Source organism: Desulfitobacterium sp. (assembly GCF_034927245.1).
GTDB lineage: Bacteria > Bacillota > Desulfitobacteriia > Desulfitobacteriales > Desulfitobacteriaceae > Desulfitobacterium_A.
The window spans coordinates 1-49,123 of the sequence record NZ_JAYFQK010000066.1 but is presented as its reverse complement, the minus strand read 5'-3'; the positions used below and the strand labels follow the sequence as shown (position 1 = coordinate 49,123).

General features: G+C 41.6%; 45 protein-coding genes and 1 riboswitch. Of the genes, 25 read left to right on the top strand and 20 right to left on the bottom strand.

The genetic code is table 11. From position 1 onward, the window contains the following. Nucleotides 1-649, top strand: a 649-nt coding sequence (locus tag VB077_RS15300; RefSeq protein ID WP_416337077.1) for a transposase, incomplete at its 5' end; no start/stop codon positions are given. Between the two features lie 368 nt (nucleotides 650-1,017). On the opposite strand, the gene VB077_RS15295 is transcribed toward VB077_RS15300, so the two are convergent. The 6 genes from VB077_RS15295 to VB077_RS15270 form a co-directional block, all read right to left on the bottom strand. Further along, nucleotides 1,018-1,827 (bottom strand): CoA-transferase subunit beta, encoded by an 810-nt coding sequence (locus VB077_RS15295; protein WP_323416121.1) that lies wholly within the window; start codon nucleotides 1,825-1,827, stop codon nucleotides 1,018-1,020. 4 nt (nucleotides 1,828-1,831) lie between these two features. Continuing rightward, complete coding sequence (locus VB077_RS15290; protein ID WP_323416120.1) at nucleotides 1,832-2,800, bottom strand: CoA transferase; 969 nt, start codon at nucleotides 2,798-2,800, stop codon at nucleotides 1,832-1,834. 40 nt (nucleotides 2,801-2,840) lie between these two features. Beyond that, the gene (locus VB077_RS15285; protein ID WP_323416119.1) at nucleotides 2,841-3,989 is read right to left on the bottom strand and encodes an acyl-CoA dehydrogenase family protein; all 1,149 of its coding nucleotides are present in this window, start codon (nucleotides 3,987-3,989) and stop codon (nucleotides 2,841-2,843) included. A gap of 41 nt (nucleotides 3,990-4,030) precedes the next feature. Continuing rightward, nucleotides 4,031-5,392 carry a thiolase family protein gene (locus VB077_RS15280; RefSeq protein ID WP_323416118.1) on the bottom strand — a complete coding sequence of 454 codons (1,362 nt, stop codon included), beginning with the start codon at nucleotides 5,390-5,392 and terminating at the stop codon, nucleotides 4,031-4,033. Between the two features lie 32 nt (nucleotides 5,393-5,424). Further along, nucleotides 5,425-6,267: a 3-hydroxybutyryl-CoA dehydrogenase gene (locus VB077_RS15275; protein ID WP_323416117.1), complete on the bottom strand. Its 843-nt coding sequence runs from the start codon at nucleotides 6,265-6,267 to the stop codon at nucleotides 5,425-5,427. 347 nt (nucleotides 6,268-6,614) lie between these two features. Further along, entirely contained in the window at nucleotides 6,615-7,130 is a 516-nt protein-coding gene (locus tag VB077_RS15270) for a DUF6125 family protein (protein WP_323416116.1), read from the bottom strand. A gap of 195 nt (nucleotides 7,131-7,325) precedes the next feature. On the opposite strand from VB077_RS15270, the gene VB077_RS15265 reads away from it, so the two are divergent. From VB077_RS15265 to VB077_RS15240, 6 genes are read left to right on the top strand one after another with little or no spacing between them, the layout of a single operon-like run. Continuing rightward, nucleotides 7,326-8,975, top strand: a complete 1,650-nt coding sequence (locus VB077_RS15265) for a spore germination protein (RefSeq protein ID WP_323416115.1) — start codon at nucleotides 7,326-7,328, stop codon at nucleotides 8,973-8,975. A 1-nt stretch (nucleotide 8,976) separates the two neighbouring features. Beyond that, nucleotides 8,977-10,074, top strand: coding sequence for an endospore germination permease (locus VB077_RS15260; RefSeq protein ID WP_323416114.1), 1,098 nt, complete (start codon nucleotides 8,977-8,979; stop codon nucleotides 10,072-10,074). Continuing rightward, nucleotides 10,071-11,240 (top strand): Ger(x)C family spore germination protein, encoded by a 1,170-nt coding sequence (locus VB077_RS15255; protein WP_323416113.1) that lies wholly within the window; start codon nucleotides 10,071-10,073, stop codon nucleotides 11,238-11,240. Before VB077_RS15260 ends, VB077_RS15255 begins: the two co-directional genes overlap by 4 nt. 18 nt (nucleotides 11,241-11,258) lie before the next feature. Further along, nucleotides 11,259-11,468: a hypothetical protein gene (locus VB077_RS15250; protein ID WP_323416112.1), complete on the top strand. Its 210-nt coding sequence runs from the start codon at nucleotides 11,259-11,261 to the stop codon at nucleotides 11,466-11,468. Between the two features lie 49 nt (nucleotides 11,469-11,517). Beyond that, nucleotides 11,518-12,615 carry an endospore germination permease gene (locus tag VB077_RS15245; protein ID WP_323416111.1) on the top strand — a complete coding sequence of 366 codons (1,098 nt, stop codon included), beginning with the start codon at nucleotides 11,518-11,520 and terminating at the stop codon, nucleotides 12,613-12,615. After that, the gene (locus tag VB077_RS15240; protein ID WP_323416110.1) at nucleotides 12,612-13,802 is read left to right on the top strand and encodes a Ger(x)C family spore germination protein; all 1,191 of its coding nucleotides are present in this window, start codon (nucleotides 12,612-12,614) and stop codon (nucleotides 13,800-13,802) included. Before VB077_RS15245 ends, VB077_RS15240 begins: the two co-directional genes overlap by 4 nt. 97 nt (nucleotides 13,803-13,899) lie before the next feature. Here the strand turns inward: VB077_RS15240 and VB077_RS15235 are convergent, their stop codons facing one another. Continuing rightward, entirely contained in the window at nucleotides 13,900-14,352 is a 453-nt protein-coding gene (locus tag VB077_RS15235) for an Hsp20/alpha crystallin family protein (protein ID WP_323416109.1), read from the bottom strand. A 456-nt stretch (nucleotides 14,353-14,808) separates the two neighbouring features. Next, a riboswitch (molybdenum cofactor riboswitch) is annotated at nucleotides 14,809-14,938 on the top strand. A gap of 86 nt (nucleotides 14,939-15,024) precedes the next feature. On the opposite strand from VB077_RS15235, the gene VB077_RS15230 reads away from it, so the two are divergent. The 8 genes from VB077_RS15230 to VB077_RS15195 all read left to right on the top strand — a co-directional run bounded on the left by VB077_RS15230 (nucleotide 15,025) and on the right by VB077_RS15195 (nucleotide 21,436). Beyond that, on the top strand, nucleotides 15,025-15,822 hold the full coding sequence (locus VB077_RS15230; RefSeq protein ID WP_323416108.1) for an XdhC/CoxI family protein: 798 nt from the start codon (nucleotides 15,025-15,027) through the stop codon (nucleotides 15,820-15,822). Then, nucleotides 15,819-16,367, top strand: coding sequence for an FmdE family protein (locus VB077_RS15225; RefSeq protein WP_323416107.1), 549 nt, complete (start codon nucleotides 15,819-15,821; stop codon nucleotides 16,365-16,367). The genes VB077_RS15230 and VB077_RS15225 overlap by 4 nt, the downstream gene beginning before the upstream one ends. 16 nt (nucleotides 16,368-16,383) lie before the next feature. Further along, nucleotides 16,384-17,130 (top strand): DUF364 domain-containing protein, encoded by a 747-nt coding sequence (locus VB077_RS15220; RefSeq protein ID WP_323416106.1) that lies wholly within the window; start codon nucleotides 16,384-16,386, stop codon nucleotides 17,128-17,130. Beyond that, complete coding sequence (locus VB077_RS15215; RefSeq protein WP_323416105.1) at nucleotides 17,115-18,113, top strand: iron ABC transporter permease; 999 nt, start codon at nucleotides 17,115-17,117, stop codon at nucleotides 18,111-18,113. Before VB077_RS15220 ends, VB077_RS15215 begins: the two co-directional genes overlap by 16 nt. Further along, entirely contained in the window at nucleotides 18,113-18,916 is an 804-nt protein-coding gene (locus VB077_RS15210; protein WP_323416104.1) for an ABC transporter ATP-binding protein, read from the top strand. The genes VB077_RS15215 and VB077_RS15210 overlap by 1 nt, the downstream gene beginning before the upstream one ends. A gap of 74 nt (nucleotides 18,917-18,990) precedes the next feature. Beyond that, entirely contained in the window at nucleotides 18,991-20,097 is a 1,107-nt protein-coding gene (locus VB077_RS15205) for an ABC transporter substrate-binding protein (protein WP_323416124.1), read from the top strand. 88 nt (nucleotides 20,098-20,185) lie between these two features. Continuing rightward, nucleotides 20,186-20,884, top strand: coding sequence for a class I SAM-dependent methyltransferase (locus VB077_RS15200; RefSeq protein ID WP_323416103.1), 699 nt, complete (start codon nucleotides 20,186-20,188; stop codon nucleotides 20,882-20,884). Between the two features lie 3 nt (nucleotides 20,885-20,887). Beyond that, on the top strand, nucleotides 20,888-21,436 hold the full coding sequence (locus VB077_RS15195; protein ID WP_323416102.1) for a nucleoside-triphosphatase: 549 nt from the start codon (nucleotides 20,888-20,890) through the stop codon (nucleotides 21,434-21,436). 222 nt (nucleotides 21,437-21,658) lie between these two features. Here the strand turns inward: VB077_RS15195 and VB077_RS15190 are convergent, their stop codons facing one another. Beyond that, entirely contained in the window at nucleotides 21,659-22,957 is a 1,299-nt protein-coding gene (locus VB077_RS15190; protein ID WP_323416101.1) for a hypothetical protein, read from the bottom strand. Nucleotides 22,958-23,048: 91 nt separating this feature from the next. Beyond that, nucleotides 23,049-24,404: a transposase gene (locus VB077_RS15185; RefSeq protein WP_323416100.1), complete on the bottom strand. Its 1,356-nt coding sequence runs from the start codon at nucleotides 24,402-24,404 to the stop codon at nucleotides 23,049-23,051. Nucleotides 24,405-24,719: 315 nt separating this feature from the next. On the opposite strand from VB077_RS15185, the gene VB077_RS15180 reads away from it, so the two are divergent. The 7 genes from VB077_RS15180 to queF all read left to right on the top strand — a co-directional run bounded on the left by VB077_RS15180 (nucleotide 24,720) and on the right by queF (nucleotide 31,634). Continuing rightward, nucleotides 24,720-25,331 (top strand): TetR/AcrR family transcriptional regulator, encoded by a 612-nt coding sequence (locus tag VB077_RS15180; RefSeq protein WP_323416099.1) that lies wholly within the window; start codon nucleotides 24,720-24,722, stop codon nucleotides 25,329-25,331. 17 nt (nucleotides 25,332-25,348) lie between these two features. Beyond that, on the top strand, nucleotides 25,349-26,125 hold the full coding sequence (locus VB077_RS15175; protein WP_323416098.1) for an ABC transporter ATP-binding protein: 777 nt from the start codon (nucleotides 25,349-25,351) through the stop codon (nucleotides 26,123-26,125). Continuing rightward, nucleotides 26,100-26,855, top strand: a complete 756-nt coding sequence (locus VB077_RS15170; RefSeq protein WP_323416097.1) for an ABC transporter permease — start codon at nucleotides 26,100-26,102, stop codon at nucleotides 26,853-26,855. The genes VB077_RS15175 and VB077_RS15170 overlap by 26 nt, the downstream gene beginning before the upstream one ends. Nucleotides 26,856-26,974: 119 nt before the next feature. Further along, nucleotides 26,975-27,958, top strand: a complete 984-nt coding sequence (locus tag VB077_RS15165) for an ABC transporter substrate-binding protein (protein WP_323416123.1) — start codon at nucleotides 26,975-26,977, stop codon at nucleotides 27,956-27,958. Between the two features lie 239 nt (nucleotides 27,959-28,197). Continuing rightward, nucleotides 28,198-29,550 carry a Trk system potassium transporter TrkA gene (trkA, locus tag VB077_RS15160; RefSeq protein WP_323416096.1) on the top strand — a complete coding sequence of 451 codons (1,353 nt, stop codon included), beginning with the start codon at nucleotides 28,198-28,200 and terminating at the stop codon, nucleotides 29,548-29,550. 1 nt (nucleotide 29,551) lies between these two features. Continuing rightward, nucleotides 29,552-31,009, top strand: a complete 1,458-nt coding sequence (locus VB077_RS15155) for a TrkH family potassium uptake protein (RefSeq protein ID WP_323416095.1) — start codon at nucleotides 29,552-29,554, stop codon at nucleotides 31,007-31,009. A 136-nt stretch (nucleotides 31,010-31,145) separates the two neighbouring features. Continuing rightward, on the top strand, nucleotides 31,146-31,634 hold the full coding sequence (queF, locus tag VB077_RS15150; protein WP_323416094.1) for a preQ(1) synthase: 489 nt from the start codon (nucleotides 31,146-31,148) through the stop codon (nucleotides 31,632-31,634). Nucleotides 31,635-31,659: 25 nt separating this feature from the next. On the opposite strand, the gene VB077_RS15145 is transcribed toward queF, so the two are convergent. Next, nucleotides 31,660-32,262 (bottom strand): ribonuclease H family protein, encoded by a 603-nt coding sequence (locus VB077_RS15145; protein WP_323416093.1) that lies wholly within the window; start codon nucleotides 32,260-32,262, stop codon nucleotides 31,660-31,662. A gap of 306 nt (nucleotides 32,263-32,568) precedes the next feature. Here VB077_RS15145 and VB077_RS15140 point away from each other — a divergent pair, with 306 nt between their 5' ends. Continuing rightward, nucleotides 32,569-34,221, top strand: a complete 1,653-nt coding sequence (locus tag VB077_RS15140; protein ID WP_323416092.1) for an FAD-dependent oxidoreductase — start codon at nucleotides 32,569-32,571, stop codon at nucleotides 34,219-34,221. Nucleotides 34,222-34,448: 227 nt separating this feature from the next. Further along, the gene (locus tag VB077_RS15135) at nucleotides 34,449-36,302 is read left to right on the top strand and encodes an LTA synthase family protein (protein WP_323416091.1); all 1,854 of its coding nucleotides are present in this window, start codon (nucleotides 34,449-34,451) and stop codon (nucleotides 36,300-36,302) included. A 46-nt stretch (nucleotides 36,303-36,348) separates the two neighbouring features. On the opposite strand, the gene VB077_RS15130 is transcribed toward VB077_RS15135, so the two are convergent. From VB077_RS15130 to VB077_RS15115, 4 genes are all read right to left on the bottom strand, one after another. Further along, complete coding sequence (locus VB077_RS15130; protein ID WP_323416090.1) at nucleotides 36,349-37,332, bottom strand: tyrosine-type recombinase/integrase; 984 nt, start codon at nucleotides 37,330-37,332, stop codon at nucleotides 36,349-36,351. A gap of 817 nt (nucleotides 37,333-38,149) precedes the next feature. Continuing rightward, a complete protein-coding gene (locus VB077_RS15125) occupies nucleotides 38,150-38,386 on the bottom strand; it encodes a hypothetical protein (protein WP_323416089.1) in 237 nt (78 codons plus the stop codon). Nucleotides 38,387-38,418: 32 nt separating this feature from the next. After that, nucleotides 38,419-39,357 (bottom strand): D-alanyl-D-alanine carboxypeptidase family protein, encoded by a 939-nt coding sequence (locus VB077_RS15120; RefSeq protein WP_323416088.1) that lies wholly within the window; start codon nucleotides 39,355-39,357, stop codon nucleotides 38,419-38,421. A 57-nt stretch (nucleotides 39,358-39,414) separates the two neighbouring features. After that, nucleotides 39,415-40,254 (bottom strand): M23 family metallopeptidase, encoded by an 840-nt coding sequence (locus VB077_RS15115; protein WP_323416087.1) that lies wholly within the window; start codon nucleotides 40,252-40,254, stop codon nucleotides 39,415-39,417. A gap of 130 nt (nucleotides 40,255-40,384) precedes the next feature. Here VB077_RS15115 and lexA point away from each other — a divergent pair, with 130 nt between their 5' ends. Next, on the top strand, nucleotides 40,385-40,999 hold the full coding sequence (gene lexA / locus VB077_RS15110) for a transcriptional repressor LexA (RefSeq protein ID WP_323416086.1): 615 nt from the start codon (nucleotides 40,385-40,387) through the stop codon (nucleotides 40,997-40,999). 109 nt (nucleotides 41,000-41,108) lie between these two features. Here lexA and VB077_RS15105 read toward each other — a convergent pair whose 3' ends face one another. The 6 genes from VB077_RS15105 to typA all read right to left on the bottom strand — a co-directional run bounded on the left by VB077_RS15105 (nucleotide 41,109) and on the right by typA (nucleotide 48,712). After that, complete coding sequence (locus tag VB077_RS15105) at nucleotides 41,109-42,203, bottom strand: D-alanine--D-alanine ligase (protein ID WP_323416085.1); 1,095 nt, start codon at nucleotides 42,201-42,203, stop codon at nucleotides 41,109-41,111. 79 nt (nucleotides 42,204-42,282) lie between these two features. Beyond that, nucleotides 42,283-42,837, bottom strand: coding sequence for a signal peptidase I (gene lepB / locus VB077_RS15100; RefSeq protein WP_323416084.1), 555 nt, complete (start codon nucleotides 42,835-42,837; stop codon nucleotides 42,283-42,285). Nucleotides 42,838-42,843: 6 nt separating this feature from the next. Beyond that, the gene (locus tag VB077_RS15095; RefSeq protein ID WP_323416083.1) at nucleotides 42,844-44,136 is read right to left on the bottom strand and encodes an aminotransferase class I/II-fold pyridoxal phosphate-dependent enzyme; all 1,293 of its coding nucleotides are present in this window, start codon (nucleotides 44,134-44,136) and stop codon (nucleotides 42,844-42,846) included. Next, nucleotides 44,137-45,753: a GTPase HflX gene (gene hflX / locus VB077_RS15090; protein ID WP_323416082.1), complete on the bottom strand. Its 1,617-nt coding sequence runs from the start codon at nucleotides 45,751-45,753 to the stop codon at nucleotides 44,137-44,139. 67 nt (nucleotides 45,754-45,820) lie between these two features. After that, nucleotides 45,821-46,798, bottom strand: a complete 978-nt coding sequence (locus tag VB077_RS15085) for an AAA family ATPase (RefSeq protein ID WP_323416081.1) — start codon at nucleotides 46,796-46,798, stop codon at nucleotides 45,821-45,823. An 84-nt stretch (nucleotides 46,799-46,882) separates the two neighbouring features. Then, entirely contained in the window at nucleotides 46,883-48,712 is a 1,830-nt protein-coding gene (gene typA / locus VB077_RS15080; protein ID WP_323416122.1) for a translational GTPase TypA, read from the bottom strand. Nucleotides 48,713-49,123: the final 411 nt, after the last annotated feature.

The window sequence follows — 49,123 nt, the reverse complement described above, 5'->3', positions numbered from 1 at the left end:
AGGCCGTAAAGGGGGCAAGGTTCTTCTTACCCTTCATTTTGTGAAGGCGGAATTCATGCTTGCCTTTTTGCGGCAGACCAACGATTCTCAATCCGTCATCTCTATTCTTGAAGGCCTTCACCTCAAACTTGGCCAGGACATTTTTATGAAGGTTATGCCGGTTTTGCTGACGGACAATGGTTCTGAGTTCTCTAACCCAAAGGCCTTGGAGTTTGACCAACACCAAAACCGCAGAACTCATCTGTTCTACTGCGATGCCTCTTCACCAGGGCAGAAAGGCTCTGCCGAGAGGAATCACGAGCTGATCCGCTATTTTATTCCTAAAGGCACTAGTATGGATGGGTTTACCCAAGCCGACATCTGCCGCATGATGGACAACATCAATTCCTACTGCCGACAAAGCTTAGGGAATAAATGCCCTTATGACATGATGGCTTTTCTCTATGGGGAAGAACTCCTTAAGGCATTGGGGTGTCACAAAATTCCGCCCAATGAGGTCATCATGAATTCCTCTCTTTTTAAGGAGACTGACGTCCATTGTCTAGGCAATCCATGGGGTTATACCGATGAGTCAGGACGAGAAATGAATTATCTCGACGCATACCAGGTTATTGAAGAACAAAAAAAAGAAATGACAGGAAGAAATTAACCTACCCGTTAATTTCCTCCTGTCATTACATCTACCGGGAAACAGCTCCATACTCCATTACATCGGGTGGAATTTACTATGCGAAAAAAATACTAAATTCCCACTCGCAGATAGCTGCGCCCTTTTTCAGCTGTTTTTACACCGGATTTGGCCTTATTTTAATCCAAAACCGAAAAAAAGTCACCCTTTTCTATTCTCCAAACAAAAAAGGATGACTTACAGTGGAATTTACTTCGATAAAGTGGAACTTACTTTGGAATTTAACCCGGAGAATAATAATAAGGTTTAATTGATTCTCAGAAGAAGATTAACCTTAACTTGCGAAATCAGAAGAAGGCCGATCATATATCATGACCGACCTCCCTGGCTTATTTTATGATAATCCCTTCCGGATCTATAGTATTCCTGAGCAGGTCCAACTCTTCATAAGTCGGGGTAATCGTTTCTCCCTTAACCCTCGAGATATTAAGCTCAAAACAGCAGTTGTCACGACAGTCCTCAGGTGTAAAGCCCGGATGAAACGTATCAAGATACATCTTACCATTTTCATCAAAGCGATAAACCCCCATATCAGAGATAACAGCAGCCGGGCCGCCATGGAAAGCGGGACCATAAACCTCTTGTTTCGGTACCCATTCTTGATCCGGCCAATGCGGGATTCTCCATCCGGGCGAAGTAATATAGCTTACTCTTTCGACAAAACGACGTTTTTGATTAATTTGGGGCATAATTAAAACACTTCGTTTGGCTAAGGAATGAATATCCGTGTTGCCCCCGCTCCCGGTAAGCCGTTTGCCTGTAGGGCCGCCCATAAAGGTAGTATTAATATTTCCGTAGAGGTCTACCTCGGCTCCCCCCAGATAGGCCAGATCAACCTTGCCTGATTGAAGCTGTTCAAATACATCGGTTAGACCGTGAGCCACTGCAGCCTGGTAGCTGCAACGGGCATCCGCAACAGAAGTCGGCAGATCGATGGGACGACCATCAATTGAACCGGATTCATAGATACAAACGGAAGTAGGAGCTTGAGTATGCTGGGCTAACATGATCGCCAACATCGGCAAACCCGTTCCCGCGAATACGATTTCGCCATCCCGCACCTCACGAGCTGCGGCACAAGCTAGGAGATCTATAGGCTTAAATTCGCCGATTTTAGAATTTCCCTTTTTTACTTCCATGGTCTTACCCCCTTTTCAGTGTTGATGAATAACCCAAGGAAGGATTCGCTCTTAGGGCTTCGAGACGTGTAATTCCGAGTTTGCTCAGATATTCTTGGAAGTCTTTGACCCCGAAAATCCACTCCTCTGCCCACTGATCAAACCCCTCTTGGGTTCGGGTAGCATTAAAGAAATTATTAATGAATGGGCCATCAGGTTCATACGCACCGAATAATCCTGTAGGGTGAGCACCCCAAGGTAATTCCACAATATAATCCACCAAATAACCGGGGAGCATATTTTGGGTCGGTTCACGGCGCAAATATTCTTCGGGAACAACCTGCTCTGCGATGATAATGTTGTGCTTGGATGCTTTGATTACTTCCTGATCGCTAAATTTTAGTCCCTCAACGCGTACAGTTCCTTCTTTACCTGCCATTTGGACATGAGTAATACACCAATCCGGTTTTGCCGCAGGGACCAGAACGATTTCGGAATGGGTAAAAGGTTCTTTATATATAACATATTTATACTTTCCAATGTGGGGATTGGACCCATCTCGGAGTCCCGCTTTTCCGAGGTTATCATTCTCGGGATTCAGTATATCGCTTCCCATCGCTGAATAAGTGGGTAAGAAGGGAAGACCTTTTGCCCCGGCTGTTAATCGATTTAGAACGTGGATATGCGCCCAATCTTCATATAGTATTTCGTTTTTTTCAATCTTGCGAGCTAAGTTACCTCCAAATTTACCGTAAAGTTCATGTCCGCTCCAAGATGATTCCCATATTTCAACGCATCCTGCTCCGACTAACATATCATCATGCGTTCCGCCGTTAACCTCAACTAAATGCAGATTTCGCTTTTTCTGACGAATCAACTCATATATTGCTGCCATGGGGCGTCGCCAAACCGTAAAACCCCCGAAGGTTAACATATCTCCATTTTGAATCTGTCCGATCGCTTCCGAAAGACTAACAATTTTAGGTCTCGCCATAAAAGAACCCCCCCTTATTCAATCGTTATCCCGGCCATAATTAAAAGCGACCAATGACTTCGCGCCCAATGATCATCCTCTGTATCTGATTTGATCCTTCATAGATTTGAGTAATCTTCGCATCTCTCATCATTCGCTCAACGGGGTATTCCGAACAATAACCATATCCGCCTAACAATTGCACACAGTTCGTTGTCACTTCCATAGCAACATCTGTTGCGAAAAGCTTAGCCATTGAAGCCTCCTTGTTATGAGGCTTTTGATGATCTTTCAGCCAAGCCGCTCTGTAGATCAGCATCTTTGCCGCATCAATTTTCGTTGCCATATCGGCGATCATGAACTGAACCCCTTGATTCGCTGCCAGCGGTTTACCAAACTGCTGTCTTTCCTTAATATAATTAGCGGTATATTCAAGGGCTCCTTCGGCAATTCCTAACCCTTGAGCGCCAATCGTGATACGGCCACCGGCTAAAAGTCCCATAGCTACTGCAAAACCATTGTTAATCTCGCCCAGAACATTCTCTTTAGAAACTTTAACATTCTCAAAATTAAGTTCAACGGTAGGCGAACCATGCATTCCCATTTTGTCTACGGGTTTACTTATCGTGAATCCCGGCATACCCTTTTCAAGGATTAAGCAAGTAATTCCTTTGCCGTTTGGAGCCGTTGAATCCGTCTTAACAAACGTACAAAACGTAGTAGCCACAGTACCATTTGTAATAAATATTTTGCTGCCATTGACCAGAAAATGATCGCCTTTACCCTCAGCTCTGCATTTCAAAGAGGCTGCATCAGACCCGGCATTAGCTTCAGTCAGTGCATAAGCTCCGATAATCTCACCTGTGGCCAATTTTTTTAGGTATTTTTCTTTTAAATACGAACTGCCATAAAGATACATGCTCATGCAGCCTAATCCCGTATGGACGCTTGTAATTACGGCGGTCGAGGCGCAAGCCTTGGCCAATTCTTCAACGATAATTGCGAAGTCCAAATAGGTACCGTCTCCGCCGCCCCATTCCTCAGGAATAGGAAATCCTGTGAGTCCAAGTTCCCTCATTTTAATCCATGTATCCATTGGAAACTCGTGGGTTTTATCAAGCTCAGGGGCTAAAGGTGCAAGTTGGTTTTGGGCAAATTTCCGGACCATGTCTCTAAGCATCAAGGTTTCGCTACTCAGTTCAAAATCCATATTTAACCCCACTCCATCTCTTATCTTATTTGTCGTTTGCTTTAATCGGCGTCAACACGAATCAGCATGGCATCTCCTTGAGCATTGCCAGCGCAGATACCACATACCCCATAACCGCCGCCGCGGCGTTTAAGCTCATAGGCTAAAGTCATGACGATCCGGGCCCCGGTTGCCCCGATGGGATGTCCATAAGCAATCGCGCCCCCATTAACATTGACCTTCTCAAACATCTGCCCTTTCGTCATCCCCAGAATGCTTCGGGCACTGACCAAGGCCACGGCGGCGAAAGCCTCGTTAATTTCGATTAGCTTCACATCATCAAGCGTCATATTGTTCTGATCCAAAACCTTCTTGATCGAAAGGCCAGGAACAGTGGCTATATCTTTCGTCGGTTGAGATACTTCTGCATAGTCCACGATCGTAAATAGGGGTTTTAAGCCAAGCTCATCTGCCTTTTCTCGGCTCATCAGCAGACAAACATCCCCACCGTCATTCGTTCCGGGTGCATTTCCCGCGGTTACGCTTCCGGGATTTCCGGTCACAGCACTGGAGTGATCAAAAACAGGCCTAAGTTTGGCCAGCCCTTCCAAAGTCGTATTTGAGCGAGGTCCTTCATCTTTTTCCATAATCTCTTTCCCTTTTTTAATAGCAATCGGGAAAATTTCGTCATCAAGTTTTCCCGAAGCCATCGCTTCGGAGGCAGCCCGTTGTGAATGAAGAGCCCATTCATCCTGTTCTTCACGACTGTACCCAAATTCATCGGCGACTTCTGAACCATGAATTGCCATGTGGCGATCGTACAGAGCATCCCAAAGCCCGTCTTGCACCATCAGGTCTACACAATCCGTATTGGGAAGTCCCATCTTCTTTCCTCTTCGCATATCAGGGAGTGCGAAAGGAATATTGCTCATACTTTCCTGTCCGCCGGCAACAACAATCTCGGCTCTTCCTAAAGCAATCATTTGAGCCCCCAGATCAATCGTTTTAACACCGGAGGAGCAAACCTTATTGACCGTAATCGAAGGCACCTGTTCGGGAAGTCCTGCCAGAAGTGTAGCTTGACGACTCGGGACTTGACCGCAGCCGGCTTGAACCACGTGACCCATAATGACATAGTCTACATCTCCGGGGGCGACTTTGCCTTCAGTCCTGCGAATGACTTCTTTTATCGCAAGTGCTCCTAATTGAGCTGCATCATACTCGACTAAAGCTCCCAGAGATTTACCATAGGGTGTTCTGCAGGCTTCTACACAAACAACCTCACGTTGTTTAGCATAGGTATTCCCAATTTTTCTCCCCTGTGTTGAAAAATCAGGCTGTCTTTCACCGTAAGCGGCGATTTTGGCATTTTTGTAATAACTCTTTCGTGTAATATCTAATTTTTGGACAACTTTAAATGACATCTACTTTTTCCCCCCTTAATTGATCGCTTTATTCACTCATATTTATAAAAACCGCGGCCCGATTTTCTACCGTACCAACCCGCTTTAACGTATTTTCGAAGGAGTGGGCAAGGACGATATTTATCGCCGAGTCCTTCATGAAGGATTTCGGAAATAGCTAGAACGGTATCTAGACCGATTAAATCTGCCAAAGCCAAAGGTCCCATAGGGTGGTTCATTCCTAACTTCATGACATTGTCGATATCTTCAGCCGTAGCGATTCCCTCGTAAAGTGTATAAATGGCTTCGTTAATCATAGGGATTAAAATCCGGTTAGCTACAAAGCCCGGGGCATCATTCACTTCCACGGGCGTTTTTCCCATTTCAAGGCTGAGGGTTTCAATTGTTTTGTACACCTCGTCACTCGTAACCAGACCGCGGATAACCTCGACGAGCTTCATCACAGGAACAGGGTTCATAAAGTGCATACCGATAACTCGATCCGGTCGTTTCGTAAAAGCGGCAATCTCTGTAATCGGTAAAGAAGAGGTATTGGTCGAAAGAATCGTATGTTCCGGACAGATGCTATCCAGTTGTGCGAAAATTTGGCTCTTAATCGCGATATTTTCTACTGCCGCTTCAATAACTAAGTCAGCTGAAGCAGCATCTTCTAGCGCAGTCGATTTTGTAATACGGTTTAAAATGACTTCCTTTTCCGCTGCCTCGAGTTTCCCTTTTTCAACGCTCCGATTGAGATTTTTTTCAATAATACCCAAACCCCGATTTACAAATGCTTCTTTAATGTCATTCAGGATAACAGAGTAGCCTGCTTGAGCCGAAACCTGAGCTATTCCGCCACCCATCTGCCCGGCACCTATAACCATTATTGTCCTCATACCGAACCCCTCCATTTTTTGTGAGTACTCTTTGTCTCTTTAAAAGATTTATATTCTCTCATCCTGATATACTTTCTTAGCGTCCCCTCATTTTTCGTGAATTTCTAACCTTTCGTACTTATTTACCAATTATCCGAATTATCAGTCAATAATTGTGTGAAGTCGTTGGTTGCACTTATGCTGGAGGAAAATATGCAACGAAGTTAAACTTCCTGACAGTACAAAAAAAGTCTGAGGTCGATACGAATGTCTATACAAAAACGCCCCGAAAGCGGGCAGCGTTTACAACACCGCCCGCTTTCGGGACGTTTTTATATTATACTTTAGGCCTTACATTTCATCCCATTTCAAACATTTAAGGTAAATTCCCACCCACAGTAAAAATCACCGGGAAATGCATCAGGCGGGCAGACTAAACAACGGGTTGAAATTCGGGGATCGATCGTCTTGGCAAACAAGGAGTATTCCACTTCACCGACAGGCTTACACGGAAAGGCTGCCATTTGCTTTCTTTGGCGAGCGGATTGAACTCTGCAGTTGGTCATTTTAAAGATTAAGGTACGCTCATGGGGTCGCTCAATGCTCTGCTCATTGACAAAGGCATAAAGTCTAAAGTTTAAGGCGCGTGAAAGAGCATCAAGTCCCCCCTGATCAGGAAGTTGTAAGAATTCCTTAATACGCTTCGCCTCAAGCACTGTGAAATTTCGCCAAGCCTCAATATCATGTTCTATGGCCTCTTCTATTCCTCTCTTTTGTTCGATCGATTGGAACCAAAGCCCATCATGGGCTAACCAACGCTTGGCAAAATCTTCGAGCAATTCTAGGGCTTGTTCACGACTCAAATCCTCTTTGTTATTTAACATAGTCCTGCGCTCCCCTCTCATCAACCGCATAGCCTACTTATATTATTTATATTCTAATCCAATATTCGGAATATTGTAAATAATCACTTCCGCGAGCAAAACAAATAACAAAGCCCCAACCCCTTAAGCATTCGTATAAAAGAATGAATTATTTAGATACTATATAGGAAACTATAATCAGCACTGGAGATCATTATGCCAATAACAAAGCTAGTTGATAAAATCAATAAGCAAAAATATAAGCAGAAGCGGCGGAATCAAAATTCATCCGAACCTGCCGACTCCCAAGGTAATACCCAGCCTAATTCCCAAGCCAACGCTCTGGCAAATCCTGAGGATAATCCGGATTCCCTTTCGTTGAATCTCGAACAAAACCTTCAGCGAATTCAGAGCGTTTTCGTGGAATCCAGTGACCTGGTTATCCGGAAGTTTAAAATTGGGGCCAATGAATCCATTAATGCCTTTATTGTTATGTTTAATGGGCTTATCGACGAAAAATCGGTAAGCGCGGATCTTATCAATCCCCTAATGTCTTTGCAACATGATCTTAAAAAGAATAATGCCATCAATATCATTAGGGACAGCTCGCTTACAGTTGCCGTCGTGAAAGAAAGCAGAACCTTCGGTGAAATTACCAATGCCGTATTATCAGGGGATACCGCTTTATTTATTGAGGAATCAAACATTGCCCTTCTCGCCTCTTTGCGGGGATGGGAAGCCAGGGGAGTGACCGAACCGAAAACCGAAGCCGTAGTCAGAGGACCGCGCGAAGGTTTCGTGGAAAGTTTGGGAACCAATATGGCTCTTTTGCGAAGAAAAATGAGAAATCCCGCTCTTAAGTTCTGGGAATTGCAGATTGGCAGACAAACAAAAACCTCCGTCTGTGTGGCTTACCTCAATGGAATAGCCAATGATAAAATTGTGGCAGAAGTCAAAAATCGGCTGCAAAGAATAGACACCGATTCAATCTTAGAATCAGGATATATTGAATCCTTCATTGAAGATGCGCCCTTTTCCCTTTTTCCGACTGTTGGGAACTCTGAAAAACCGGATATTGTGAGCGCGAAACTTTTAGAGGGGCGCGTTGCCATTTTAGTGGATGGAACCCCTTTTGTCCTAACAGTCCCCTATTTATTTGTCGAAGCGTTTCAAAGCGCCGAAGATTACTATACCCGACCTTTTTATGCCACGTTCATCCGCTCGCTGCGCTGGCTGGCTTTCTTTTTAACAACATTTACCCCGGCATTATATGTAGCCATTACAACCTTCCATCAGGAATTTTTGCCACCGGCACTTCTCGTGAGTATCGCGGCAGCCCAAGAGGGGACACCTTTTCCATCCATGGTTGAAGCGCTCCTCATGCAAACTATTTATGAAATTCTGCGGGAGGCAGGAGTTCGTTTACCCCGACCCGTGGGTCAAGCCGTAAGTATCGTAGGAGCCCTGGTCATTGGAGATGCCGCTGTCTCATCCGGGCTCGTGGGTGCTCCCATGGTCGTTGTAACCGCCCTAACGGCTATCTCTTCATTTGTGATCTCATCCTTAACAGATGTAAGTACACTGGCCCGGTTTATTCTCATCATCTTGGCGGGCTTTTCGGGATTATATGGGGTTATGTTGGGATTTATTGCTTTCTTAATTCACCAGGTCTCTCTTCGTTCTCTCGGGGCACCTTATATGTCTCCTTTAGCCCCCTCTACCTTTTCGGATTTAAAAGACGTATTCATTCGTTCGCCCTTATGGATGATGCTTACGAGGCCCCGTGCATTTTGGGAAAAAGATTCAAATCGTAAAAAACCTAACCTCATGCCCACTCCGCCTGGTGATCAGAAAGGAGAAAAATAGCATGTTGGAAGAAGGCCGAATTAGCTATAAGCAATTAATCCTTCTCATCTTAGTAAGCCGAAGCATTATTACCATAACCTACCTCCCCGCCTTGAATGAGCCCCCGGCCAATCAAGATTCCTGGATAGCGTCGTTATTGTATTATCCGATTCAATTATTAATAGCACTCCCGATCTACTTTCTATGGAAAAGGTTCCCTGACCAAACCATTATCCAGTATAGCCAAACGCTCTTCGGAAAGCTGGGAAAAGTGTTCGGCGTTTTGATCCTTTGGTATTTTCTGCATTCTACGGCGCTTGCCTTATCCCAATACGGCTTTTTCCTCACGACCGCAGTGATGCCCGAAACCCCTATTCTTTTCTTTGCGTTGACTCTCGTTCTTATTTCAGCGTATGCCGCCACCAAAGGACTTGAAGTGATAGGCCGTTTATCCGAATTATTCACACCCCTGATCCTGTTCGCCATGATCACGATCTTTTTCCTGTTATTTAATAATATGAACTTTAAGATACTCACCCCTGTCCTTGAAAAAGGCATCCTTCCGATCTTACAAGGCAGCTGGATCTATAATGGCCGCTCGATTGAGGTTTTAGAATTAGCGATGCTTCTCCCCTATCTGAACACGCCCAAAAAAGTCAAATCAGTCTTCTTCATAAGTTTTGCTCTCGTGTCTGTCTTTTTTGTCATTATAACGATTCCCGTCCTTACGGTATTCGGTGTGACGGAAGCACAAAGCCGTGCCCTCCCCGTCTTTTCAGTGATCCGGCTCATCCGTGTCGGGGATTTCCTTGAGCGTATCGAATCTGTCCATATGGCGATTTGGACCCTAGGGGCCTTTATAAAAGTAACAATAAATTATTATTTGATTGTTCTGGGTTTAAGTCAGCTCTGCAATTTAAAAGAATACAAACCATTGATCCTGCCCATTGGCACAATTCTTATCCCCTTAAGCCTTTTAGTAGGCCCCAGCATTGTCGAGTTAAGAGAGTTTCTCTCATACAAAACGCTCGTCCCGTATTCCTACTTTTTTATTTTATTTCTTCCATGCCTTCTTCTTCTTGCTGCGATCGTCCGCAAAAAAGGAGTAACCTCTCGATGAAAAAAATAATTTCGCTCTCTATTTTTTGTATCTTATTATCGAGTCTGCTTACCGGGTGTTGGAACAGAAAAGAACTCAATACTTTGGCGATCGTCCAAGCCATAGGCATTGATCGAACCGAGGATGAGCAAATCAGTATTTCCGCTCAAATACTCAAACCCAGTGCGGTTAAAGGTCAAGCGAAAGAAAACACAGGGGTATGGACCGTTACGAGTACAGGGGAAACCGTTTTTGATGCCATCCGCAATGCTTCTCTCAAAACGGATCGCAGATTATATTTTCAGCATAATAAGGTCCTCCTTCTCGGTGAGGACACCGCCAAAAAAGGAATTATACCCCTGCTGGATTTCTTAGGACGGGATCATGAGGTACGCAGGCTCTCCTATGTCTTCATTGCCAAAGGCAAGGCCGAAGATATCCTGCTCGGAGAACATGAACAGGAAAAGGTCCCCGGAAAGGCCATCGAAAGCTTAGCCAAAACGAGTGAGCTTGTTTCTCATCTACCCAAAAGGGATCTGGAGGATTTAATTGAGACTTTAGGCAGCAAAACCGACAGTTCTGTTGTTCCCGGGATTGAGCTTATAAAAAAGGAAGATAAGGATACTTCAAAGAATGTCGTTGCCCTGGATTCCACGGCGATCTTAAAAAAAGACAAACTGATCGGATGGTTTGATCACACTGAAACACGGGGACTGCTTTGGGTATTAGGTGAGGTAAAAAGTGGAGTCATTGTGGTTAAATCCCCCGGAGACGAAACAAAAAACGTCAGTCTGGAAATTATTAAAGCCTCCAGTAAAATTACGCCGAACATTGAAGATGGCAAGCTGACCGTAACGGTTGAGGTTAAAGAAGAGGGAAATCTGGCGGAACAACTGTCGGAAGTCAATTTAACCAAGCCTGATCCTTTTCAGGAACTCGAAAAAAAGCAAACGGCCGCGATTGAAGCAGAAATTAATGCTGCCATCACCAAGGCTCAAGAATGGAATGTCGATATCTTTAAATTTGGTGAGGAATTTCATCGAAAGTATCCCCAAGAATGGCCGGAACTTGAAAAGAATTGGGATCAGGAATTCCCGAAGATCGAGGTTAACCTCGAAGTTGCTGCTAAGTTGAGCCGGATAGGTCTCGGTACCACCCCTCTAAAAACAGAAGAATCCAATGAATAAACGGGGAGGGATAAGAAGATGAAAGTTTTCGTGTTATTACTGGTTTTTGCCCTCATCGCGCTCCTAGAAATCCCCAAACTGATCCGCAAGAAGGAATGGCCCGAACTGATCACCTTTTCAATCCTTTTAACGATCGGTTTTATCCTCAGCTTCCTTCAGGTCATCGGGGTGGAACTCCCTAATCCTAATAAAGGAATAGAAAAACTAATTAAACTGCTGACTCCCTAGCCCCTTTCAGTTAATGATCCCCAAAATTCGGTAAAGTGAGGTCTGCATCATGTTAGAAGGTGGTAAAATCTCCGCTCGGCAAATGATCTTGCTTGTCTTTGTGAGCAGGGTCATTTATTGGATCACCTCTCTCCCGGTTTTATTGGCACCACCCGCCAATCAAGATGTATGGATCGATCTTTGGATGGCCGTTCCAATTTATTGGATCGTAGCTCTTCCCTTCTATTTTTTAGCCAAAAGATTTCCCCAACAGTCTTTTTACGAGTACACTCAGGCCATCACCGGTAAAGCAGGCCCATGGTTAGGAATCCTTTATGTCTTATTTCTTTTGCATATAACGGGTCTCACCCTCACTAACTTTTCTGAGTTCTTTACAACAGCCGTCATGCCTGAAACACCTTCCCTTTTTTTCGTGATATCCTTAACCCTTATTGCTGCTTATGCCGTCTATCACGGGATTGAGGTCTTGGGCCGTCTGTCAGAACTTATCGCGCCGATTATTATGATAGCTATTATTGGCGTAGTTTTATTGCTCGTTAACGATATGAATCTCCAAGAGTTAACACCGTTTCTTGAAAAAGGAATCTATCCTTCGATTTTTACCGGTTTATCCCCGGTGGGGCAAACCATTGAAATCATCGAAGTCGCCATCATCCTTCCCTTTCTGAATGACCTTCGGAAAACAAAAAAAGTCTTTATCTATGCCCCGTTGTTACTCGTATTCTTCCTTTTTATCCTAACCTTTTCGGAGCTTACGGTATTAGGGGACGATTTGGCCAAAACCTACACCTATCCCTTCTATAACATTGTGCGGCTCATTCATGTGGGTGATTTCTTAGAACGGATTGAAGTTATTCATGTTACAATCTGGATTTTAGGGATGTTTGTTAAAACAGCCTTTCAATATTATGTCATCGTACTCGGAATAGGCCAGCTTTTCCATCTCAAAAGCTATAAACCCTTGATCCTTCCAATGGGGATCATTATCGTTGCCTCAACGAATATGTTGGGATCAAACGTTGTTGCATTCAGAGAATTTCTTTCCTTTGAGATTTACGATTGGTACACCATGTTTTTTATATTATTTATACCCTCCCTGCTGCTATTGACCGCAGTCCTTCGGAAAAAAGGAGAATATTCAAAATGAAAAAACGCAGTTTGAATTTCATGCTCTGCTTAGTCCTTTCCTTCACCTTGACCGGGTGTTGGAATAGGAACGAGTTAAATACGTTAGCCGTTATTCAAGCTCTGGGAATTGATATGATGGAAGATGGCCAGATTAACCTTACCATCCAGCTCCTTAAACCCGGGGTTCTCCAAGGAGCACCAGCACAAACCAAGGGGGAAGGGGGGGGTGGCCCATGCGTTTGGATCGCAACAGTCAAAGGAAAAACTATTACTGAAGCGATCCGGAATGCTACGACCCAAGTCGACCGAAGGCTATTCGCCAGTCAAAACAAAGTCGTTGTGATCGGTGAAACAGCAGCCCAATCGGGTCTTTCCCCATTGCTTGACTATTATTTTCGTTATAATAAACCTCGCGAACTCGCCTATATTTTTGTTGCCAAAGGTAAAGCCGAAGATATTATCAACGCCGAAAATGAGCAGGAAAAGGTCCCCGGTAAAGCGATCGAAAACTTGGCAAAGGCAAGCCTTAATACCTCGAAGGCCCCTGAAGTAACCTTTCACGATCTCCAGAGAAGTCTCGTCAGTAAAACAAGTTCTTCTTTTCTTCCCGGTCTGGAATTAGTGAAAAGACCGGCAGGTACGACCATTGAAAAACAGGTTGAACTTTGCGGAACGGCAATTTTTAAGAAAGATAAGCTTGTCGGCTGGTTCGACGGAAAGGAATCGCGGGGTCTTCTCTGGGTTCTAGGAAAGGTGAAAAGTGGAATCCTCGTGGTTAAATCCCCTGAAGACGAATCACAGAAAGTAGTCTTGGAGATCATCCGGGCGTCAAGCAAAATTACTCCGGAGCTGATTGACGGTAAACCAACGGTGACCGTTGAGGTGAAAGAAGAGGGAAATCTGGGTGAGCAGATGTCTTCGGTGGATTTATCCAATCCGGATGCTTTTAGGGAACTGGAAGACAAACAAGCCGAAGCCATCAAGGAGGAGATCAATGCTGCTTTAAGTAAAGCCCAAGAATGGGGAGTTGATCTTTTTAAATTTGGGACTGAGTATCATCGTAAATTTCCGGCGGAATACCCGGAGCTCGAAAAAAACTGGGAAGAAGAATTTAAGAATATGGTGGTCAACGTTGAAATTGATGCTAAAGTTCTCCGTGAAGGTCAGGCTTCTAAACCCATTCGTGCAGAAAAGAAGACTGAATAGACAGAGTAGACAGAATACCTATCCTTGCTTAATCAATAGGGGCGTACCAACCAAAGTTCGATATTTCTATCGAATCAAGTTGATACGCCCCTTGATATTATTCGATTTCAATTTGTTTACCCTTACCATTCCCATACTCTCTCTTGGGAAGAATAATGGATAAAACCCCATTATCAAACTTAGCTTTGACATCTTCGACTTTGACATTAGATAGCGCAAACGATCTTGACATCGTACTCATGCTTCTCTCTCTGCGGATGTAGTTACTCTTTTCTTCTTCGGATTGCGCATCTTTATTCACTGAGATTGTGAGTCTGTCTTCATCGAGTTGAAGATTAATTTCATCCTTCTTTGCACCGGGAAGGTCAGCTTCAACAACGTATTCCTTATCTGTTTCCTTAATATCTACCTTCATTGGCACATGACCCCGATAAAAAGGCGGAAAGAACGGACGATTGAAAAAATCCTCAAAAAAATCATCCATATCAAACATTCCATCATAATTTTGTAATTCCGAATTTCTTCTTCTAAAAGGCATCAATTCAAACATTCTAAACACCTCCACTTAAATATCAAACCTTACTTTATTATCGACTCCACTTGAATATCGACTTTACCGTCTCCCCACGGGCTAACTCATCTCACCTCCCACTTCCTTTCATATGTTCTAACAACCTTTAACTATGTTATACTCCGTTTTACGATATGAAACAAATCGTATTTCTGACCTTTGCTGACCTTTATTGACCATCTTTGACCTTTAGGGGAAAATATATTTTGATGGGTTAAATTCTATAGGTTTTACTTAAATTTACACTAAGCCCCTTCAGATGGACTCAAAACTCCACCTGAAGTAAGCATTTCCTTTATGCCTTACCGAACAAAAACCATTGCAAACTAGCCGGAGCTATCATATACTTTAATTATCATTTGGTCATATAATTTTATATTAGGTGGTGTTGAACAGAGTTCGCTTTTACGTATCATTCATTGACTAAAAAATTGTATTGATAACTTTCTCCGAGCCGAAGTAGCCTAAAGAATTGTTCCATGGTTTTTCGGCCAGACCCCAGGTCTCGGGTATGCCCGGAAACAGGTATGCCTTCCCTTTTACAAGGAGGTGGTAAGTGAAATAACTCATTTCGTTCAGAACGGAATGAGGTTATTGGCTGCACTTTCTTAAGTGGAGCCTTTTTTAGTGCATTAATTAGGGGGTGGTTGCTTGGAATTCAATTTAATGCGCCTTCTTGCAGAATACCAGGAAGCCAATAAGGAAGCAGCCCTTATAACGGTCATTTCCTCCGAAAATGTTAAAAATTGTACGACAGGGGCCATGATGTTAATTGACGAAAACGGGGGGATACTGGCAGGCGGCATTGGCAATGAGATCTTTCAACAAAAAGCGGTTGAACAAGGCAAGATCTGTATCCGCAGAGGCCTTTCCCGCAAATCCTCAATTAGTGTTGAAAAGGATACTGTAGAAATTTTTGTTTCAGCTTTCTGCAATGAGGATCACTTAATCATTGTGGGTGCGGGTACAGTGGCCCAAACCCTGTATAAACTGGCAAGAATTCTGGGTTATCGCATTACAATTATTGATCACCGGGCAGAAATGCTTACGAAAGAAAGATTTCCGGATGCTTATGAATTGCTTTTAGGAGATATCCCCAAAAACCTGAAAGCCTGTACGATTACCGAAAACACCAACATTGTCATTGCGACACATCATCATGAATTTGATGAACAGGCACTGCAAACCGTCATTTCTTCCTCTGCCCGTTATATCGGTGTCCTAGGCAACAGTCGCAGGGTGGCAGGATATTTTAATAATTTAAAGCCCCTTAACCTTTCAAATAACCTTCTTGAGAGAGTATATTCCCCTATCGGACTTGATTTGGGTGGAAAAAAGACAACTGAGATTGCCTTAGCTGTGATGGCTGAGATTCAAGCCGCAAAATATCAACGAACAGGCGGTTATATAAAGGATAAAGAGTATAAAAAAGAAGGAGTGTTAGTATGACTGACCATTATGAAGAGGATATAAAAAAGGCACAGGAATTTCATGGCCATGTTTGTACTGGCATTGTATTTGGGGTCAGAATCGCTCGGGCGGGTCTTAATTTTCTCGGTATTGAAGATCCCTCAAAAAATAAAGATTTTATTGTGTACGTTGAGGCGGATCGTTGTCTCGCCGATGCTGTCCAATCGGTAACAAGATGTTCACTCGGGAAAAGAAGGCTCAAATGGATGGATTACGGCAAAATGGCAGCCAGTTTTATCGATATCCACACCCAAAAAGGGGTTAGAATCGTGGTTAATAATCAGAAGATGTTTTCTGACGATGATGATCCCGTTGCCTTTTGGAAACAATTTTCCGATGAAGAATTGTTTAAATTCGAGCCGATAACGGTTGCTTTAAAACCGGAAGATCTACCCGGCAAACCAACGAAAAGGGCCTTTTGTGAAATTTGCCATGAAAAGATTAACGATGGCCGAGAGTTGCACAAGGATGGGAAAGTATTGTGTCAGGCTTGCGCTAACGGTGCGTATTATCAAAAAATCTGAGCGAGGAGGATAAAGCATGTGGGCACTATATGATGAACTCATTAATACCATCCCTGAGGATTTAACTGTATTGGAGTGCATGATTGGGGTCACTTGGACGCTTGTTCGTTCGGAGCGGGGGCTAGGTATAGCTAAGACCATCAAAGGCGGTAAGAAAGGTTCAGATCTCGACAATGTTACCGGAATGTCGCTGAAGAAGCTTGCAGGATATGCAAAGTCCTGGAATATGCTTGAAGCATCGTTAGGGCAGGCCGCACTGAACTCAGCCCATAATCATCCGGCCGAGGTTATGTCCATCACCGGCCAACCGATTCGCCCAACTGCTCATCCCGAAGGGGCCAATGCCTTTAAATTATTAGAACCTGCGCTATCCGGTAAAAAGGTTGCTGTTATCGGTCATTTTCCGGAGGTTGATGAGCTTCAAGAAAAATGTGAGCTATCCGTCCTGGAAAGAGAGCCTCAAGGAAAAGATTATCCTGACCCCGCGTGTGAATATTTGCTCCCGGAGCAAGATTTCGTTTTTATTACAGGAACCGCTTTTACCAATAAAACGATGCCACGGCTTCTTGAGTTGTCTAAAAATGCGAAGGTGATTCTCGTGGGTCCAAGCGTGACCCTTTCCCCTATCCTTTTTGACTACGGAGTCGATTACCTTGCGAGTTTTATGGTGCTCAATCCAAAACTGATTTGGCAAGCAAGCCAGGAAGGAAAAAAGATGAATATTTTTAAGCATGGCGGGCAAATGGTATGCATCCATCATTAAAGAAATTGATCCTTGTGATTTTGCCGATCATCACTTTAATCTTCTCGTTTACGATGGGTCGCTATGCCATAGCTATTCCTGATTTGTTTAACACCGTCTATCAGCATTTTTTTGCGGACAACAGAGGAACGAATTTCGATACTGTTGTGTTTAATATCCGACTGCCGCGTATTCTTGCGGCTATGTTAGTCGGAGCAGCCCTATCGACCGCGGGGGCCGCCTATCAAGGAATGTTCAAAAACCCGCTCGTATCTCCGGATATCTTAGGAGCTTCAGCCGGTGCCGGATTCGGGGCTTGTTTGGGCATTTTCTTTGCACAATCGGGAGTCGTCATCCAATTCTCGGCCTTTCTATTCGGACTGATCGCCGTATTTCTTACTTATTTTATTAATGTCAAATTCAACTTCGAACCGACACTTGGCTTAGTCCTCGGGGGCATGCTGGTGAGCAATCTTTTTGCCTCAGGAACAGGAGCCATCAAATACTTTGCGGATGCTAATGATACCCTGCCGGCCATTACGTTTTGGTTGATGGGAAGTTTATCCTCAGTCAATAAACAGGATCTGCTCATGATTTTAATTCCTATGGCTGTAGGCTTTATCACCCTCTTTCTAGTCCGCTGGCAGTTAAATGTGCTGGCATTTGGCGAAGAAGAGGCGCGAACGCTGGGGATCAATACGAAAAGGCTTCGCCTCATTGTCATTATCAGTTCGACGTTAATAACCTCTGCTTCTGTCTCGATCTCCGGCATGATTGGTTGGGTGGGCTTAGTGATCCCGCATTTAGCCCGTTCCATTGTTGGACCCAATTATAAAACACTCTTACCCGTCACCTTTGTTCTGGGGGCAACGTATTTATTGCTGGTCGATGATTTGGCTCGCTGTCTGGGCACGGTTGAAGCCCCCTTGGGTATCTTAACTTCCTTGATTGGGGTCCCTTTCTTTATTTTGATTTTCAAAAGAAATATAAAGGGGTGGAAGTAATGCTGGAAGTCAAAAACATTTCCTATAGTTATGGGCCGTGCAAAGTCCTTCATGATATCTCTTTCAAGGTTGAATCGGGGGAACTGATGTGTGTGTTGGGACCCAATGGCTGCGGAAAAACAACTCTGCTTAAAAATATCCTCGGCTTGTTGTCCCCGAGTGTCGGCTCGATTTGGATCGATGGCCAAGAGATTCGAAAACTATCGCCGAAGCAATTGGCTCAAGTGATGGCTTATATTCCTCAAGAGCATACTCCGCCCTTTCCCTATACCGTTTTTGATGTTGTCCTGATGGGGAGAACGGCGTATCTTGCCAGTAATCTCTCTGTTCCCGGTAAAAAAGATGAAGCTATCGCTGAAGAAGCTTTAGCCGATCTGAATATTACTTACTTAAAAGATAAGATCTATACCAAAATCAGCGGCGGCGAGAGACAGCTCGTTCTGATTGCGCGGGCTTTAGTTCAGCAGCCCAAGCTCTTGGTTATGGATGAGCCGACTTCAAGCTTGGATTTTGGTAAACAGAATGTGGTGCTGGAACATGCGCGAAACCTTTCCCGGAAAGGGATCAGCATCCTCATGGTGACCCATGATCCCGGACATGCTCTCTTTTGTGCGGATCAGGTGGTAACGATGAAAAAGGGCCGCCTGTTAAAAATCGGAACCCCTCAAGAGGTGATTTCCGAAGAATCCATGCAAGAGATGTATGGTACTGAGGTCAAAATCGGCAATATCTGCCTGCCGGACGAGAGAAACATTCGGGTTTGCGTTCCGGTTCCCACGCTTACACAAGGTATAAGCGCTTAAGTAAATCAAGATTCTTCGGCCATTTGGGCCAGTAATAATATGCAAATCAAAAAAAGGAAGTGTTGTAAGTGAAAATGACGAGAAAAAATAAGATGGTTTCTGTAGTACTTATGGCGGCAATGATCTTTTCTCTATTACTAACAGGATGTGGCAGCCAAAGCGCCTCACAGCCACAGCAACCCACGACCCAAACGATCACAGACCATGCCGGAAGAACGGTAACCATTCCTGCTCAAATCAATCGTTGTTATTACACCAGTCCTTTGGGGATGATCATGGTCTATTCGCTGGCACCGGATAAGATGGTTGGCTGGTCTATGAAGCTTACGGATAAAGAAAAGAAATATATTCCTGAACAATATTCGTCTCTTCCTTTCCTGGGCGGATTACAGATGAACGGTAAGATCAACACGGAAGAACTGCTCAAGGCTAAACCTGATGTCATTTTTTCCGTGGGTCCCGATCCGCTCAGTGATACCAATAAGAGCGATGCCGATAAACTTCAGCAGCAGCTGAATATTCCGGTCCTGGTTGTAGACGGGGATATTAGAAGTACAGAAAAGGCCTATACCTTTATCGGCCAAATTCTTGGGGTTGAAGACAAAGCCCAAGAGCTTGCTGCTTATTGCACAAAAACTTTGAACGAAGTTACAGCGGCAACTCAATCCATCCCTGAAGATAAAAGAGTCAAATTCTATTATGCCGAAGGTCCCAAAGGGTTGGCTACAGAGCCTAAAGGCGGAAGTCATGCGCTGGTTTTGGACTTGGTCAATGGCAATAACGTGGCCCAAGTTACCGCTAAAGGCGGGGGCGGAATGAGTGATGTATCCCTGGAGCAAGTCTTAAAATGGAATCCCGATGTCATTTTATCGTGGGGTGTGGATGCCGGTGGTGCCTATGATCTGATACGGACGAGTGAGGATTGGAAAAATATCAATGCAGTTAAAAATAACAAAGTCATTGAGATCCCTAATTACCCGTTTAACTGGTTTGACCGCCCACCCTCAGTGAACCGCTTCCTCGGTTTGAAATGGCTGGCTAACACCTTCTATCCCGATTATTACAAGGTGGATATGGTCAAAGAAGTCAAAGAATTTTACGCTCTGTTCTATCATGCTAACCTTTCCGATGATGATGCTAAGGACTTACTGAAAAATTCAACATATAAGGTCAATGGATAAGGTGAGTCATATGAGTGATAAAAAAGTGATGGACGAAGATAGTGTTGAAGAATATGATGAGATTGCAGAAGAGAAAGGATAGTAAATCATGAATTTTGATTGGAATTCGAATACCATCGAATGGTATCAGGCGGCAAATGAGTATTCGGGCTTTTTCAAGAATATCGCAAACTTAATAGCTCCCAAATTAGAAGGGTATTCCACTTTCTGCGATATAGGCTGTGGTTTGGGACTCATCGATTTGGAACTGAGTAAAAGCATTAATAATATTACGTGCATCGATATTAACGAGAATGCTATCGAGGCATTAAAAAAGAGCATAGTTGATAAAAATATTTCAAATATCAAACCTTGTTTGATGGATTGCCAGGATATTAAAGAAAATTGGGATGTCATTTATACCAGCTTTTTCGGCGGTCTCGAGCTGGAAAATTTCATACCTCACTGTAAAAAGCTTATTTCAGTCGTTAATAAAAGGAACCTAGCTGAACTCTATCCGGATAAATATCGGAGATTTCAAAAAAGGACAACGGAAGAGGTCGCTCAAGAATTGACTCAAAAGGGAATAACTTATTCTTTTAGAGAGGCATCTTTTGAGTTCGGACAACCTTTGCTTTCAAGGCAAGATGCTCGGGATTTCGTGAAGACCCAAGCTCCCGGAATCACTACAGAGGATTTAGAAGCTTTTCTATCTCTGCACCTTAGAGAAACAGGAGAGTTAAAATACCCTTTCCTAATTCCCCGAACGAAGTCAATGGGCATATTTGAAATTGAAGGCGAGCTATAAACAATGCACATCTTTTTGACCGGTGAAATCCAAGTCGGGAAAAGCACTGTAATTGCAAAAACACTGGCCCTTTTAAATATAATCCCCGGTGGCTTTAAAACTTACTTTGATTCTGATAGAGAATGTCCCGATAAATCACTTTATATGAGTTCTGCCGTAGGTCCAAAGCTCTTTCGAAAAGAAAATGCAGTAGCGCATTTCAGCGAAGGTCAACCGCCGCAAGTTTTAACCGAGAAATTTGATATTTACGGTATCGAACTCATAAGGTCTGCCAAAATGAACTCAAACCTGATTATGATGGATGAATGCGGAAGCCTAGAGCGTAACGCACTACTGTTTCAAGAAGAAATTATGGATACACTAGACGGCAGTATCCCCGTTTTGGGTGTGATAAAACAGGGAAGCAGAGGGTGGACCGATAGGATCAGAAATCATCCCAATGTCAAGTTAATTACTGTTACTGAGGAAAATAAAGACGGACTTCCTGAAAATATTTTTTATTTATTCGCGCGCATGATCGAACGGGTGGAACCGACTTCAGCGCATTGCTGAGAATGTCTTCCCGCAGGGAAAAGCAAAGAGACTCCCTTCAACAGACAATCTCTTTGCTGCTTAACTACTTCTGTCAAAAGAAATGGCATATTTTGTGCTTCCCTCCTTAACGGAAAAAATTGAAGGGGCTGTGTTTTCACACAGCCCCTTCTGGCCAGCACCGAGCGTCGTCGTTCCTCTTAACTTGAAGTATGGTATTAATTTGACCGCAGTTAATTCAATTTACTTCCAGTGGTATTTTTCAAATTCGTCATCTAAGTATATATTAAGTTTTCCTTTGTAAATTGGATTTAATATTGTATTTCCATGTGGTTGTTCCGGTATATTCAAGTTTTCCCCTGTTTGTAAAATGACTTCAATATCATGTTTAAGATCACCAATCGTATTATTAAATACCTCTGGCATCAATCCTTTCTGCTGAAAATATTTTGTCCCTGTAGTAGAAAGCTTTTCTAGAATTCTATCGCCAACTTTTCGGAAATACTCAGCATTTGTTTCAATATCGAATGAAATTCTGATAAAGAAAAGATAAAGACCTTCATGTAGTACTAAACCCATTTCTAAATCAATACCATTGTCTACAATAACCTCAGTACAAGAAATAACATTCTTTGAAAAATCATTATAATGATATGTTAATTGTGAAGCAAATAATGCTGCTTCATATTCTCTATTACTATTTTTATATTCTCTAAAAACTTTCATTAAAGGTATTGCAATTACAAATGAATAGTTTTCACCTAATTTATCATAATTTCTTATTAATTCACAAAATACATCTGTAGGAACATAATATAGTTCATTTAAGTTATTATGATTTAAAAAGTTAATAATTCGGGCAAGAGATCCTCCAATTAGCTCAAAAGGACGAAAATTTACATATTGTTGAGTTTTTTTATTCTTCATTTCTTCTTCGGCAAAAATCTCAATTAATTTTTCATATGCTTTAATCAAAATAATTGAGGTATTTATTGAATTTTTACTAATTGATTTTATTACTAACTCTTCAAATGCAAAAATCATTTCATTTTTTTGTTCGTCTGAATTACAATATTTAGTTTGTACTAAAAGTCTTTCTAATATATTCTGTGGATTAAACCATTTTACAACTTCGAAAATATAATAAATTACAAATAAAATAATGGTTCCATTAAGATAAAGTATAGAATTAAAGAATATTATATCCGTATCATTTGGTTTATCTTTTAAAAGTATCAAGATTATTGTATCTACGGAAAGATAAAGAGAAAATAAAAATAGAACACTAAAAAATAATCTTTCGGGAAAAAATTTTAAGCTTGTAGGCCAGTTCTCATTAGAAACTTGGAAAAGAATAATCGTAGTACTAGAAATTAAGGCAAAAATAGCCGCAAGCGATTGAATAGCTGAACTAAAAATATAACGATAATTATCGATATCATAATTAAAAAGAGGTACAAAATAATAAATAGAAAATCCCAGTAAAGTTAATAAAACCGGGAATAGAATAATAGGTTTTAAAATTACTTTGATAAACCTCAATTTTTATATCACATCCACTATAAAAATAATTCTTTATTAACTAAATCCTCGATCACTTATCATTTTTTTATCTAGCTAAAAAGTTTATACCTCAACTTTCGCACCCTGGTTGTGCGAATAAAGCCTTGATATAACTGGGTAATTCACTCACCCAATTCTGTAATTGACTTATCGATGACTCATTATTCCCTGATTTATTCGTTAAAAGGTCGAGGACAAAAACCATTAGCTGACGTAATGCCGTTTTTAAGTCTAAGTCCACCACCTCATCAGCAAAAAGATAGAACAATCCTCCGAGCGAACGTTCATCTGTATTTTGTCTCCGTTCCCACTCAAGGATGAGATATCGGGTAAAGACAATGGTTGTATGGCTGATCATCATGTCAAAGGACCGTCCTTGAAATTCAGTGCCCAATTTCAAATGAGACTTAGCCATTTTGAAAAAGGTCTCAATACCCCAACGCATGCCGTAAATCCTTACAATTTCTGCATCTTCCAGAGCAAGATCTGTTGTTAGGATGGCCAGCCAATCTCTGCGATTGTTGCGATTCTGAACGAAAACAATTTTAAGGGATAAGCCAGTAGGGGTTTGAACGCGGACTGACCCTAGAATTTCTGCTTTAGGGTTCTTAGGAATTTTAGCATAAAGCTCACGTAAGCTTAATGATTTTTCCTCAAAAAGGTAACGCTGTTTTAGTTCTTTGACCATTCCAATAACGTGAAGTCCCTTGTCCATAATCTTTTGAAGCAGGGGTGCATGGGTAAACCAACTATCCATCAGAACGTAATCTGCTGAAAATCCAGCCTTTAGAGCGCGCTCAAGCATTTGAATAACAGCGTCCGGTTTTCGGATCATGGATTCCATACGTCGCTTGTAGCCTGTCGTGCGTTTGTCCAAGTCTTCCCGCATTTCGCAAAGACGGTTTTTAGCCTTGGCAGAACTCATTAAGGTAAAATCGATGGGCGCAAAGCTATAGCCATCGGACCAACCGAGTGTTAACAAGTTATAACCGCGAATAAAGCGGCCTGAAACATGATCATAGATACGCGCTAAAAGTTCAACCTTTTTACTGCGTTCTCGGCTCATGACTGAATCATCGACGATGAAAACGCGGATACGACGTGCGGAGGTGAGGTTTTCCAATCGAGCGACAACCTTGAGGCTTAATAACTGATAAAAACGCCTCCAGTTATAACAGGATTCATTAAGGAATCGATAGATAACATCTTTACCGGGTAATGTTTCGCCACGCTTACTTTCTAATAACCGAAACAGATTCCGGCCTTCGAATACTAACTGAAAGATGATTTGGAATAGCGCAAAACTCGAAAGCCCATAGGTTTTGCGGATTCCAGCCTTCCGAAGAAGTTGACCCATTCTGAGTGTGGAAAAAACGAAAGAAAGTTGATTCTCATGCTTTTCAGACAGGGAGTTGTGTTGTAACATTGAAGTATGCACCTTTCTGTTTTGGAATGATGGTGAGTTTGGTCACTTCCATTTTACCAATTCGAAAGGTGTTTTTCAGTCAATGAACAAAATTATTTTGTCCCAACCCAGCTATAGACTGGGTTAGATCCAATTTTTACGACGCGAAAGTTGAGTAAGTTACTAAATAAAGAAGGAAATTAACACTGAATAATAACGGGTTAATTTCCTTCTTTTACGCTTGACTATCCCTATAATCAAGCGTAAAATTGACGCATGAACTGAATAATAGTTCATTTTTTACTTTTACAAGATAATACAAAATGGAGTTTAGATATGGTCTACAATAAAACCGATAAGGTCAAAGAAAAACAGCAAATGCGGAGCAAGAAAATAATTAAAGCTGCCCGAGAAATTCTTTCCGAAAAGAACATGGAAAAGGTATCCATTAAGTCTATTGCACAAAAAGCGGGAATTGCGACGGGAACATTTTATCTTTATTTTACAGATAAAGAAACACTAATTGATACGGTAATTCAAGAAATCTATAACGAACTTCTTGACCAGATCAAAAAAGAACGGACAAAGTATACTAACAATTTTGATAAGCTCCAAGCAACGATGAAAGTATGTATAAATCTATTTCTGAAAGAAAAGAACCTTGCTAGGGTCCTCTTATTTGACTTTCCCCAGAAAAATACAGTCTTAAATGCGAAATATACCGATATTGAAAATGACCTCATCCGCCTCACGAAAATTGACCTAGATGAGCTCCTGGATCAAGACTTGATTCCTAAGCAGGACACCCAAGTCAGTGCTACTGCATTTGTAGGTACATTCCGTGAAGTTATTTTATCCTGGATTAGTCACGGTGAACCCCTTGAATCGGAGTTATCCTTTCAGACTTTGATCGAGTTTAATATGCGTGGGATCGGAAGAGATTTTTAAGATAAGGAAGATATTAAATGGATTTCTTAGACATCGATGCTTTATGCGTTAATTATAATCAACATAACCATATCACTTCTGCCCTTAAGGATGTCAGCCTAACCCTGCCCCAGGGAAGCATTGGTGTAATCATTGGACCCTCTGGTTGTGGAAAAAGCACGCTTTTAAATATTTTAGCGGGTTTAAATATGAACTACCAAGGCAAGGTTTTCATTGACGGCAAACCGCCCCAAGAGAGCAAGGAAACTGCGTTAATCCTTCAAGAATATGGTCTTTTGCCCTGGAAATCAGTCTGGGATAATGTAAAATTAGGTCTTCAGATCAAAGGAGCTTCTTCCAAGGAAACTGCTGAGCGGACAAAAAATATTCTCAATAAATTAGGACTTCTTCATCTAAAAAAGCGTTTCCCCATCCAATTAAGCGGGGGGCAACGGCAAAGATTAGCCATTGCACGTTCACTGATTCTTCAACCCGAACTGCTGTTAATGGATGAACCCTTTTCCTCACTTGATGCCCTTACCCGTGAAGAAATGCAGGATCTTCTTTTAAATATTTGGAAGGAGACCCATCTAACTATTGTCTTAATTACCCATAACATCGAGGAAGCTGTTTTTCTCGGTCAGAAGATTTTTGTGATGTCCGCATCTCCCGGTACAATTATTAAAGAAATTGATAACTCTCTTGCCGGCGATTATTCCGCCCGAGGGAAAATGGAATTCTTAGAAATGTGTAACTCACTGCGTTTAGGCTTAAGAGGGAGGGATGAGCATGCACCTAAAAAGCTTAATCCATAATTTGATTTATATTATCGGTGCAATCCTTTTTCTCGGTGCGGCCTGGCAGGCTTTATCCATGGTCCTTGATACTCCTGCTTTTCCTCCGCCCGAGAAGGCCATTGCCTCTTTTTTCGCACTCTTTAAAATTGAGATTATCCCTCATTTAAAAATTAGTTTTTATCGAATCGGAATCAGTCTCATAATTGCCACTGTTTTGGCCGTGCCTTTTGGGCTATTTTTAGGTAAGAATAGAATGGCTGATCAAATCTCAGCCCCTTTACTTTATCTGACATTTCCCATTCCTAAAGTAGTCTTTTTACCTATATTTATGATACTTTTAGGGATTGGCAATCTTTCTAAAATTGTTTTAATCACTTTGATAATTTTCTATCAAATCCTGGTTATGACGCGGGATGCCGCTCGCAATGTCCAACAAGAATATGTGCTTTCCGTAAAATCACTCCGAGCAACCGAACGAGAACTTTATCAACATGTATATTTTCCTGCTTGTCTGCCGGCTATATTTACGTCCTTAAAAATCGGTTTAGGAGGAGGCTTAGCGGTTCTCTTCTTAGTTGAGACTTATGCGACACAAGAGGGAATAGGCTATTTTATCATGAATTCTTGGAGCAGCTTAGCCTACGACAAAATGTTTGCCGGGATCATAGCAATGTCGCTTATGGGATTTCTACTTTACTTGCTTTTTGATGCCTGTGAAAAAGTTGCATGTTCATGGGTCAATCCTTAAATTATAAATTAGCACGAAATAAGATCTTCAAAATTAGATCTTGACTTGATTGTGATAAAGGTTTACTATAATCCAAGAACTGAACTTTGATTCATTGTTTGAAAACTTAGGAGGCGTTTATATTGCGGAAATCTTTCCTTTCTGCGTTGGTTGTAATTGCTATTCTGATAACCGGGGTAACGGGATGCGGCCAATCCAATCCGGCAAAACAAGAGGGAACAGCCCAAAAAGCGGAAGCAACCGTCTTAAAAATTGGTTCCTTAACCATCGAAGAAAACCTGCCTTTACTCGTTGCCGATAAAAATGGTTATTTTACAAACGAGAACGTAAAGGTCGAACTTGTTCCTTTTCAAAGTCCTGTTGAGCTTCAAAGCGCCTTTCAATCAGGGGACCTCGATGGAATGATAACAGATATTATGATCGCTGCGTTGCTGCAAAGTTCGGGTGAAGATCTGCGCGTAACCTCAATTGCACTCGGCGCGACACCGCAAGAGGGACGCTTTGCGATTGTAGCCTCACCGAACAGCACGATAAAAACGGTACAAGATTTAAAAGGAAAAGGTATTGGTATTTCAAACAACTCGATTATTGAGTACGTAACGGATGGCCTTCTCCAACAAGGGGGAGTTGATCCTTCTGAAGTCAAGAAAACAACCGTTGCGAAAATACCTGTTCGAGTGGAAATGCTCCTAAATAATCAAATCGATGCCATCACTGTTCCGGATCCTCAAATTACCTATCTTGTTTCCAAAGGGGCAAAAATTATTGCTGAAGACAGCCAAGGAGAAAACCTTTCACAATCTGTAATTTTAATGAAGGGTGAAGCATTGAATAATAAAAAAGAGGCCATAACCCATTTTTATTCAGCCTATGCCAAAGCCGTAGATGATATCAACCAGTCACCTGATCAATATAAAGATTTGCTCGTTAAAAACGTAAATATCCCCGAGAGCGTTGTTTCTGACTACAAAGTTCAACACTATTCAAAACCCCAGCTTCCCACGGAAAATGAGGTCAGCGGTGTTATCACTTGGTTAAAAAATAAGAACCTACTGAAAAACGAGGTTACCTATCAAGGTTTTGTTCAAAACGGATTGTATTAACTTGATTCTTATCCCTATAATTCAAATTTAATCTTAATAAAAAAGCTTAGACCACATCGTTCTAAGCTTTTTTAATTTCTGCTAAAAAGTAAGAAATATTTTTGAAATCGGATTATACTTGAACATTCTGTAAAGGTGTATTATGTTATACATGAGTAGAAATCCGTTAGAATTAATTTAGCAAATTCTAACGGGTTTCTATAGGATTATTATTGTTAAAATTCGGAGGTTTTATAAGGGTGCGTGTTGTAATTGTAGGAGCGGGTAAGGTAGGTTATATTTTAGCTCAATATTTATCCCAAGAAAATCATGAAGTTATTGTCATTGAAAATAACGAAGAGCGCCGCTCAATTGTCCAAAACAGTTTAGACGTTATGACAATTGCCGGGAATGGCGCTAGCCCAGCCATGCTTTTAGATTCTGAGATACGTAAGGCTGATCTTATGGTAGCAGTCACTGATAGTGATGAAGTCAACATGATCGCCTGTATGTCTGCTAAGCAAGCCGGAATTAAACGGACGATTGCTCGTGTCCGTAATCAGGAATATGCCGAAAAGGACAAGCTCAAATTCAATGAGTCCTTAGGGATTGATTTAACGATCAACCCTGAGATGGTTACAGCCCTTGAGATAAGTCGTATACTTTTAACCCCCGCTGCCTTAGACGTTGAGGATTTCGCAGATGGGCACGTTAGAATGCTTGAAGTTAAAATTCCACCTGATTCTAAACTCGCAAATGTTTCTTTAAGTAAACTTGATTTACCTCGTCAAATCTTAATAGCAGGTATCCTCCGCCAGAACTCAATGTTAATTCCTCATGGGAAAGATATGCTTTTACCTCATGATTCAGTATTTTTTGTAGGTGAATATTCCGCAATTATGAAACTTGAAAAACACTTTCCCCTGCGGAAATCGAAGGTTGACCGAGTTATGATCATTGGGGCCGGAAGAATCGGCCGCCATTTAGCTGTTATGCTTGAAAAATCAGGGATCTCGGTTAAGGTTGTTGATAAAGACCGCGAACGCTGTCAAGACCTCGCTGAAATTCTCAAAGATGGTCTAGTCCTTTGCGGGGAAGGAACAGATATTGATTTGCTGGCTTCAGAGGGAGTAGGGGAATCTGATGCCGTAATTTGCCTAACGGATGATGATAAGCTTAATTTACTGATTGCCCTTATTGCTAAGCATCTTGGCGCCCCTAAAACCTTTGTTCGCGTTGGTCGTTCGGAATACACCTCCCTAATGGAGCAGGTCGGGGTCGATGTTGTCCTTTCTCCACGTATACTTACTGCAGGGGTTATTTTACGCCAAGTCAGAAGAAGTGATATTGTCTCAATTTCCCTCTTGGAAGGTGCAAAGGCTGAAGCAATGGAAATCATTGTTGCTAGCTCAAGCCCCGTGGCCCACCGTAAACTTAAAGAAGCTAAGCTTCCTCGCAATTGCTTGATCGGAAATATCGTCCGCAATAATGAGATCATTATCCCGAACGGAGATACTTATCTTGAACCGGGTGACCGCGTTATCGTCTTCGCACTGCCGGACACTGTCCCTACCGTTGTAAAATTGTTCGAAAATAGATTAGGGAGCAAATAAAATGGATGTTTCACTTATCCTGGGTATACTGGGGAAACTTCTTACTGCATATAGCTTTGCTATGTTTATTCCTTTAGCAATTGCACTCTTCCTCAAAGAATCCAGTATAATCGCTTTTATCATTACGATTATGATGACGGGTATTACCGGGGTTTTTCTCAATCGATATTTCAAGCCCAAACAATTAAAGTTCGGTATCCGTGAAAGCTTTGTCATTGTAGCCGGAGCCTGGATATTCGCTTCTTTGTTTGGTGCATTGCCATATTGGTTTGCTAATGCCGTTCCAACCTATATCGACGCTATATTTGAAACTGTCTCAGGGCTTACCACTACGGGAGCAAGTGTTATTACCGATGTTGAAGCTTTACCCCAATCACTTATTTTCTGGAGAAGCCTTACCCACTGGATGGGTGGAATGGGAATTATTGTTTTCTTTATTGCTTTACTGCCCAGCACGGGGAGTGGGGCAGTAAATCTTTTTAATGCCGAGGTTCCCGGGCCAACCAATGAAAAAGTTCAGCCCCGTATTAAAGATACTGCTATAGGTCTTTGGAAAATCTATACTGCCTTTACAATCATTCTAGCCTTTCTTCTTTGGATTAGCGGAATGGACTTTTTAGACGCCATTGAGAACTCCTTTGCAACCATTGCTACGGGGGGATTCTCTACCAAGAATACAAGTATTATGTATTATGATAGCTATACCATTGAATTGATCCTTACGATTTTTATGATTCTCGCGGGGGGGAGTTTCGGAATTTACCTAACGGCTTGGCGCCGAAAAAGCTTCAAACCCTTCCGCAATACTGAGTTTTGTGTTTATCTTTTGATTATCCTTGTTTCAACAGTACTCATTGCCGGAAGTCTCTGGTACAACGGCGGTAAGTCCCTTGACTATGCTTTTCGCCATGCTTTGTTTCAGGTAGCTTCAATTATGACAACAACAGGGTATGCCTCTGCAGACTTTGATCAATGGCCGGCTATGACAAAGATTATTTTATTTCTGCTGATGTTTATCGGGGGAAGCTCAGGCTCAACTTCAGGAGGTATAAAAGTTTCTCGGATTGTGCTTCTTGTGAAAACTGCATGGAGTGAGATGAAAAGAACCGTTCATCCCCAAGCCATAATCAGCATCAAAATGGATGGAAAAGCGGTTGGACCAAACACCATCGTTATGTTAGGTATCTTTTTCTTCCTTTACATCGTGACTTTTGCAGCCGCAAGTTTAATCATAGCCGGAACAGGTCTCGAACCCTTTGATGCGATGAGTGCTGTAGCTGCTACATTAGGTAATGTTGGTCCCGGTTTTGGAGCAGTAGGTCCGACATCAAATTTTGCAGGCGTTAATCTTTTCGGAAAGTCTGTCTTAACTTTGTGTATGCTTCTTGGACGATTAGAGTTTTTTACTCTCCTCATTTTGCTGCGGCCTGAATTCTGGCGAACTAAAAAGAATTGGTAGGAAGAATTTTATGGGCAACAGACGCAAATGATAAACCTCTGGAAAATCAAGTCATGAAAACAGTAACCGTCGATACATTTGGGGTAAACTATGGAGAGCTGGAAGTTATAAAGAAGTAAAAAGGGGCTAAATAAAAATGACACGAAAAAAGGATGAACTTGAAACCATAAGCCTTCTCGGAAACAATGTAAAATACGATTTTAGCTATAATCCGGAAATACTGGAGTACTTCGTCAACAAACATCAAGAAAATGATTACTGGGTTAAGTTTAATTGCCCGGAATTCACTTCACTTTGTCCCATTACGGGACAACCCGACTTTGCAACGATCTACATTAGTTATATTCCGGATGTAAAGATGGTCGAAAGTAAATCACTGAAGCTTTATTTATTAAGCTTCAGGAATAATGGAGATTTCCATGAAGATGTGGTCAATATTATCATGAAAGACTTAATTAAATTACTCGATCCACGTTATATTGAAGTTTGGGGAAAATTCTTGCCCAGGGGCGGTATTAGCATTGATCCTTACTGCAATTATGGTAAAAACAAAAAATTCGAAAATTTCGCTGCCCAGCGACTCCTTTATCACGACATTCAATTGGAACACATTGATAATCGGTAAGAATATACTTTAATACGTATTGAAATCATTGGGCGGTAATTCCTAATGCTGCTTTAGCCTTTTTATCAACGTATTCATTAAATTTATTACCGGTATGGGCTTTAACTTTTTCGAATACGTAAACTCCTCGATATTCATTCATCAGCTTCGCATATCTTTGGGTGAATTCATTTTTAGCCCTCCATTCTCCGGTAACCCAGAAGGCGATCCCGGCATAATCATGATATATTCGAATCGTTACGCCTAGTTCTGCGGCTCGTTTTACCGCATAAAGGGCAGCTGCAATTTCTCCCGCAACATTACGCATCTTAGCTGCTTCTGGGCTTGTCCCTGTATTGCTGTCTTCATAAACCACTTCATCATCCTTGACAAAGGCATAAGCCCAAGAATATTGACCATTACTATAACTTCCGTCAGTATAAACCTCGTAAGCAGTGGGTAAAGTGTTTTCCCTAAGCTCACTTCGTTTATCATTCAACCAATCTTGGGCGGCGCTTTCCGATTCAAAGCTTTTATAGACTGCACCTGAAAATTCATGGATAGATTTTTTACATGCTGCCCAGGTCGTAAATACTCCCGTCTCACGACCGGCTTTAACCGCATAATATTTCGTTTTCTTTATTGGCATTACCGAAACCCTCGCTTTAAACATTTATCATACTTAAGCATCTAAATATATGCTTATTTTATTAGATCTGGTTAATACATGCAATCAATAAATTTCACTATACAATTCAAAAGAATCATGGCTTTAATCCATAAGAAAGGGAGGAGAATTGCCCCTTTTGGAGAAAGTAATCATTAGCGCAAATGTATACATATAACATCAATAAAATCATTGATACTATATACAGGAATATATTTAGATGTGTTATGTTCCGGATAAATGAGGTACTAACTTATAAGATTTGAAATAGTAAAAGGAGACGTAATTATGCAAAAGAAAGTACTTATCGTAGGTGGAGTTGCAGGCGGGGCAAGCGCCGCAGCTCGATTACGCCGCTTGGATGAAAAGGCGAAAATCATTATCTTTGAACGCGGAGAGCATATCTCCTATGCAAACTGCGGCTTACCCTATTATGTCAGCGGCGTAATCTCTGAGCGGGATGCGCTTCTTGTGCAAACACCCCAAGGAATGAAGGGACGTTTCGAAGTCGATGTCCGCACTCAAAGCGAGGTTACTCGCATATTTCCTATGCAAAAAGAAATAGAAATCCTAGAAAAGAATGGTCGTCGTTATATAGAAGCTTATGATGTACTAATCCTTTCGCCCGGAGCAGCCCCGGTTCGCCCCCCGATTCCAGGAATCAATGACGTAGAACCATTTGTGGTGCGTAATGTTACCGATATTGATCGCATCAAAGGTTATATCGACACCCAACATCCCAAAACAGCTGCAGTCGTCGGTGGCGGCTTTATTGGTTTGGAGATGGCCGAAAATTTACACGTTCGGGGGGTAGAAACTACAATTATCGAAATGAGCAATCAGGTTATGGCTCCTCTTGATTATGAGATGGCTGCCATTCTGCATGATCATATTTTTAACAAAGGAGTTAACCTTATTTTAGAAGATGGTGTTAAAGCCTTTACCAAAAATGATAAGGGTACCCTGATCACACTGCAAAGCGGCAGTGAGGTTCAAACGGATATGGTCATCTTAGCCATTGGGGTAAAACCGGAAATAAAGTTGGCGAAGGAAGCCGGTCTAGCGATTGGAGACTTAGGCGGAATCAAGGTGAATGAGAAACTTCAAACTTCTGATCCGAATATTTACGCCCTCGGTGATGCCATTGAGGTCAAGAATTTTGTCACGGGACAACCCGCGCTTATACCGTTAGCCGGCCCGGCGAATAAACAAGGACGAATCGTTGCTGATGTAATTGCAGGAAAAAACAGCACCTATGAGGGAACCCAAGGAACTTCAATTGCTAAAGTTTTTGACCTAGCTGCAGCTTCTACCGGTGCCAACGAAAAGACACTAAAAAAACTAGGGATTCCTTATGAAGTTTCATTTACGCATTCAGCATCTAATGCGGGGTATTATCCAGGTGCTACCCGACTGTCCACAAAGCTTATCTTTGATCGGAAGAGTGGGCGTATCCTGGGAGCGCAAATCGTTGGATCCCAAGGTGTGGATAAACGGATTGATGATATTGCCGGTGTAATCCGTCATTACGGGACAGTTTTTGATTTACAGGATCTCGAGTTGGCTTATGCGCCGCCCTTTTCTTCTGCAAAAGATCCAGTGAACATGGCGGGTTATGTTGCGGGAAATATTATCAGTGGTGATGTTGAAATCGTTCATTGGCATGAAGTAAAAGACATGAATCCAAAAGAGATTTGCATTTTAGATGTGCGGACCATTGAAGAACGCAAAGGTAAATTCATCCCCGGTTCGCTCCACATTCCGATTGATGAACTACGCAGCCGCCTTTCTGAGCTGCCTAAGGATAAAGATATTGTCGTTTACTGTGAGATAGGATTACGCGGATATTTAGCTTATCGGATCTTGAAACAGCATGGATTTACACATGTTAAAGATCTTAGCGGAGGCTGGGTTACTTATTATCCGGCTGTCTTCGGCTGATTTTCTTGCAGCTCACATTACACTTCACTAATAATAGAGGAGACCTCCTTTTTTAAAGGAGATCTCCTCTATATTGTTAAATCGGATTTCTTATTGTCCTAATAAATTGGATTCGCCTTAAAAACCAATGAATTTTTACTTTACATATCTTTACAGGAGGGACTTTGCATATTTATGTCGAATAAAATTAAGTTGATTCGATAATAAACAGGAGAAAGGAGTATTGGATGGCTGCTGTTCAATACCAACCAAAACATACGACGCTCAAACGTCTGCGTCTGAAAGACTTATTGCCTGATACCTTCTGGTCTGTATCCTTCCTTTTAGGTCTCATCAAAGTGATGGTGTTCTTAGGGCTGACGACAGCTTGGAAGACAGGAGCATTTGCATTTTTTTCGCCTATATTCAGGCAGTCAAGCTTTATTGCAATCGCTTTTACCTTGGCGTATTTCTCGATCGGACTTTTATTTAAAGAACGTAAACGTTTATGGGCTTCCTTCATTCTAAATGCGATATTAACGACGCTTTTAATTGCGGACTTAATGTATTTCCGAGGTTATACCAGTTATCTATCCATCTATCTCATTAAACAGATGGTTAACCTTGATAATCTAGGCAGTACTGTCATCTCCATGCTCCGGTATTATGATGCGCTATTTGTTGTCGATCTGATTGTCAGTTTCATTCTACTCCTCCGCTTTAAATCTTTAGGGAAAAGCATTTCGCGTCAAGTTCCTTTATTTGTGCTGATGATTGCTCTTAGTGTAGGATATATTTCATTTGCACACTACAAGTATGATATTGTTGAGGACGGGACAAATCAAATCGTTTTTCGGATTTGTTGGACCCCAACGGATACCATGAGAAATTTATCTCCTATCGGTTATCACCTTTATGACAGCTATGTTTACTTCAAGGAAAATCGATCTATTAAGTTGACTAATGAGCAAGAGTCTGACATAAAAGCTTGGTATGCGCAGAATAGGGAAAGCTTAAATGATAATGAATTCAATAATTTATTCGCGGGCCAAAATCTCATTCTAATACAAGTAGAGTCACTGGAGAACTTTGTCATCAATAAATCATATGCAAACCAAGAAATCACCCCCAACCTAAACCGTTTGCTAAACCATAGTATCTATTTTCCAAACTTCTATGAGCAAGTCTGGAATGGAACGACTTCTGATGCTGAACTTCTCGCAAATACGTCTGTCTACCCGGTCAGACGAGGAAGCACCTTCTTCCGATTCCCACAGAACCAATACAATTCCTTACCCATTTTGCTCGGGGAAAAAGGGTATACGACTCAGGCCATCCATCCCGATAAAGGGTCTTATTGGAACTGGCAGCAAGCCCTGACCTCATTTGGTTTTACTAATACGATCGATGCCTCAGCTTTTAACCAAGATGAGCAAATCGGAATTGGCTTAAGTGATGGAAGCTTTCTCCGCCAAGTTGTCCCGATTCTTAAACAAACTAAACAACCGTTTTATAATTTTATGATTACCCTATCAAACCATGGCCCCTTTGATATTCCAAAAGAGTACAGGGAACTTCAAATAGAACCATCGCTCGATCAAACCAAACTTGGCGGGTACTTCCAAAGTGTTCATTATACAGACAAGCAAATCGGGATTTTCTTAGACAGTCTAGATAAAGAGGGGCTTTTAGACAACACGGTTGTCGTCATTTATGGCGACCATGGTGGTATTCATAAATATTACAACGATGAACTACCCGGAATCCAGCCTCAAGAATCGTGGTGGATGGACTACGACAAAAAAGTCCCGTTTATCATCTATAAAAAGGGGATGTCTCCTAAGGTTGTGGAAACAACCGGTGCGCAGATTGATATTCTGCCTACTGTAGCCTATCTTATGGGAGTTAATTCGCAACAATACGAGAATACCGCAATAGGTCGAAATCTTCTCAACACGAATCGGGATTTTGCGGTTCTCGCGGATGGAACATTTGTTGGCCGAGATACCGAGCTCAAAGAGCATGCGAGTCAAGGAATCGATATTGCGGACCTTTTAGTCCAGAATAACTATTTTCAAAGACTTTTTAGATCTCAGCCTTAACATCACATTTTTTGCGTCGTTTTTATATGCAAACTGTTAACAGATCCTATTTAAACTTTATTAAATTGGCAGCCCGCCGTAATTGTTCATCCAAAACTTTAGCATAAATTCGAGTTGTTCTTGGATCAGAATGACCCAAGGCATCTTGAACTATTGCTAAATTGTTTGTTTCCCGAAGAAGAAGGGTAGCAAAGGTGGAGCGTAACTTATGAGCACTAAATCCCTCGGTATTATAACCAAACGATTGCAGTACGTTTAAATATTTTTTAATCAAATTCTGTACTGCTCGTTTGCTAATTTCATTGCCTTGCATTGAAAGAAAAAGAGCGTCTGGTTCATTTATAGCATAGCGAAGTCTTTCACTTTTTATATAATCCATCAGCGCATCAGAAACCTCATGATTAAAATATATTTGTGTTTCCTTATTTCCCTTGCGAATAACATAGAAACATCCTTTATTGAAATCAATATTTTGTAGTTTAAGGCTGCATAATTCGGATAATCGAAGCCCGGTTCCAATAAAAGTTAGGAAAATTGCAAAGTCCCTTTTCTCAGTATAATTATGATATTTAAGTTGTCCTTTACTCATCCCAATACCTGATTCTAAAATATCGGTTAAATCGGCAATCTGCTCTGGTTCAAGTGCTTTAGGAAGCTTTTGATTAACTTGAATGGCATCAAGTTTTAAGGTAACATCCTTTAAGATGAGATCTTCCTTTAGAAGATAATGATACAAAGATCGAATTGCGGCTTGTTTACGAGCTAAAGCACGAACTCCATTTTTGCGATAAGTACGAGCCCAGCTTAAATATGCTTCAATATCAGTATGCTGAATACGTTCAAGATCGGAAATCTCTAAACTAGCAGGGGAAGAGGGGAACTCATCAAAAGTATCACAGAGATATTGGAAGAAAAGAACAAGCTCTTGAGCATAGGCGAGCTGCGTATTTTCAGATTTATTTATTACACCTAAGTGATGAATATAAGCACGTGCAAAAGAGGGGAGAGAAGAAAGAGATTGGTTAAGCATCGCTTGTTACCTCCATAAAACTACATTATTTACTCATCAAAATAATCTTATAAATAATAATTATCATTGTCAACTCTGTATTAAATTGATATTTAGCGCATAGTTGTCTCTAAAAGGGGTATAGATAAAAGTGATTACACTTCGAATATACATTGAATCAAAATTCTTTCAAAATTCTTATGGATTATAAATTATCTTCGACTACGTAAATACCAAAATCGAATTTAACCCATTCACAGAAGCATGTAGTTAACTAGTTAAGCCGGGTGGCTGGGATAATACTCACAATAGATTCAAAAGCCTTATAGAGGATTCCAGAGGCTCAGTTTACAATGGGGCAATTATCAAACCTAATTTAGCATCATAATTGAAGATTCTGCTGTTGGACGAATTATACCAGGTTCGGATTTCTAAAGCCTTACAGAGGCTCCTAGAGGCTGACATTTAATTGCTCGCATTGCAAGCTTAATAATCGAATGATAAACGGTAAACGATAAACGGTATTAGTACTGAAATGCAGATGTAATGGTAAGAAACATACACAAAAATGCTTACCGATACTTATTGATAGCAAGTTTATATCAATACTAATACAGAGCTTAACAAGCCCAATAGCATACGGCGACAAAAAAATCCGTCATTCGGGCTAAAATATAATATGTTGTACCCCTCTCCCATACTTACTATTTAACTTTACATAATAAACATTATAGGACTCAATAATAAAGTGTCAAACTTGGCTCAATGCCTAACAAATTTATTTAAAGTTTCATCTTACCTTATCTTTAAAGAAGATTATTGGCTAAACTACTCTTCGTTACTTTTTCCTCATCCGAAAACCTTGAGTTGTTTTTGCATTGTTGTGCGGAGGCTTTAAATCCTCGGTATTCAAAAGAATGTCTTCGATCTCGATAGCACGATACTCTGCATCAGTATCAATACATTTGCAGCAGTTATCACAAATCTTTTCCGGATCTAATTCACAGCGGTCACATTCTCCACATTCAGTACATAAACGATCTTCTAAAATACAAGGTTCACCATATTTGTTCATAGTCTACACTCCATTATTTTATTGCTAACTTCTTATTGAAAAAATCCTGATGCTTGAACCATGGATTCAGGGCTACTTCCTAGATTCCTTAGGGCTGCTTTAGTCCGCACAATCGCCATCCCTTGATCAAGGAGATTTTTAGTGTCATGATAGCGATTTTTGCTCCCTAAGAGAACCAGAATTAAATTTCCATCCGGCCTTGTGATGTAAGTTACAAGGCACTGTCCTGCTTCTGACGTTGTCCCAGTTTTTAGTCCCTCAACCCCAGGATAAATCCCCAAGAACTCATTTAAATTATGGACAATAATACTCCTTTTGAGCCCACTAGAGGTTGTCCACTCTACCTTTCCCTCTTGTTTCTCCACATATTTCATCAATGTCTCGTTTTGTATAAATTCAGAAGCAATTTTAGCGAGGTCCCGCGCCGTAGAATATTGATCAGATGCGGGTAAACCATTCGGGGTCTGAAAGTTTGAACTATCACAGCCCAATTGGTGCGCATATTGATTCATGGCCTCAACAAAAGCCGGAACTGATCCTTTGGCTTTAACTGCTAGGGCAACTGCCGCATCATTTGCACTAGGCAAGAACAGCGCCGTTAATAAATCTTTGACGAGAATCGTATCCCCCGGTTTTAAACCTAAAGTCGAATTTTCTATGTTGACCTCTTCCCCCACCTTAACAACATCATCTTCTTTTAAGGTTTGCATGGCAACAAGACCTGTCAGAAGTTTAACAGTACTGGCAGGCGGGCGCTGAATCGCTTCATTTTGAGCAAGAAGGACCTCTTGATTTTGGGCATTGATAAGGTAATAACTAGGGGAATCCAAGCCTGCATCAAAAGTGGATTGGGATGTTGATTGTGTTCCCAAAACAGCAAAAGATGGAGATGGATGAACTAATGGAATAACGCTTATACCAAGAACTATAATCAATATTAAACTTAACCCAATATGAATTTTACGCTTCATAACATTAACTCATGTCCCTTTCTCAAATTCGTTTAACTCCTTTATGATAATTTATATTTATCCTTTCGGCAAGTCTGAAGATCTGTTGAATTCAGTCGGGTAATGCTGCCAAACCGATAAAAACGGATAAGGATTAATCCATGTCCCATCGCGTAACTGTATACCAAAGTGTAAATGATCCGGTGTGGTTAAGGCATCCCCAGTATGCCCCATTGTCCCTATAAAAGCTCCTTTAGTAATAAGTTGTCCGATTTTTAGTGAGGATTCTATTTCTTTCAAATGTGCGTAGTAATAATAATTCCCATCTTCTCCTCTGATACCGACACGTTCTCCCCCCAAGCGATTCCAACCCAATTTTTCAATCTCTCCGGCACAAACACTGAATAAAGGAGTGCCTTCCTCAGCAAAAAGGTCAGTTCCCTCATGGAGTCGTTTCCCACCCTCTCGCTTTGCCCCCCAACTATCTTCATACCATGATTGACCTTGTACTGGGAAAGCATATCGTAGGGGCTCATATAAAGGATAGTCCAGTAGAATCTTTCTTCTTTCCTTTACTTCACGAGCTGTTTCCGGAGAAGTATCTGCCAATTCCCAGTTAATTTTGTCAAAAACAACACCCTGTTTTAATTGCTGGATAATTGGAGAAGCTTGTTGTTTTTCTAATGTTGATTTCACGGCTAAAAGGTCAGCCCAACCTGTTACAGAAAGATTTACTCCCTCATGGTGGCTTTCAAGAACGATATCCGGTAAAATGCCCGTTAAATAAGGATAAACATGAGACGGGACAACCGGTGTGTGATGAATAAATTTCCAGGCTAATCCTCCTATAACCAAGAGAATAAATATTTGAAGTATAAGTGCAATAGTTTTAACAATTGAATTTTTAAATCTTTGCACAACCATCCCACCTAAACTTTATTATACTTTAAATGATATGGAATCTAGCAAATTATATTACGAACATTTGTTTGCACTTTAGAATCTCTAATGATAAAATATTCATAGAAATATGTGGGGAGGTATTTATGTGTATCCTGATTTATCACAACGTCAAAACGCGATATTAGAATTTATTAAACAAATGATTCAAGAAAAGGGATATCCCCCCTCGGTTCGTGAAATTGGTGACGCAGTTGGTTTAATGTCCAGTTCGACAGTACATGGGCATCTTCAAACCCTTGAAGATAAAGGTTACATTCGCCGCGATCCTATTAAACCGAGAGCAATAGAAGTTTTAGAAATTGCTAATGATGTAAGCGAAAAGAAAGTAGTTCAGGTTCCAATCATCGGCAGGGTTACCGCAGGGCAGCCTATTTTGGCACAGGAAAATATTGAGGATACCTTTCCTCTACCTTTAGAGTTGGTAAATGACGATAAAGTATTTTTCTTAAAAGTCCGTGGTGAAAGTATGATCAATGCCGGAATACTTAATGGTGATCTTATTTTGGTCAGACAACAAAGTACCGCCAGTAACGGTGAAATCGTAGTTGCAATGATAGGCGATGAAGCAACGGTTAAACGTTTTTACCGCGAAAAAACGCTCATTCGTTTACAACCCGAAAATTCTTTGATGGAACCGATCTATTCACAAGATGTCACTATTCTAGGAAAGGTCATTGGGGTCTTCCGCTTCCTTCATTAAATCCATATAAAAATCCATATAATTACTAACCCAAAAGACGGGGAAGTTGCGTGATAACAATGTTTTCACAGCGCAACTTCCCCGTCTATCATTTAAAATACTAACAAGATTAACGTGAAATTCTACGATTGCGAAGATCCTTAAAACGTTCCATACCCAACGTTATTAAACGATCGATGAGCTCAGAATAAGGGATTCCAGAAGCCTCCCATAATTTTGGATACATCGAAATCTGCGTAAACCCAGGCATTGTGTTTATTTCATTGACATAAATCTTTTGATCTGAGGTTACAAAAAAATCGACTCGACTAAGTCCGGAAGCCTCTACAGACTGGAATGCTTTGACAGCCATTGCCTGAAGTTGACTCACAATTTCTGATTCTAACGGAGCGGGAATAAGCAATCGTGAACCAGTGTCCAGATACTTAGCCTCATAATCATAAAAATCTTTTGCCGGCAGAATCTCCCCTGGCAGAGAAGCTCTGGGTGCTTCATTACCTAGGACACTAACCTCTATCTCGCGCCCTTTGATATTTTCTTCAATGACAAGTTTTCGATCATATAGAGCCGCCAGCTCAACTGACTTTGTAAGTTCTTCACGATTGTACGCTTTAGATATCCCTACACTTGAACCTAGGTTAGCAGGCTTAATAAAACAAGGATAACCGATTACTTGTTCGATGCGGGTAATAACTTCACCAGAATTTAACTTGTAATCAGAACGCAGGATAGTCAGGGAGCGAGCCATTGGCAGCTTTGCATCAGCGAATACGGCTTTCATACGGTCTTTGTCCATTCCTAATGAAGAACCCAGAACACCGGATCCAACATACGGGACATTGGACATTTCGAATAATCCTTGAATCGTTCCGTCTTCTCCATATGTCCCATGAAGAACAGGGAAGATTAAATCAAATTTCCCACCGTTGGGAAGATCTTTTCCATCAAGGGCAATGAAACGTGGATTTGAAGGATCTTGGACTAATGTGACCTGAGGGGTATCCGCTGAAACGATCTCCGAAGTTTTCCAGTTCATAGGGTCTATGCCCCAGAACCATTTCCCTTCCCTGGATATACAGATCGTTTGAACCTCATAACGAGTATGATCCAGCGCCTTCAAAACGGATTGAGCGGAGCTGAGAGAGACCTCATGTTCTCCGGATTGTCCCCCGAAAAGAACAATTATTGAAAGTTTTTTACTCATTTTAAGTACCCACCTTCTCTTTGAAGAGTATATGTTGTAATTTCAGTATATGCAAAATGATGAAATAGCGTTTCCCCTATCAGTCCAAAGGCCCAAAATGGTTAAGCGGCCAATATCGGAACAAAGTCCTTCCGGTAACATTTTCCGCCGGTAAAAAGCCCCATTCTCTGGAATCCGCACTGTTATTTCTATTATCACCCATAACAAATAACGAGCCTTCAGGGACAATAACAGGACCAAAATCTTCCTTGGGAGGTTCTTTAATATAGGGTTCATTGAGTGGCTGATCATTGACATAAGTAGTATGATTTTTAATCTCGACCTTATCCCCGGACATGGCAATAAGTCTTTTTATAAAGTCATCGGAAGAATGAGCACTTGCGGGGGGATGAAAAACAATGACATCTCCCGGTTGGATTTTACCAAAATACTTAAAAAACAATTTGTCGACAATAACTCGGTCTTCAAGCTGAATCGTGGGCAGCATTGATCCGGTAGGAATAACACGGGCCTCAATGACGAAAGTACGGATAAGCCAAGATAGAGCAAACGCTACAACGACAATCTCCACAAGCTCCAAAACATAACGAAGCATACTTTTTTCACTTTTTTTCGCTTCTTGTTCATGACTCATTTTTAATCATCTCCCATTGAGTAGATCTTTTTCGAAAAGGTTTAACGCTGCTAAAACATTTCCGAACTTGACATACTGATAAGACATTCCACCCTGTTGATAAACAATATAAGGCTCTCTCAACGGTCCGTCAGCAGAGAATTCGCTCGTCGCACCTTGAATAAACGTCCCTCCAGCCATAATAACTTCATCTTCGTAGCCCGGCATACCTGCGGGTACCGGTGTAATAAAGCTGTCGATAGGCGAACCTTTTTGAAGTCCTTGACAAAAGGCAATCATTCTCTCCCTCGAACCCAGCTTCACCGCTTGGATTAAATCTGTTCTCGGATCCTCCGGTAGAGGACTAACCTCAAATCCTAAAGCTTGCCAGAAAGCTGAGGAAAAAACCGCACCGCGTACAGCTTCACTTACTGTTAACGGGCTAAAAAATAGGCCTTGAAAAAAGAGACGCTGCCATTCAAGTGTTGCTCCGACTTCCCCGCCGATTCCGGGCGCGGTAAGTCTTTGAGCTGCAAGATCAACCCACCTTTGTTTTCCTGCAATGTAACCACCGGTCGGGGCAATCGTCCCCCCCAGATTCTTAATCAAGGAACCCGCCATCAGGTCTACATCTACATCTCCGGGTTCAAATTTCTCAACTAATTCTCCATAACAATTATCAACAAAAACTATGATTTGAGGATTATCTTTGCGAATAAAACGAACGAGCTCTGCTATCTTTTTAATGCTTAAGGAATTACGCCATGCATATCCACGTGAACGCTGAACGATCAGCATCTTCGTATTCGGTTTCAAAGCTCCTTGCAGAAGATTATATTGGATTTCCCCTTCTGAATTCAGTGGGATAGCATCATAGCTGATTCCAAACTCCTTCAAACTTCCTTGTCCTGTTGCACGGATTCCAATCACTTCTTCTAGTGTATCATAAGGATTTCCCGTCACTGAAAGTAAGTGGTCACCCGGGCGCAGTACCCCAAATAATGCCGTAGCTATAGCATGAGTACCGGAAACAAATTGTCCGCGGACTAAGCCGGCCTCTGTCCCCAGTACATTGGCGACAACCCGATCTAAAACGTCACGTCCCGGATCGCCTAAACCGTAACCGGTTGTACCGGCCAGGTGATAATCGGTTACTTTCTCTGTTTGAAACGCCTTAAGTACTTTTGCGTGGTTATATTCAGCAATTTCATTGAGGCTAGATAATTGTGTTTGAACGACAGCTTCCGCTTTTTCTACCGCCTTGGAAATAAAGGCAGGCAGGTCCTCCCATAGTTTCAATTTAGGTCCTCCTCGTATCATCTATTCTATGTAATTATTTTCAGGTAAAAGTTTCTCGAGCATTTTCCAGACGGCTTGGAGTGAATCGCCGTTTTTTAGCGAAAGCGCTATCGGGTGAGGAAGCTGTTGTGCCAAGCGGTTAAGATCGGTAATTTGTTCAACTTGATCCGTTTTATTTAAAATAGTTATCGTCGGTTTATCACCGCAATCTAATTCTTTTAGGATATTATGAACCGTATCAGCCTGTTCTAAGGCTTGTGGATGACTCGCATCTAAAACGTGAAGCAAAACATCCGCATTTTGAACTTCCTCTAAGGTAGCTAAAAAGGCATTTAATAACTGCGGGGGAAGCTTCTGTATGAAACCAACAGTGTCACTCATCAGGATTTGACGATTGGATCCGATTTGAAGTGAGCGTACTGTCGGATCAAGTGTTGCGAAAAGTTTGTTCTCGCCAACGAGGGATTCTCCTCTTGCACGAGTTTGTTCCATTGCTTTTTGTAAAAACGTGGTTTTACCTGCATTTGTATACCCTACAAGCGCAGCGAGTTGAAGTCCACTTCGGATACGCTGTTGGCGCTGGGTTCTTCTATGTTTACGAATCTCTTTTAGTTCCTGTTCCAGAGCATGAATTCTCTGGCGGACTCGCCGTTTGTCCATCTCTAATTTAGATTCACCAGGTCCCCTTGTTCCTATTCCTCCACCCAGGCGGGATAAAGCTTGTCCCTGACCGGTCAGACGAGGTAATAAATATTGAAGCTGTGCTAGCTCAACTTGAAGCTTACCTTCCCGTGATTTAGCGCGTTGGGCAAATATGTCAAGAATCAGCCCCGTTCGATCTAAAACTTTAATATCTGTATACTTTTCAAGATTCCGGAGCTGCGCCGGAGTAAGTTCATCATCACAAATCAGAACATTAGCATGAGTATTTTGGATCTGTTGATTTAAAATTTCAAGTTTTCCTTTACCTATGTAACTTACAGAGCTGCCGTAACGCTTGGGCTGTAAAAGCTGACCTACAACTATTACTCCTGCTGTACGGGCAAGTTCAGCTAACTCTGTCAATAATTCCTGAGCAATTTCTTCATCCTCAACCGAAACAAGATAAGCCCGTTCTTCCTCGGGAATAGAACATTTTTTCGTGATTTGGCGGGTACGATTTTCTGCAAGAAACTCCTCATAGTCAAGCCTCTCCAGCTCTTGTGCTGTGAAAGGCTTGGTAAGGATTGTTCCATTCTCAGCAATATATGCCAGCTCTGAGCCGGTAATTTTTCCATTTTGAATTCCAATACTTGTCATACTTTCAAGACCAAGAACTTCAAATGCGCTAAGATCAACCGAACTTAAGCGGAAATTTCCCCCTGGGTGAGTATGGATGCAGCGTAAATGAGAAGCTTCCCTGGCGCGTACCGAGGGAAGTTTAACTGACGCATGATGACCAATAGCTACACCATTCACCCGCCCGGAACGATTAATATATAAGGCTATTTCCTTGTTCCATTTATCGGTTAAACTGCATACACCTTGAAGCAATACAGCATGGATAAGCTCCGGACGTTCAGTTCGGAGCAAGGCCAACGTTTTTAATTCTTCGAGTTGTATTGAGCGGATTCCGGATAAATCTCCGAGAATATCCATACCTTACCTCCGTTTTACACAGTTTACTACAGTTAAGATAAGAGGATCATAGCATATATTAAGAAATTTATGAAGGATTACGAGTCATAATATCATCAGCCGCAAGATCCATAGGAAGAATCTGCATTAATTCTTCGCGAGTTGAGTTGGGTTTCTCATATAAACGCACAGCCTGTTTGCGGATCGCTTTTTCCGTCATGTTACGGACCAAGCGAGCATTGCCCGCATAGGGATGAGAGTTCAAAAGCCCTTGCAGCATATAGCGAAAGGCTTCTTTCGTTTCGAAGCTAAATTCATATTGACGCGCCTTAAGCATCATTTCACCAATAGCCAGAAGTTCATCTATGTTATAATCCGGGAAATCAATATTGATTGGGAAACGCGAGCGAAGTCCCGGATTCGTCTGTAAAAACCAGTCCATTTCATGACAGTAACCAGCGAGAATTAATATAAATTCATTTTTATGGTCTTCCATTGCTTTGACTAAAGCATCAATGGCCTCTTTTCCAAAATCCTTTTCACCGCCTCTGGCAAGAGAATATGCCTCGTCGATGAACAATACTCCTCCCAATGCTTTTTTTATCTGTTCCCTTGTCTTTTGAGCGGTATGACCAATATATTCGCCGACGAGATCAGCACGTTCGCACTCTATGATGTGACCTTTTTGCAGTACTTCCATTTCCTTGAAAAGACGTCCAATGATTCGGGCAACAGTCGTTTTCCCTGTACCGGGATTTCCCCGAAAAATCATGTGAAGAACTAAGGGCTCGGCAATAAGCTTTTCTCGTGTTCTTCGTCTTTGAATCTCAACATAGGCTTGAAGCTCACGGACTAATTCTTTAACCGTGGTTAAACCGATCAGATCATCAAGCTCGGAGAGGATTTCGGCGATCTTATCTTTTTCATTCAAATTGGCTGCATTTTTACGAGCCTTAGAGGTTTGTACTGAGGAATCGTTCCCATAATCAAGAACAGGCTTGGGCTTAGGAGATTGTACTACCGGAGGTAAATGGTCATCCGGACGGAATGTAATACGAATCGGCATATGTAGGAAGCACCTCCCCATCCTTATTACTATACGCAATAAGTCTGAAAAGGTGTCCTGAAAATATAATTAAATCTATTATCTTTATTGGTCCAATGAAGCCTTCTTCTTAGCATAACGGACCCGTGAATTTCGATCTAAATACCGTTTGCGCAGACGAATGCTTTTGGGTGTAATTTCTACTAGTTCATCATCATCGATATATTCCAAAGCTTGTTCAAGACTGTAAATTCGGGGACTTTCTAAGTGTAAAGCTTCTTCCGAATTACTTGAGCGCATGTTGGTAACATGTTTTTTCTTAGCAACATTCACTTCGATATCTTGATCACGGCTATTTTCGCCGACAATCATCCCTTCATAAACCTGAGTACCGGGTTCAACAAAAGTTACTCCGCGCTCTTGGGCAATATTGAGGCCGTAGCCGGTCGTTTCCCCATCCTCAAAAGCAATGAGAACACCGCGAGTCCGGCCGGGGATATCTCCTTTATAGGGTTCATAGCCATAAAAGACATGACTCATTATTCCTTCGCCTCGGGTCTGGGTCAAGAAATCACCGCGGAAACCGATAAGGCCCCGGGCTGGTATTTGAAACTCCAAGCGGATTTGGGTAGGCGAGATATTTGTCATATTTACCATTTCGGCCTTGCGTTGTCCCAAAAGTTCCATAACGGAACCCATTGCATTTTCCTGAATATCGCAGGTGAGATATTCAATGGGTTCACATTTTACACCATCTATTGTTTTGATAATGACTTCTGGTTTTGAAACTTGGAGTTCATAGCCCTCACGGCGCATATTTTCAATCAGGATAGAGAGATGGAGCTCCCCTCTACCGGAAACACGGAAAACATCTGGAGAGTCCGTTTCTTCGACATTTAAGCTAACGTTGGTTTCAATTTCTTTGAATAATCTTTCTCTAATTTTACGTGAGGTTACATATGTTCCCTCTCTGCCTGCAAAGGGACTGTTGTTAACCATAAAATTCATAGTCAGTGTAGGCTCGTCCACTTCAATTATATCAAGTGCTTCCGGCTCATCCTCATCCGCTACCGTTTCCCCGATATTCGCACTGGTTAAACCGGTTAAAGCAACAATTTCCCCGGCTCTTGCTTCATCGACTTCTACCCGTTTCAATCCTTCATAGACATAAACTTTACCGATCTTGTTCTTTTCGATAACATCATCTCGCTTCATCAATACGACAGATTCTCCGGGGTGAATCGTTCCTCGGACCAATCGCCCTACGACAATCTTACCTACATAATCATCATGGTCAAGAGTCGTAACTAAGAGTTGTAATGGGGCATCAATATCGACAACGGGAGCAGGAATATGATCCAAAATCAATTGAAAAAGAGGAGTCATATCGTCAGATAATTGATCAGGTTCCATGCCTGCTATCCCCTCGCGAGCGGAAGCATAGACAATTGGAAAATCAAGTTGATCATCATCTGCGCCTAACTCAATGAAGAGTTCCAAAACTTCATCCACAACCTCGGCTGGACGGGCATCCGGACGGTCAATTTTATTAATAACGACAATAGGTACTAGCTTTAATTCTAAAGCTTTTTTTAAGACAAAACGAGTCTGAGGCATTGGACCCTCGAAGGAATCCACGATTAGCAAAACTCCATTGACCATTTTTAAGACCCGCTCAACTTCTCCGCCGAAATCAGCGTGGCCGGGTGTATCGACAATATTAATTTTAGTGCCATGCCAATGAACAGATGTATTTTTAGAAAGAATCGTGATTCCCCTTTCCCTTTCAAGGTCGTTGGAATCCATTACACGCTCTACTACTTGTTGATTCGAGCGAAAAGTACCGCTTTGTTTTAACATTGCATCCACTAATGTTGTTTTTCCATGGTCGACGTGAGCAATGATCGCTATATTCCGTAAGTTAGCCGTTTCTATCACAAATAAAACTCCCTTGTTTGTTTTTAACACAAACTTTATTTTATCACGATTTCTTAACTACTACAATTATTAATATCTGAATACAAAAAAAAGCCTGAAGTCAGGCTTTTGGATATGGTAAATAATATTATTTAACTAAGGTTTGATTTGACTGCTGAAAGCAGTTAAATTTAGTCCTCTATACCTGCTAAAGTGGAAAAATGAGGATAATCCAGATCCAGGTCTTAATGTTCCTACTGAATGACATGTTAGTCGGGGGTATAATCTCCATTTCTTCTTCATCCTTTGACCTTTTTTCGTTAAACAGAGACAGGTATCCCTTGGCTTGAACGGCGTGCTTTCCTTCGGTCATATCCTCTAAGAAATTTAGCTAACCGCAGAAAGTTATGGGCAATTATTTTAGCACCG

Excerpts from the sequence above, each read along its gene's own strand:
- VB077_RS15295 (WP_323416121.1), bottom strand. The coding sequence starts at position 1,827 with ATGGAAGTAAAAAAGGGAAATTCTAAAATCGGCGAATTTAAGCCTATA.
- VB077_RS15290 (WP_323416120.1), bottom strand. The coding sequence starts at position 2,800 with ATGGCGAGACCTAAAATTGTTAGTCTTTCGGAAGCGATCGGACAGATT.
- VB077_RS15285 (WP_323416119.1), bottom strand. The coding sequence starts at position 3,989 with ATGGATTTTGAACTGAGTAGCGAAACCTTGATGCTTAGAGACATGGTC.
- VB077_RS15280 (WP_323416118.1), bottom strand. The coding sequence starts at position 5,392 with ATGTCATTTAAAGTTGTCCAAAAATTAGATATTACACGAAAGAGTTAT.
- VB077_RS15275 (WP_323416117.1), bottom strand. The coding sequence starts at position 6,267 with ATGAGGACAATAATGGTTATAGGTGCCGGGCAGATGGGTGGCGGAATA.
- VB077_RS15270 (WP_323416116.1), bottom strand. The coding sequence starts at position 7,130 with ATGTTAAATAACAAAGAGGATTTGAGTCGTGAACAAGCCCTAGAATTG.
- VB077_RS15265 (WP_323416115.1), top strand. The coding sequence starts at position 7,326 with ATGCCAATAACAAAGCTAGTTGATAAAATCAATAAGCAAAAATATAAG.
- VB077_RS15260 (WP_323416114.1), top strand. The coding sequence starts at position 8,977 with ATGTTGGAAGAAGGCCGAATTAGCTATAAGCAATTAATCCTTCTCATC.
- VB077_RS15255 (WP_323416113.1), top strand. The coding sequence starts at position 10,071 with ATGAAAAAAATAATTTCGCTCTCTATTTTTTGTATCTTATTATCGAGT.
- VB077_RS15250 (WP_323416112.1), top strand. The coding sequence starts at position 11,259 with ATGAAAGTTTTCGTGTTATTACTGGTTTTTGCCCTCATCGCGCTCCTA.
- VB077_RS15245 (WP_323416111.1), top strand. The coding sequence starts at position 11,518 with ATGTTAGAAGGTGGTAAAATCTCCGCTCGGCAAATGATCTTGCTTGTC.
- VB077_RS15240 (WP_323416110.1), top strand. The coding sequence starts at position 12,612 with ATGAAAAAACGCAGTTTGAATTTCATGCTCTGCTTAGTCCTTTCCTTC.
- VB077_RS15235 (WP_323416109.1), bottom strand. The coding sequence starts at position 14,352 with ATGTTTGAATTGATGCCTTTTAGAAGAAGAAATTCGGAATTACAAAAT.
- VB077_RS15225 (WP_323416107.1), top strand. The coding sequence starts at position 15,819 with ATGACTGACCATTATGAAGAGGATATAAAAAAGGCACAGGAATTTCAT.
- VB077_RS15220 (WP_323416106.1), top strand. The coding sequence starts at position 16,384 with ATGTGGGCACTATATGATGAACTCATTAATACCATCCCTGAGGATTTA.
- VB077_RS15215 (WP_323416105.1), top strand. The coding sequence starts at position 17,115 with ATGCATCCATCATTAAAGAAATTGATCCTTGTGATTTTGCCGATCATC.
- VB077_RS15210 (WP_323416104.1), top strand. The coding sequence starts at position 18,113 with ATGCTGGAAGTCAAAAACATTTCCTATAGTTATGGGCCGTGCAAAGTC.
- VB077_RS15205 (WP_323416124.1), top strand. The coding sequence starts at position 18,991 with ATGACGAGAAAAAATAAGATGGTTTCTGTAGTACTTATGGCGGCAATG.
- VB077_RS15200 (WP_323416103.1), top strand. The coding sequence starts at position 20,186 with ATGAATTTTGATTGGAATTCGAATACCATCGAATGGTATCAGGCGGCA.
- VB077_RS15195 (WP_323416102.1), top strand. The coding sequence starts at position 20,888 with ATGCACATCTTTTTGACCGGTGAAATCCAAGTCGGGAAAAGCACTGTA.
- VB077_RS15185 (WP_323416100.1), bottom strand. The coding sequence starts at position 24,404 with ATGTTACAACACAACTCCCTGTCTGAAAAGCATGAGAATCAACTTTCT.
- VB077_RS15180 (WP_323416099.1), top strand. The coding sequence starts at position 24,720 with ATGGTCTACAATAAAACCGATAAGGTCAAAGAAAAACAGCAAATGCGG.
- VB077_RS15175 (WP_323416098.1), top strand. The coding sequence starts at position 25,349 with ATGGATTTCTTAGACATCGATGCTTTATGCGTTAATTATAATCAACAT.
- VB077_RS15170 (WP_323416097.1), top strand. The coding sequence starts at position 26,100 with ATGCACCTAAAAAGCTTAATCCATAATTTGATTTATATTATCGGTGCA.
- VB077_RS15155 (WP_323416095.1), top strand. The coding sequence starts at position 29,552 with ATGGATGTTTCACTTATCCTGGGTATACTGGGGAAACTTCTTACTGCA.
- queF (WP_323416094.1), top strand. The coding sequence starts at position 31,146 with ATGACACGAAAAAAGGATGAACTTGAAACCATAAGCCTTCTCGGAAAC.
- VB077_RS15145 (WP_323416093.1), bottom strand. The coding sequence starts at position 32,262 with ATGCCAATAAAGAAAACGAAATATTATGCGGTTAAAGCCGGTCGTGAG.
- VB077_RS15140 (WP_323416092.1), top strand. The coding sequence starts at position 32,569 with ATGCAAAAGAAAGTACTTATCGTAGGTGGAGTTGCAGGCGGGGCAAGC.
- VB077_RS15135 (WP_323416091.1), top strand. The coding sequence starts at position 34,449 with ATGGCTGCTGTTCAATACCAACCAAAACATACGACGCTCAAACGTCTG.
- VB077_RS15130 (WP_323416090.1), bottom strand. The coding sequence starts at position 37,332 with ATGCTTAACCAATCTCTTTCTTCTCTCCCCTCTTTTGCACGTGCTTAT.
- VB077_RS15125 (WP_323416089.1), bottom strand. The coding sequence starts at position 38,386 with ATGAACAAATATGGTGAACCTTGTATTTTAGAAGATCGTTTATGTACT.
- VB077_RS15120 (WP_323416088.1), bottom strand. The coding sequence starts at position 39,357 with ATGAAGCGTAAAATTCATATTGGGTTAAGTTTAATATTGATTATAGTT.
- VB077_RS15105 (WP_323416085.1), bottom strand. The coding sequence starts at position 42,203 with ATGAGTAAAAAACTTTCAATAATTGTTCTTTTCGGGGGACAATCCGGA.
- lepB (WP_323416084.1), bottom strand. The coding sequence starts at position 42,837 with ATGAGTCATGAACAAGAAGCGAAAAAAAGTGAAAAAAGTATGCTTCGT.
- VB077_RS15095 (WP_323416083.1), bottom strand. The coding sequence starts at position 44,136 with ATGATACGAGGAGGACCTAAATTGAAACTATGGGAGGACCTGCCTGCC.
- hflX (WP_323416082.1), bottom strand. The coding sequence starts at position 45,753 with ATGGATATTCTCGGAGATTTATCCGGAATCCGCTCAATACAACTCGAA.
- VB077_RS15085 (WP_323416081.1), bottom strand. The coding sequence starts at position 46,798 with ATGCCGATTCGTATTACATTCCGTCCGGATGACCATTTACCTCCGGTA.